Below are 55267 nucleotides of genomic sequence, written 5' to 3' on the forward strand. Positions count from 1 at the left end.
GGCGCAGGAGCCTTCTACATGGTCCACCACATGATCACGATGTCGGGCCTTCTGCTGATCATGGGAGCGGTCGAACAGACCTACGGCAGCGGCTCGTTCAAAAAGCTGACCGGGCTGGCCGGCAGAGAGAGGTGGGCGACGATCCTGATGGTCCTCGGCCTGTTCTCACTTATCGGCCTCCCACCGACCTCCGGACTCTGGGGAAAGGTCGGACTCATCACGGCCGCCACCGGCAGCGGAGATGCACTGGGCTGGTGGCTGGTCGCGGCGATCGTGATCGGAGCGGTCATCAGTCTGCTCACTCTCCAGCGCATGTGGCGCAACACCTTCTGGGGACCGCCGATGCAGACGTACCGCCCCGATTCGGCTGAGACCGGCCGCGCCCCGGCCGAGCCCATTCCGAACAGCGTCCGGATTCCCGCACGCCTGCTGGTCCCGGGTACGATCATGATCGGAGTGTCCGTGGCCATCTTCGTCTACCCCGAGCCGCTGTTCGAGATCACTGCCCGCGCCGCGGCTGGGCTGCTCGACCACAGCGCCTACATCGAGGCGGTGACGACGCCATGATGCGATTCGTCCACGGCATCACCTACCTCGCCTACATCGGCTGGGCCATCGTGACCGGGTCGGCGACCATCGTCACCCGACTGTTCCGGCCCGGTCAGTACGCGCAGCCGATGATCGTCGAGGTCCCGTTGAGGTGCGTCACCGACCTTGAGGTAACCATGTTCGCCTCGTCGATCACGATCACCCCCGGAACCTTGGTCACGGCCATTGCCGCAGGTACCTCCACACAGCCGCCGGTGCTCTTCGTCCATGCCCTGTTCGAAGATTCCGAGGAATCCGCATTGGAGGGCCTGTACGACATGGAGTCGCGTCTGCTCGCGATGACGCGAGGCCGGGCTCCAACGACTGCCGCAAGCACCGTCACCGAGGTCGAACACGAGGAAGGAAGCCCATGACCATCGTCGTCAGCATCTGCATCATCATCCTCGCCGCGGCTGTCATTGTGGGCCTGGTCCGCGTGCTGACCGCCAAGGACCTAGGTTCACGCGCGATCGTCAGCGATCTCATGTACTTCTCCGCCATCGGCATGCTCACCATGTTCGGAATTCTCGTCTCCTCCTCGATCATCCTCGACGCGATCTTCCTGTCGTCCATGGTCGGCATTCTTGCCACCATCGCACTGTCGCGGATCCTCACGAGGGGGTTGCGTTGATGAATGATGCTGTGGCAACCACTCTGGTCGGTATTCTCGGGATCACTGGCTCCCTGCTCATGCTGTTCTCCGCAATTGCGATGTTCCGGGTACGTGACGCTTTGTCCCGGATCAACGTGTTCTCACCGGCCACGGGCCTGGGGATGCCGTTGATCGTCGCGGCCGCCTACGTCTATGACCTTCATTCGGAGGGATTCAGCTGGGGCTCGCTGCTCATGGCCCTCATCGCCGTGCTGTGCCTGATCATCGTCTCGTCCGTGGCCAGCAACACGCTTTCGCGAGCCAGTGTGCTCTCCGGGCAGCCCGTCTACCGCAAGACAGCGCCGAATCGGTTGGCCCGCCCACCAGCAGGCATCGTTGACGACGACCCCGACTATCCTGATCATCCGAGGGCTTCCTGATCATCCGAGAGCTGGGCCTGAGCTTGGTGGGTCCTGGCAGCTGAGTTCGGGACCCCGACAGGCTAGTTCCTGCCGGTGGTGCGCATCGTGATGTTGATCCTGCCCCCGCCGAGGTGATCCAGCCGTCCGTGCTCGGGTGCGGTAGCGTCGAGGATCTTCGTCACCCCGTGAAAGGCGAAGCGGGCGGGCCCTCCGAAGACGAAGGCATCGCCGGAGGCCAGACGAATGTCCTCATAGGGCTTGTTGCGGTTGTCGGTGTTGCCGAACCGGAAGATGCAGGTGTCACCGAGGGACAGTGACACGACAGGAGCGGGATCGAGCTCGTCCTTGTCCTGGTGCATTCCCATCTTCGCCTGACCGTCGTAATAGTTGACGAGCGCCACATCGGGACTGTATTCCTCGGGCAGAAATCCCCACAGGTTGGGTGCATCAGTGGGGGAGTCGGGATCATCGGCGACCACCTCGGCGGCGTGGGAGACGACTCGGCGGCCCAGGCGAGTCATCCAATCCGGGAACGACAGGACGCGCTGGCCGTTGACGTCACGCGCGTGCCGATCATAGCGGCCGGGCTGCCAGTGCCAGCCGAGGCCGATGGTTCTCACACTCATCGGATGCCCGGCGATCGACGTCGCATGTGCCGGCACCGGTCCCGACTGCCACTTCGCGTACTGCCGGATGATCCAGGTCTGAGCAGCGGCATCGAGGAACCCCGGTACCCACACCGCCCCCGGTGCGATGACACGGGGGCGGCGGTCGAAGGCCTCGTCGGCGAAGAGTGACTCCATGGCAGGACGATTCGAACTCAGAGGTCTGTGAGCTCGATCGACTGATCCTGCAGCTGTGCGGCGGACACCTTCTTGCCGATGAGTGCCCGGAGTTCGTCACCGACATCCCAGATGTTGACGTTCATTGCGGCGGTGACGTCTCCGCCGCGAGTCCAGAAGACAATGAACTCCCCGCTTGATTTGTCGCCGCGGATGACGACGTCATCGTCACTTGAGCCGTGGCCGACGTACTCCATGCCGAGATCGTACTGGTCGGTGTAGAAGTAGGGTTCCCAGTCGTATTCCTTGTCTCCACCGGTGATGGTCGCTGCTGCGACTTCGGCCTGACGAACCGCGTTGTCCCAGTGCTCAACGCGCAGACGCTGGTTGAGCAGCGTGTTCTGCGCCGCCGCGATGTCACCGATGGCCAGGATATTGGCATCGCTGGAGCGCATATGCTCATCGACGAGGACGCCGTTATCGGTCTCCAGACCAGCAGATACGGCAAGGTCAATGGTGGGATCTGCACCGATTCCCACGACGACCAGGTCGGCAGGAAGGTCACCGGCACTGGTCTTGACGGATTCGACGGCCTTCGTTCCCGAGAACCCGTTGGTCTCAGCCTCGGTGACGAACTTGATGCCGTTGGCCTTGTGCAGCTCTTCGAAGTACTCGCCGATCTCCTTCCCGAGGGCCGACTTGAGTGGGGGAGTCGAACGCAGGACGGCGGTGACATCGCTGCCGGCATTCTGGGCAGCCGCAGCGACTTCGAGGCCGACCCAGCCGCCTCCGATGATGACGACCTTGCTGCCCCGACTGAGCTGCGAGCGGATGGCCACGGCATCACCGGCATCGCGCAGGGTATGGATATTGCCCAGATCGGCACCCGGAACATCCAGGGTGCGCGGGGTGGCACCGGTCGCCAGGATCACCTGTCCGTAGACCAGGTTCTCGCCGTTGTCGAGGGTGAGGCGCTGCTGCTGGGGATCCAGGCCTGTGACCGTGGTGCCGAAGAACGTCGTAACATCGTGGGCGGGGTACCAGTCCTCACCACGCAGCGCGGACTCCGCAGGATCCGAGCCTTCGAGCATGACATTCTTCGACAGATCCGGACGGTAGTAGGGGGCTGCCGGATCGGCGCCGATGAGAGCGATCGACCCGGTGTAGCCACCGTCGCGAAGAGCCTCGACTGCGGTTCCGCCGCCGATTCCTGCACCGATGATGACGGTTCCGAATTCCTGAGCCATTGTCTGTCCTTCCTCGAGGGGGTTTCTTCCACCTTGTACCGCCTGCCTCAGCGAGTCAACCGATGCCGGACCTGCGCTGGTAGGACGCCGTTTTGTGCACGACGGGACCTTCGGCGTAAAGTGAAGAACGAAGGGGCTTTAGCTCAGTTGGTAGAGCGTTTCGTTCGCAATGAAAAGGTCAGGGGTTCGATTCCCCTAAGCTCCACAGAATGGTTTCGCATATGCGCAGAGGTGATCGCGAGATGAAGCCACAGGCAGTGCGGCGACAATCAGCGACCATGACCGGAATTCTCGGGCTTGCCGGTCTCACACACTTCTTCAGACCCGAGACTTTCGATTCGATTGTTCCGCCCCGTTTGGGTGATCCACGCTTCATCACCTACGCCAGTGGTGTCGCCGAACTCGGATGCGCGACTCTCCTGGCGCTGCCACCCACACGCCGACTGGGCGGAATGGCAGCCGCTGTACTCATGGTCGCGGTCTACCCTGCCAATATCTATACGGTGAAGAAGCACTGGCACAATCCTCGTGGACGTGCGATCGCCCTCGCCCGTCTGCCGCTGCAGGTTCCGCTCGTGTGGATGTCATGGAACATCGCGAAGGATCGGACCAAAGTCTCGCGCTGAGATCCGCACCTCTGACACGGAGAACTGAACTTGGGATTGAGATTCGCGTGATTCCCGTGTTCACCCTGGCCACCGTCTTGCGGCAGGGCCTCTTCCATGACATATTCTGAGAATGGCAGTGACACCGGAGTTTGCCCCACGGGCACTGCAGACATTGAGCGGTCTGCGCTTCTCAACAGCCACCTCCGCGTTCCAGATCGAGGGCGCACGAACACTGGACGGCCGAGGGCGGTCGATCTGGGATGAGTTCGTTGATGAGCCAGGCAATGTCATCGACTCCAGCACCGCAGACCCGGGACCCGACAGCTATCACCGCAGCGCTGAGGATGCAGCGTTGCTGGCCGGTCTCGGCGTGGACCGCTACCGATTCTCCATCTCCTGGGTCCGTATCATCGCCGATGGTATGGCTGGGACGAAGCCCAACACAGCCGGCCTGGACTATTACGATCGCGTCGTCGACGAGCTTCTGGGTGTCGGAGTCACACCGGAACCCACTCTCTATCATTGGGACCTGCCCACTGCACTTGAAGCAGCGGGCGGCTGGTTGAACAGGGACACTGTTCATCGCTTCGGCGACTATGTCGATGCCGTGGCGGACCGCCTCGGCGATCGTGTCCGCCATTGGTACACGATCAACGAACCGGCCTCGACCTCGCTTCAGGGCTATGCACTTGGAGAACTCGCACCGGGGCACACGATGCTCTTCGACGCGCTGCCCACGGTCCATCACCAACTCCTGGCCCATGGCACCGCAGCGACGATCCTGCGTGAACACGGAGCCCAGCAGGTGGCACCGGCAATCAATCACAGCCTCATCCTCCCCGAGACTGATGAGGACGCCGATCACCGCGCTGCGACGACTCTCGACCTCATCTTCAATCGTTTCTTCGCCGACCCACTGCTCCTCGGAGAGTATCCGGACCTCGAGGCACTCGGAGTCCAGATGCCGATCCGCGACGGAGACATGGAACTGATCTCAACACCCTGCGACGTCTATGGGTTCAACTACTACAACCCGACCACGGTGCGCAGTGTCGACGAAGGGCCGTTGCCCTTCGACATGGTGCCCACACCGGGTGCCGCGACCACCGGGTTCGGACCACTCTGGCCGATCCGACCCGACACACTCCGAGACTTCCTCATCGATATGCGCACTCGCTACGGCTCGTCCCTGCCTCCCATCGTGATCTCTGAAAACGGCGCGTCCTTTCCCGAACCCGAAGAATGCACCGAACCGATTCGCGATGACGAGCGCATCGCCTACCTGCATGATCACCTTCTGGCGCTCACTGAGGCAATCGCGGCCGGTGTCCCCATCGCCGGGTACACGGTGTGGTCACTGCTGGACAACTTCGAATGGGCGGACGGATACACCCAGCGCTTCGGTTTGGTGCATGTGAATATGACGACCGGTCAGCGAACACCTAAGTCGTCGTATGAGTGGTATCGGAATCTCATCGCCGCGGTTCGGGCATGAGCGCAATCCAGCCGGGATCCGGTCAGTGGCCGAGTAAGAAGGTCGGGCCCCTCTGGATGGTGTGGTTCACCCTCGCCTGGCTGGCCATCTGGACGATCCAGCTGACTCCCATCCAGCTGCTTCTGCCATTGCAGCTCGACACCCAAAGCGGACACTGGCTGCACGGAGTCGTCTGGTCCGGAGTCGTCCTCTCAGCAGGTGGACTCGCCGGTATCATCGCCGCCCCGATCGCCGGGAGCCTCTCAGACCGCACTCGCTCACGGTGGGGCCGCCGTCGCCCTTGGGCCATCGGCGGATCGGTGGGAGCCGCAATCGGCCTCCTGCTCACCGGATGGGCACATGGACCACTGTTCGTCGGTGCTGCCTGGATCGTCGTCTCCGTTTCAGTGGCCATCGCCTCAGCGGCGCTGACCGCACTCATCGCCGATCAGCTCGACTCACAGAGGGGAACAGCATCGGCAGCGGCGAGCTCCGCCCAGGCCGTCGGCATCGTCGTCGGAGTCGGAGCGGTCGTGCTCTTGGGACTCGGACTCGGTGCCTCCTATGCGCTACTGGCCGGAATCATCACCGCCGTCGGAATCGCCACTGCGATTCTGCTGCCCGACCCGGCTCCCGAACATCCGAGGATTCTCACCCAGCACGCCGGTCGTGAACCAATCACTCGTGCTCGGATATCGTCGCTGCTCGACCACAATTTCAAATGGCTGCTCGTGTCGAGGTTCGTCGTCAACGTGGGCAACGCCTTCGGAACCTCGCTGCTCCTCTTCTTCCTCATCTACGGAATCGGGGTTCCGGCCGACACTGCCGAAGACAAGCTGCTCGTCCTGATCGTCATCTACACGGTCTTCGTCGTCATCGCGTCCATCGTGCTGGGCGCCATATCGGACCGCTCGGGCAATCGTCGATTCTGGACGATCACCTCGGCGCTGGTGCAGGCCTGTTCGGGAGTCATCATCCTCATCAGCCCCGAATTCGTCACCACCACGATCGCTGCTGCCATCATGGGCACCGGCTACGGTGCGTACATGGCCGTGAGCCTGGCCTTCGCCACCGACCTGCTGCTCGATCCCGATGACCATGCCCGCGACCTGAGCATGGTCAACAATTCCGCCGCACTGGGACAACTCGTCGGACCCCTGCTCGGGGCGGGACTCGTTGCTCTCGTCGGTGGGTTCTGGCTTCTCTTCGCGGCCGCATCCCTGGTCTCGATCCTCGGTGCGGTGATGACGCTGACTGTACGCCCGAAGTCTCTGACCCCGCGCTGACCCCGACTGCCACGATTGTGCACCTGGGCCTGCACCCGTCACGTGCACCTGCAGGTGCACCTGGACGTGACTGATTGGCACAGATATCAGGAGATGCCGAGGAGCTTCCCGCTCTTCGCCAGTTCTGGGTCGGTGCATGAGGCCAGGTCGAAGCAGCAGGGCCGACGTTTCCCGGATTCCAGCTTTGAGATCGCCACCTCAACGCGACGGGCGCGGGTGTCGGCATTCTTAGTCGCTTGGATCCACCTCACCCATTCCCACCGCGCCATCGGTGTCAGCCCCGCCCACACCTCGGTGAGTTCGGGTGAGTCGGAAAGCGCCGCACCGAAGTCATCAGGAATCGAGGTCTCCGGCCACTCCTTCGTCGGAGTCAGTGACACGTCCACGCTGTCGGCATTGTCCGTGTCCAGCTGTACCGACAATTCGTCGGTGACGTTGATCCAATGCCCGCGCATGCCGTCGGGTTCTATCACTGTCGTGAAATCGACCCCGCCCATCTGCCCATTCGCGGCGACCTGACCGCGAGAGGGCAGCTTCGCGCTGGAATCGGCCGGCAGGCGCAGGATCGGCCTGTCGTTGATGACTTCCAGCTGTGTGGAGAACTCAATGGCCGTCGGTGTGCTCTTACGTGTGCTCATGGTCACCAGAATAGCTTCCCCGCACGTGCCTGACTTCTGGATTCCTGTTGTGTGGGGGACTGGGGCCGGTTTGAACTCATTTCAGCTGTCGACCGACCCAGTCTGGGGACCCGGTTCGAATCCTCTCGACGCGTTCCCTCACCTGGTTGGGAAACGGTGCTGTGACCCCAGTTGTCTGGTCCACATGCAAAGCGATGATCTCTTCGGTCGCGGCGAGCTGTCCGTCGACTCGCATCTCATAGGCCAGGTGCAGCTTCTTTCCCCCTGCTGATACGAGAGTGGGGGTAACTTCGAGCTGCGCGCCGAGGCTGACCTCGTCGAGGTAGCGGATGTGTGATTCGACGGTGTACAGCGAGGTGGAATGTGCCTCGCGATGTGCCCGATCGAGACCGATCTGATCCATCACCTGATCTGTGGCGAAACCGAAGACCAAAACGTAGAAGGCTTCGGACATGTGGCCGTTGTAGTCAATCCAGTCAGAGATGACCTGGGTCCGATAAGTTCCGAGGCTTCCCGGTTCTCCCGCTCCCTCATCCGCCGAGGTGACTCGTGGTATCGATTCTTGTCCCGCATCGAGTCCGGCCGTGAGTCTGCGCAATGCGATGATGCCCGCGTCTCGCGTAGCGATGAGATCGGGAATCGTCTTTTCTCCGGCGGCGATATCGCAGCCGGCCACAACGTCGTCCCGCAGCTTCTGGGTGAGTTCGGGAGCCTCGAGGCGGGTCCAGGGGGACTTCAGCGAGGGACCGAAGTGGTCGAGCATATGGGCCATTCCGCCCTCGCCACCGGCCAGATGGAAGGTGAGCATCGGTCCTTGGAACGGCCAGCGCAGACCGGGACCGTCGGTGATCGACCGGTCGATCTGTTCCACCGTCGCCTCACCCTGGTCGATCATGTGCAGGGCCTCTCGCCACTGCGCTTCTTGGAGTCGGTTGGCGATGAACCCAGGGACCTCATGGGCCATTCTGATGACGGACTTGCCGATGCGTGTATAGAACTCGGCCGCCCAGTCGATTGCTGTGACGTCGGTGGACTCACCACCGACGACCTCGACGAGGGGGATGAGATAGGGAGGGTTGAACGGATGTCCGACGACGAGGCGTTCGGGATGGCGGGCATCCACTGCCATCTCGGTCATGCTGTAACCCGAGGTGGAGGAACCGATGACCACATGTTCATCACAGACGGCATCAATGCTGGCCAGGAGTTTGCGTTTGAGGTCAAGGTCCTCGGGGGCGGACTCCTGGACGAAACCGGTGCCCGCCACAGCCTCGCCGAGGTCCGTGTGCACAGTCCACGCGTTTCTGTCCGCTCCGGTGACCATGTCGAGTTCGGCCAGCGCGGGCCAGGCTGCGTCGATGAGCCGACTCAGCTTCTCGGCGGCATCCGGTGCGGGATCCCAGACCCTGACGGTGAAGCCCTGGGCCAGGAAGTATGCGGCCCAGCCGCCGCCGATGGTGCCGGCTCCGATGCAGGTGACCGTGGTGATCGACTCGAATTCGGGATAGGAGGCAGCAGTGTCAGTCGCGCTCACAGGTCGGCTCCCGTCACGATCGGTGTCTGCACTCGCAGGTCGAGGATCTGACGGGCCTCGTCAGGCGTGGCCACCTCGGCACCGAGGTTCTCAATGATGTCGACGGCACGTTCGGTCAACGAGGCGTTGGTGGCCTTGACCCCTTTAGCCAGGTAAAGGTTGTCCTCGAGCCCGACCCGGGCATGGCCTCCGGCGAGAATGGACTGAGCAACCCAGGGCAGCTGATTGCGGCCGATGGCGAAGGAGGTGAACTGTGCACCCGCGGGCAACATGTTCACCATCGCAGTCAGCAACCCGGCATCGACCGGTGCGCCGTAGGGGACCCCCATACACAGTTGGTAAAGCGGTGGGGGATCAATGAGTCCCTCTTCGACGAGTACATTGGCGAACCAGAGGTTCCCGGTGTCGAAGATCTCGAGCTCGGGTCGAACGCCGAGGGTCTGAATCTTCTTCGAGCCCTCACGCAGCATGTCAGGGGTGGAGACATAGATGTTCGAGCCGTCGCCGAAGTTCAGGGAACCGCAGTCGAGTGTGCAGATCTCGGGCAGCAGCTCTTCGACGTGGGGGAGGCGATCGAGGGCATTGACCAGGTCCGTGCCCGGCATATGAGTGGTCGGGTCCTGAGGATCGACGACGAGATCTCCTCCCATTCCTGCAGTCAGGTTGATGACCGGATCGACGTCGGAGGCGCGAATGAGGCGCACGACCTCTCTGTAGTGGGCGACCTCGCGAGACCCCTGTTTGGTGTCGAGATCGCGAACGTGGATGTGCACGACCGATGCGCCGGCACGAGCCGCGGCGATCGCGTCATCGGCGATCTCCTGCGGGGTGACGGGGACGTGCTCGCTCTTGTTCGCCGTATCGCCGGCGCCGGTGACGGCACAGGTGAGAATGACCTTGCGATTCATGATGACTCCTCATCAGGGTTGGGGTTGATGATTGCGCGTTTGAGGTAGGTGGAGAGTCGGCGCCGGAACGTCGCGACATCCATGATTCCCGTGAGGACCTTGACTCCGAGGCCGTCGAGCAGCGAGGTGAGTTCATCGGCCATGGCCTCGCTGTCACCGGGTAAGAAGTGACCAGAGGACTGACCGGCTTCAATGGTGGAGCGCACCGTGTGCGACCAGCGTTCGTAATGGGCCGGGTAGTCAGAGGTATGGGCCTCCTCGAGACCGAGCCTGGCCCAGGTCTGGAGCCAGATCGACCACTCGCTGCGGGTGGTGCGGCCAATCGGTGACTGGAGTTCGAGCAGACGCTCGAGTCGTCGACGTGGGTTGGGGATCTCGTCGAGCCAGGCAGTCTGCCGATCGAAGGCGAGTTTCACAGAATATTCCAGGGCTGCGTCGAAGAGATCGGACTTGCCATCGAAGTAGTAGTGGATGCTCGCGTTCGAGACCCCTGCGGCCTCTGCGATGTCCGCGATTCGCACGGTCTCGTAGCCGGCGCTGGCGAACAGATCCCAGGCGGTTTCGACGATGAGCCTGCGCGGAGAAGAATCCGGGAGTGGGGCTGAGGCCCGATCGTGACTGGGTTGGAAGTGCAGCGGAGTCGCTGAGACCTGGGACTCGTCGCCGAGCAGCCATCTGACCGTCACACCGGTCGCAGTGGCCAGGCCGAGAAGTTCCTCGGTGGCGAATCGGCGCCGACCCGACAGGGACTTCGACAGCTTGGTCTCATCGATTCCGATGCTCGCGGCTACATGCCGCTGGGACAGTTCGCTGGTGCGCAGTGCCTCTTTGGCTCGCCGTGCTGTGGCATCGGCGGCGGTGCTTCCGGTGTCGCTGGCATCGGTATCGCTGCGATCCTTCATAGCGGCCAATCTATCTTTTACATGCGCAAAGCGCAAGCAATACTGAGATGCAATCAGGACTTGCGATTGAAGATTCGGCCTTGTGGAGGCATTTACGTGAGCGGGAGTCCCTCATCACCGGAGGGGAGCGGATATTCTCGAAGGAACGAAATGCTCGCCTGCTGACACCATTCCTACCCCTGGAGGGGCCCATGAACGACAATCTCCATTCGCGTATGCACGTCGTATCTGATGAGACTCGGAACCTCGTTAACCTCGTCCTCGACTATTCTCGCCGGCGCACCTTGGCCGTCGATACTCCGCTCGATCACCCGACGACCGAGACTGAGCTCAAGCGTCTGGCCGGGCCGACCATCACCGAGGATGGCGTCGGGTCTTCTCGTGCACTCGCGATCTTCGAGCACATCTTCGCTCCCGCCTGCATTACGACGGACCATCCGAAGTACCTGTCCTTCATTCCGAGTGCGCCGACGAAGGCTGCTGTGGCGTTCGACCTGGTGGTCTCCGCCAGCGCGCTCTACGGAGGCTCGTGGCTCGAAGGCGCAGGCGTCGTCCACGCCGAGAACGAAGTTCTGTCGTGGCTGGCCGGCGAATTCGGGTTGCCGACGACAGCCGGCGGCGTCTTCGTCCAAGGCGGTACGATCGGCAACCTGTCGGCCCTCGTCGCGGCGCGTGATGCGCGCAAGGCTTCGCTCGGCGATGAGCTGCCAGGGCGCTGGGTCATCGTGTGCAGTGCCGAAGCGCACTCCTCCGTCGCGTCGGCGGCAGCTGTGATGGACGTCGATGTGGCTCCCGTTCCTACCGGTGAGGACGGAATCCTGCGTCCAGAGGGCGTCCGCGCCGCCCTCAAAGAACACGGGGAGGCCGTCATTGCCGTCGTCGCAACTTCGGGGACGACGAACTTCGGCACTATAGATGACATCGCCGGAATCGCAGCGCTCAAGGACGACTTCGACTTCTGGCTCCACATCGACGGCGCCTATGGGCTGGCGGCGATGCTCTCACCTCTAGCCCGGCACAAGTTCGCCGGAGTCGAGGCAGCCGATTCCGTCATCGTCGATCCGCACAAGTGGCTCTTCGCTCCCTTCGACGCCTGCGCACTCATCTACCGCGATCCCACCTTGGGGCGGCGAGCGCACACTCAGCGGGCCGAGTATCTCGACACTCTGACCGAGGCTGATGAGTGGAGTCCCTCTGACTATGCCATCCAGCTCACCAGGCGGCCTCGTGGGTTGCCGCTGTGGTATTCGTTGGCCAGCTACGGCGCCGAGACCTACCGTGAAGCCATCGGTCATTCGATCGAACTTGCGATGCAGATCGGAACTGAGATCAAAAAGCGGCCGACCCTCAGACTGGTGCGTGAACCCGAGCTCTCGGTCGTCGTCTTCGAACGTGATGGTTGGACCCGTGAGGACTACCAGCAGTGGTCGGATCGGCTGCTCGAAGATCAGCGAGCCTTCGTCGTACCCAGCTCGCACCAGGGGCGACCCAATGCCAGGTTCGCCATCGTCAACCCGCTCACGACCTTTGAGGACCTTGTCGACATCCTCGACACGATGGAGTGATCCACTTCGCTGGAGCTCTTCGACGCTCACGCGGAGACGGACGCCGAAGCGTGTGAGTTCTGTTTGAGCCTCAGTCCCGGGCCTGGGGCTGGGGACGTGGTTTGAGTTCGACAGTGAACGTGGGCAGGAGGAACTGCGTGATCGGTCCGATGCCCACCGCATAGAGCGCGGTGCCGATGCCGAAGACGCCGCCGAGCAGCCAGCCGACGATGACCACGGTGACTTCGATGAGGGTGCGCACCAGTCGGATGGACCTTCCGGTGACCCGCGACAGCCCAGTCATCAGGCCATCGCGAGGGCCGGGGCCGAACTGTGAGCCGATGTACATCGCCGAAGCGACCCCATTGAGGATGATGCCACCAGCGAGGAGTCCGATGTTCCACCACAGCTCCTCGGGTTGGGGCAGGAACAGGCGTGTGAGGTCGAGGGCGGGACCGATCAGGAGGGCGTTGAGCACCGTCCCGAGTCCGGGCTGCTGCTTGAGAGGGATCCAGATGAGGAGGACGAGGAACGAGGTGATCGTGACGATGGTGCCGAATGTCAGCGGCAGGTGCTTGATGATGCCCGAGTGGAGGACGTCCCAGGGCATCATGCCCAGCCCGGAAGTCACAATCATGGCCATCGAGGCGCCATAGAGATAGAGGCCGAAGAGCAGCTGCGGCAATCGACGGGGGAGTCGGCCGCTTTTAAGCTGCTGGATGGGACCGATATTCGCGAGTTCGCGCTTCGGTACAGGTGTCGATGGCATCGTAGGTCTTTCCGGGTCGTTCCAACTGATATCACCATCATCTCCCGAACTGGCCTTGTAAAAAATAGCCAATTGGAAGAAAGTGGTCATATCGACACCGCCACGGTGGATGAGTCATCGACACAGCGAGGATGCTATGAGCACGCCGATCATGAGCGGACCCAGGTTGACAGACATCATCGGCATAGGGCCGTGGCCCAGTCCGGCCTATGATTCGCTGACTGCCGCGATCTCGCGCGCCATCGGTGACGGACGCATTCCGGTCGGGGCCAGACTGCCCAGCGAACGCGAGGTTGCCGCCGCGACGGGGCTGTCTCGGACGACGGTCACCCGTGCCTTTGCGAAGCTGCGTGAACAGGATTTCGTCATCACGCGGCGCGGCTCGGGAAGCGTGGTCCAACTCCCGGAAGTCCCGGGTGGGCGAATCGATCACCTCCTGACCCCTGCTGGAGCCGACGAGGCCGAGATTGACCTCACCTGCACCGCCGCTGTGGCACCGCCCTGGCTGCTGGCAGCCTACGAACGTGCGGTCTCGCAGATTCACGCCTATCTGCCCGGTACGGGCTACTACCCCTCGGGACTGCCCGTGCTCAGAGAGCTCATCGCCGAACGCTACACGGCGCGCGGGGTCCGCACCGATCCCGATCAGATACTCATCACCTCGGGGGCCTTCGGCGCCGTGTCCATCGCAGTGCGTGGTCTCAACGAGGGCCGGGGCCGGGTGCTCATCGAAAGCCCGACCTACCCGAACGCAATCGCAACCCTGGAAGGCGCAGGTGTCTCCCTGATTCCCTACCCTCTCGAGAGAGGTTCGGCCGGGCACCACTGGGACATCGAGGCCATGGACCATATCGCCCGCCAGACGCGGGTCCGGTCGGCCTACCTCATCCCCGACTTCCACAATCCCACCGGTGCACTCCTGCCCGAAGCGCAACGGCCCGAACTCGGGGCCATGCTCAGACGCAATTCAGTGGTGCCCATCTTCGACGAGTCTCTGGTCGAGCTGGGCCTTGATGGCGAACCGACTCCAACCCCGATGGCGGCCTTCGTGCCCGACTCCATCACGGCAGGAAGCGCCAGTAAGATCTCCTGGGGTGGACTCCGAGTCGGATGGATGCGAATTCCTGCCCACCGCATCGAGGGGATGGCATCCACCCGACTGAGTCTCGACCTCGGCGCTCCTGTGCTCGAGCAGCTGGTCGCCGTCGAACTCATGCGCGACCATGACAGAATCGTTGCCGACTACAGAGACAAACTGCGCGCGGCCCGGGACAGTCTCGCAGCAAAGGTGCGCGCTCATCTTCCCTCGTGGCAGGTCATTGTCCCCAGCGGAGGTATGGCGCTGTGGTGTCGACTGCCCGAGGACCGCTCGGGGGCGCTGGCCATCGCGGCCAGGCGACACGGACTCGGTTTGGTCTCGGGACCCAATTTCGCCCCTGCTGGGGGCCTGGACAGGTGGATCCGCTTGCCGTACACGGTCGCCGAGGCACAATTGGGCGAGGTCGGCCCCCGGCTCGCCGCTGCCTGGGATGATGCCCTGGAATACACCGACCGGATTCCGGCCGGGCGAGCGCGGATCGTTGCCTGAAACACTCTGGGTACCATGAGGATATGGACGAGGATATGGACGAGGATATGGACGAGGATATGAGCGTGGACGAGGGTCTGGACCACAACGGAGAGTACTCGACTGCTGAGAACGTTGAGGACTTCCGGATCAACATCGCCGAGGTGAATCGGCGCATCGCCTCCGCAGCTGAGCGGGTAGGCCGTGAGCCCGGTGAGATCGAACTGCTGCCCGTGAGCAAGACGGTCCCGCAGGAGAGGATCCGGGCGGCCGTAGCCGCTGGGTGTCACAAGCTTGGCGAAAACAAGGTGCAGGAGGCCTTCCGGAAGTCAGATGAGATGGCTGACCTTGACATCGACTGGGCTGTCATCGGTCACCTGCAGTCAAACAAAGCCCGGGACGTGGCGAAGTTCGCGTCCGAATTCCAAGCACTGGACAGACTGAAAGTCGCAGCAGCTCTCGATCGGCGTCTGGAGGCAGCGGGCCGCAGCCTCGACGTCTATGTCCAGGTCAACACCTCGGCTGAAGAGTCGAAGTTCGGAATGCCGCCGGAGGAACTCCTGGGCTTCCTGCGCGAACTGCCGCAGTTCCCGACCCTGAAGGTCCAGGGGCTGATGACTCTGGCGGTGTTCTCCTCCGACATCGACCGTGTCCGCACCTGCTTCCAGCGTCTGCGCACCCTGCGAGATCAGGCGCAGGAGACCGACCCGGAGCTGATCGGCAGCGGAAAACTCTCCATGGGCATGTCCGGGGACTACGAGGTGGCCATCGAAGAAGGAGCGAACTGCGTCCGAGTGGGCCAAGCCATCTTCGGCAGGCGGGCACTGCCTGACAGCTACTACTGGCCCGAGAACGGCTGACCAACCCGCCGTGCTCGCGTCACTGGCTAGGCATCAGGTTCTCTGGTACTTCACCGCCATACTCATGGGCGCCCTCATCGGCCTCTGCCTGCCAACGGCGCCGACGATCGCCACAGCCGCGATCACCCCTTGCCTCATCGCACTCCTGTTCGTGACCTTCCTCGACATCCCGTTCGATGCGGTCCGAGACTCCTTCTCCGACATGAAGTTCTTGGGCGCCGTTGCCCTGACCAATTTCGTTCTCGTCCCGCTCTTCGTGGCCGGCCTCTATGCCGTGATTCCTCTGCATGAGACGGTCGTCGTGCCCGTCCTCATCGTTCTCCTCACCCCCTGTATCGACTACGTCCTCGTCTTCACCAAACTGGCCGGCGGGGCCTACACACGTCTGCTCGCACTGACACCAGTGCTTATGCTCGTCCAGATCATTCTGCTTCCGGTTTACCTGTGGGTGACTCTGGGAGACACAGCAGCCGCTGCGATCACTCCCGGGCCATTCATCGCCGCACTCGTCATCTTCATCATCGTGCCGCTGGGTGCCTCCATCGGGGTGCGCCTGCTCTCTCGCCGATCGAGCATCGTAGATCGCTCCGTCCGGGTCGTCTCGGAATCGATGGTTCTGCTGATGATGGCGACTCTGGCCGTGATCGCCGCGGCACAGGTCCCGCTGATCGCCCCACAGCTGTCGAAGTTGGGTGGTGCCATCGCGGCCTTCGTCGTGTTCGCAACCATCATGACCGGCTTCGGATGGGTCCTGGCGCGGACACTGCCGCTGTCTGTGGGGCAGGGCAGAGCCCTCGTATTCACTGGCGTGACCCGCAATTCACTGGTCATGCTCCCGATCGTGCGGGCCATCACCGCAGACGGCATCGGCCCGGCCGCGGTCGTTGCGCAGACGATGATCGAACTGGTCTTCATGCTCCTCCTGGTCCGCGCAGTACCGCTCATCCTCCCGGAAACCGTCGTGTCCGAAAACCGCTAGTAAAGTCTTGGGAATGGGAGCAGAATGGCATCATGCTCACCACAGATCAGTGCTATCAAGCGGTGGCCGGGCGGGACAGGCGCTTCGACGGAATGTTCTTCACCGCGGTTCGGTCAACCGGCATCTTCTGTCGGCCGTCCTGCCCGGCCAGAACTCCTCTGCGTAAAAACGTCGACTTCTACCAGACCGCAGCGGCAGCGACTGAGGCAGGTTTTCGGGCCTGCAAACGGTGCCGACCCGATGCCAGCCCGAATTCGCCGGAGTGGGACACCCGAGCCGATGTTACGGCTCGAGCCATGAGGCTCATCCAAGATGGCCTCGTCGACCGAGCGGGGATCTCCGGGCTCGCCTCGGCGCTGGGATACAGCCCACGGCAGCTGGGGCGAGTGCTGCAGTCCGAACTCGGGGTCGGACCGCTGGCCATCGCCCGCACTGAACGTATCAGGACCGCTCGCACATTGGTCGAATCGACAACGCTGTCCATGAGTGAAGTCGCCTTTGCCGCCGGCTTCGCAAGCATCCGTCAGTTCAACGACACCTTCCGCGCAGTCTATTCGTCCACTCCACGGGATTTGCGCAACAATGCAGGAGCCCGGCACGGCACTCAGAGCATCACGGTTCGCCTGGCGTACCGCGCGCCTCTCGACCATACACACCTCTTCAGGTATCTGGCGGTGCGCGCGATCCCTGGGGTCGAAGACGTCACCGGTGATCATTACACCCGTTCACTGCGCCTGGCGCATGGACCGGCTGTCCTGACACTGGCCCCGGGCGCTGGGGACTATATCGAATGCCACCTCCGCCTGTCCGATAGCCGGGATCTCGGAAGTGCGGTCGCCAGAGCCAGACGAATCCTCGACCTCGACGCGGACCCCCTCGCTGTGCGCGCGACCCTGGAAGAGGCAGGACTCTCCGAACTCATCGACCGCTACCCGGGCATCCGTTCTCCGGGCACCGGCGATCCAGTCGAACTCGCCATCCGAACGATCCTGGGACAGCAGATCTCGGTCATCGCCGCACAGACCCATCTGAAGCGTCTGGTAAGCGCCCACGGGCAGTCACTGCCCGAGGAGTTGAGGGTCGGCACCGTCGACCGAGTGTTTCCCACGGCCGCCGAAATCGCTGAGATTCCGGAAGAACATTGGTCACTGCCGCGGCGCAGGATCGACACGCTTCGGGTGCTTAGCGCACACCTGGCAGACGGTTCGATCGATTTGGGGCCAGGGTGCGACCGCACAGAAGTCAACGACAGCCTGCTTGCGATCCCCGGAATCGGGCCCTGGAGTCTTGGCTATATTCGGATGCGAGCGCTGGGGGACCCCGATGTCCTGCTCAGCTCCGATCTCGGGGTCAAGAAGGCGATCGACGAGCTCAATGGTCCTGGCACGGACATGACCGACTGGGCCCAGCAGCTGGAACGCTTACGACCCTGGCGGTCCTACGTCACGCACTTGATGTGGGCCCATCACGCGCGGCCCCAGGCATCCCCGGCAGTACCGCCCGCAACGCAATCACACCGACCAACCGGGACAGACGCAGAATCACCCACAGACACACCCACAGACACAGCCACCCACAGCACCGCGAATCGGAAGCGAAGAAGACAATGACGATGACACTGACCCACCCCACGGCGAACACAGTGAGCTACACGGTCATAGGGTCCACAGTGGGAAAGATCCTTCTCACCTCGGATGGTGAGCACCTCACCGGGCTCTACCTGGATGACTTCGACCAAATTCTGCAGCGACTGGAAACGACTGGTGGTGTCGAGCCGGTCATCGACGAGAAGATGAACGTGTTCGTCGAGGCAGGGGAGCAGCTCGCCGAGTACTTCGCCGGCACCCTCAAGACATTTGACCTCCCCTTGGCACCACAGGGCACAGAATTCCAACGGGAGGTCTGGCAGGCGCTGACGACGATTCCCTATGGCACGACTGCCGGATACGGGGAACTCGCTGTGTGGATCAACAGGCCCACGGCGGCCCGGGCAGTCGGAGCGGCCAATGGTCGGAACCCGATCAGCATCATCGTTCCCTGCCACCGTGTGATCGGCGCGAACGGGGCGTTGACAGGTTACGCCTGGGGAGTAGGGAAGAAACGGACCCTGCTCAATCTCGAGGCCGGTCGCTGACTGAGAGAGCCACAGACGGCTGTTGACCTAGAGCCGCGGCTTTTGAGGGCCACCAGCAGCGGCGTGGAAGTGAAGAAGGACCCGGTCTCATCGTGATGAGACCGGGTCCTTCGTACGGTGGAGGTAAGGGGATTCGAACCCCTGACCTTCTCCATGCCATGGAGACGCGCTACCAACTGCGCCATACCCCCGCTTGCTGGTTCAATATTACTCAGGTGCACGCGGGACGACAAATCGGGCGACAGTGACGCTGACCACACTCGGGCCTGCAAGCGGCGACTGGAGCTGAATCAGTGGAGGGAGCATAACCTGTGACGAGAGTGGGGGCAGCGACGGCGGCCGGGACCGGGCGAACCCCGGTCCCGGCCACCTGCATCAGATCATCGGCCGCACATAGTAGAGGTACTTCGCTACGTCGCGTTCGCGCTGCTCCTTCACCCGCTCCTCTCGAGCAAGTTGGCGAATCTGCGCGTTGCGACGTTCGCGTGCGGCCTGGAGGCGATCCTCGGTGGTGGTTGTCGGGCGGCGAGCCCATTGGATCAGCTTGAGCCCGGTGCTCAGCGCTATGCGCCGTGGATAGGTGAATGGAAATGCCGTAGACAAAATGAGTCCTTAATGTTTTCGGGCAGGGGAAACGCCCAAATGAGGGTTAGTGAAAATGTTCGAACTCAATGAGCCGAATGAAAGGCTCAGTGTGCCGAATGAAAGCGACTTCTGTGAGATGAATGCACTGATCGATGACCGCATAACAGTCTGAGACTCGGTGAGGATCAGACGACACAGCGGTGCCTGCCCAGGGGCAGATGCAGTCGGATGAGTGGCTTCACAACACGCAGGGTCGGTGATGTCCGGGAACGAACGCACCTGGTGAACGACGGTGTCCTACGCGAGTTCAGGACATGCATCGATGCTGCGAGCAAGCGCCGACAGTGGCGCGAGTGCGGCATGAAAGCACGATGACCCTGCGGGAGGAAACGTACCGGTGTTCAGCTGACCGATGGAGAAAGACGCAAGAGGCGGCTGGAATTCAGCCGACGAGCCCTTGTCCGCCAATCAAGCAGGCAGTGATTCCGATCCAGCGGTGCTGGGGATGGGGAAATGCGATGAGTTTCAACATGCTCCTGCGCTCCTTTCTTGGTCTTGGATCTCGTGTGAGCGGCGTCAGCGCTCATTGTGTTCAAATGCAATTCTACAGTTTATGCGAATCCGTGATTGCACTGACGAATTTATCACAGGTGAAGAACTCTGTGTGAGTTCTGTTCATTATTTCTGAACTTTATTTCGGCTAATGGGAATCATCGTCTAATCGGGTCTGTTCGAGTCCGATGACCTGTCACCGATCAACTCAAGTTTCAGAATCACAATCTCCATCAGAATCACCTTTCCACAGTCACCGGAACGTGAGGTCGAAGAATGGTGACATGGCGACGTAGAATCTTCTCAGACTCGCGACTCTTTGGGAGAAGATAATGTCACAGCCAGCTGCCCCCACTCGACGACTGATCGTCGGATACATCGCCACCGACCGTGGACGCGACGCCATCGCTCTGGCCATTTCACTGGCGCGCTCCGCCGGGATCGAACTCATCGTGACGATTGTGCGTCCGGAGTCATCGACCTTCACTGCAGGCAATTCGATACCGCAGGACGGTTCCGGGATCGTCTCGCAGCAGCTTGAAGACTGGCTCGATGAGGCTCTGGCCCTTGTGCCCGACGATGTCTCTGCTCGCGGCGTCATTCACACCTCGTCCAATGAGTCCAAGGGCCTGATGGAGGTGGCGAGAGACGAGGGCGCACTCGGCATCGTCATCGGTGCTCGTGCCACGACGCTGATGCGCTCGTTCCGCATCGGGACGGTCGCAACCTCATTGCTGCACTCCTCAGAGGTCCCCGTGGTTCTGGCTCCCTCAGGCAATTCGGACATCGGCCCCGTTTCCCGAATCACCACACTCTTCGGAGCACGGCCCGGAGCGGCAGCCCTCATCGGCGCGGCAATAAAGTCCGCTTCAGCCCTCGACGTCGACCTGCGCCTGCTGTCCTTGATCGAGAGCGACGGACTCGCCGACGACGACACTGTCGAGATCCGAGAATTCGCCGAGGAGTACGGAGGAGCGGTCCTGGCCGGACGCGCAGCCACGATGTTTGAATCGGGCCGCGCCGTCGTGAAGTCACAGGCCGGGGCCGACATCGAGGATGCTGCGGCCAACGTGGACTTCCAGCCAGGCGAAATCGCGTTCATCGGTTCCAGCAGGCTCGGCCGAGGCGGTCGAGTCTTCATCGGTGCTCGTGCCAGGAGACTGCTGCGCGTGCTGCCGGTGCCCGTCGTCGTCGTGCCTCGTCGGGCAGCGGATACCGCACCTGCGCAGTGAGTCGTTCGCCTGCGTCTCGCACCGATTTCATCGTCGATGGCCACCCGACGGCAGCGTGGGTGCATTCCTCAGACTCGACGGCCACTCGCCCCGTCCTCATGGTCCACGGATTCCGCGGTGACCACCACGGGATGGACCTCATCGCAGGAACAATCCGCGACCGTGATGTCATCGTCGCCGACCTGCCCGGATTCGGGCTGAACGCTCCTCTTCCAGGAGGTCTGAGTCTCGACAGCTACTACGCTCATCTGGTCGGGCTCATCGCCGAGGTGAGCGCGCGTTGGCAGCTCGCACCGATCGTTCTCGGCCACTCCTTCGGATCCATTCTGGTTGCTCATATGGCAGCCCGGCAGCCGACGACGGCTCCTGAGCTCGTCCTTATCAACCCGATCACGAGCCCGGCACTCGAAGGCTCGGCGAAGGTGCTGACAGCGCTGACTCGCCTCTACTACACCCTCGGCGCCCAGCTGCCGGAGGAGATCGGACATCAGCTGCTGGCCAACCCCGTCATCGTCCGGGCGATGAGTGAGGTCATGGCCACGACAAAAGATCGCGGACTGCGGCGCTATATCCACGACCAGCATGCACGGCACTTCTCCACTTTCAGCGATCGGACTTCACTGGCAGCGGCCTTCGACGTCTCTGTCGCTCATACCGTCACCGAGGTGAGCGACCGGCTGAGCATGCCGACTCTCGTCATCGCAGGGGACAAGGACGCCATCGCTCCGATCAAAGCGACACGGAAGTTCGTCGCCGGACTCAGCGATGCCACCTTCGTCGAACTCTCCGGTGTGGGGCACTTGGTCCACTATGAGCGTCCCGACGAAGCCGCCTCGGCGATCATGGATTTCTGCCGCGGTCGAGATTGAACCCAGCGCGAGGACGTCGTCGGCAACGATGGCTGCGCCTCTGCGGCAAGTAGAAGGGCCGATGCGAATCAACGCATCGGCCCTTCTGTTGGCGACTATCGGGTGTCAGGCCTTACGGTCGACGGCCCAGTGATAGACCATGGGGATGAGGAAGGCGAAGCACGAGGCGAGCAGGCCCGCCCAGAAGAGCCAGAACTCGGTACCAGCGGCACCGTAGAATCCGACACCGAAGAGGTAGAGACCGAACACGAAGAGGGCAAACGAGACGATGAAGACGATGACGTCAGCGAACGATGCTGAGTTACGAGTTCTCTTCGTAGTGGCGATGTTGGACATGTTCTCCTCCGACGGTCATTGGGGTGCAGACTGACACACTGCCAGTAAGTCTACACGCAGTAGAGAAGATTCCGGGTCCGAGGATCGCCCGAGTTGCGGCGGTAATCGATCAGTCGCGTGCGGAGCTCTTCTCTGGCACCAGCCAGCCCAGAAGCGCAGACACGATCGAGACGATGATCGCAGCGAGGATGGCCGAGGGGAAGAAGCTGTCGAGAGTGAACTCGAATGGGGTGAAGCCGCTGAGCCAGCTGGTCAGGGCCAGCATGATCGCGTTGATGACGATCGAGAACAGGCCCAGGGTCAGACACGTGATGGGTGCGGACACGAAACTGAGGATCGGTTTGATGAACGCGTTCGCCAATCCGAAGATCAGCCCGATCACGAGGTAGGAGATGATCGTGGCAGCGATCGCTCCGGTCTGGTCCTCGACGACTGGGTTTCCTTCGATGACGACGCCAGGCAGGATCCAAGCAGCGACCCAGATCGCACATGCGTTGACGACAACTCGAGAGAGGAAGTTCATGTCGCCATCTTCCCATTCTCGTCTGCATTCTTACTGAGTCGCGGGTGAGAGTGGGGTCTGTGCCCGGCGACGATGGTGAGCAAGCTCAAGCGCTGAAGTTCGCAAGCACCCTCGTGTGCGCGTGCCGATCCCGGTAGCCTGGAAGAAGCGCCGAACTGCGCCGACAGAGTGAACAGAGTGCATCTACCGAGTGATTCGATCCAGGTCACCACGGCGGCACCGATCCCCATCGCAGAGATGGGGGAGAAACTGGATTGATATGCCCGGCAACGAAACCCGCACCCGTCCCGACGCGATCGCAGCACCGAAGCTGCTGACCATCGTGGGCCGCAGCTATTTCCCGATCGCCTTCGTGGCCCGCCTGCCCTATGCGATGGTGGTCATCGGAGTCCTCACCCTCGTCGTCGCCGGTCGTGAGTCGCTGAGTCTGGGCGGCATCAACTCAGCCATGGTCGGCCTGGGGACGGCGATCTTCGGCTCCTTCATCGGTGCTGCCGCGGACCGCTGGGGTCAACGACGCGTGCTGCTGACCATCGGCCTGCTCAACAGCATCGCTTTGGTCTTCATGGCCTGGGTCGTCTTCAGCCCCCTGCCTGATTCCGTGGTGCTCCTAGCCGCCTTCGCCATCGGTGCCACTGCCCCGCAGGTCGCCCCGATGTCACGCTCTCGCCTCGTCGAGATCATCATGTCCAAACTCTCAGGCCCCAGACAGCAGAAGACCCTCAACGGCACCATGGCCTATGAGTCGGCCGCCGATGAGTTCGTGTTCGTCTTCGGCCCCTTCATCGTCGGTCTCCTCGCCACAACCCTGCACCCGGTGGCGCCGATCATCGGTGCCGTGATCATGACCCTGGTATTCGTGACCTCATTCGCCCTCCACCCCACGGGCAGGGCCGTCGTCAGCACCTCGGCACAGCCACGAGTCCAGGCCCCGGCCAAGGAGCTGTTCACCTTCGGCGTCTTCGTCATCATCCTCGGCGTCTTCGGCATCGGGCTCGTCTTCGGGTCGACGCTGACGGCGCTGACCTCACTGACGAACGACCTCGGACGCCCCGAGGAAGCGGGTCTCATCTACGGCATCATGGGCATCGGATCCGCCATTCTCGCGATCACCGTCGCGGTGTTCTCCCCGCGCTACGCACTGTGGGCCAGGCTGCTGTCATTCGCACCGCTGATGCTCATCGGCGCAGTGATCATGGCGTCATCGACCTCAATGGCCACCGTGGTCATCGCCCTCCTGCTCATGGGCTGCGCGGTCGGACCGACGCTGGTGACCCTGTTCAGCCTTGCCGCTGAGCGCAGTCCCATCGGTCGTTCGGCGACAATCATGTCCATGGCCGGTTCCGCGATCATCGTCGGCCAGTCGGTGGCGTCGGCAGTCAACGGAATCCTCGCCGAGGAGGCCGGAACTTCGGCCGCAATGGCTGTTCCGATGGCGGCTTCCGCACTCGTCCTCGTCGCCGGTCTGCTCAACGTCTTCGTCGGCAGAAAAGCGCGAAAAAGAGACCTGGTTCACTCGTAGTTTCCGCCTTCTGGGACGCGGCGTCCCAGGATTGAGATCGTGTGACCTGAGCAATATCGGGGAGTAGCATTGCCGGTTGTTCACAGTGAATCGCGCACCACAGTGCGCGTTTGCACGCCACAACGGAAAGCACGATATGTCATCAAGCACCTCAACGACTGAGGACGTGCGGAACGACACCCGTTTCTTCGGGCACCCACTTCCGCTCATGCAGCTCTTCAGCCTCGAACTGTGGGAGCGTTTCTCCTACTACGGGATGAACGGCATCCTCGCCATCTACCTGTACTTCAAGGTCACCGACGGCGGGTTGGGTATGCCTCAGCCCACGGCCATCGGAATCGTCGGTGCCTACGGCGGCGCAGTCTTCCTTGCCACGATCCTCGGCGCATGGGTGGCGGACAGAATCCTCGGTGCGGAGAAGATCCTCTTCTACTCGGCCATCATCATCATGGTCGGCCACATCTGCCTGGCGCTCATCCCCGGCTTCGGCGGAGTCGCCGCCGGACTCATTCTTGTCGCGCTGGGCTCAGGTGGCCTCAAGGCCAATGCCTCTGCCCTCGTCGGTGAACTCTACTCAGAGAAGGATCCGCGCAGAGATGCCGGCTTCACCCTCTTCTACATGGGCGTCAACCTGGGCGCTTTCCTGGGACCGCTCATCACCGGCCTTCTGCAGAAGCAGATCGGCTTCCACTTCGGTTTCGGTGCCGCCGCCGTCGGTATGGCTCTGGGCCTGATCATCTATGCCACAGGTCGAAAGAACCTGCCCGATGAGTCACGGGGAGCGGTCAATCCGCTGCCGAGTTCGAAGCTCTACCTGTTCCTCTCAGCCATTGCCCTCGTCGTCGTGCTCATCGTCGTGCTGTGGATGTCGCATATCGTCAATCCGGAGAACGTGGACTGGTGGATCGCGGGAATCTCGGCCGGTGCAGCGGCGTGCTACTTCATCGTCATGTTCCGCAGCCCGCAGACCAACGCCGACGAGCGCTCACGTGTGCTGGCGTTCATTCCGTTCTTCATCACTTGTGTGGTCTTCTGGTCGCTGTATCAGCAGATTTTCGGGACGCTGACCGCCTATTCCGATTCGCAGATGAACCGTGTGATCTTCGGATGGGAGATGCCGATCAACTGGCTGCAGCTGATCCCGCCGATCTTCGTCATCGCCTTCGCGCCAGTATTCTCAGCGATCTGGTTCAAGCTGGGCACACGACAGATTTCGACCCCGGTCAAGGCCGGATTCTCACTCATCATCATCGGTATCGCGTTCCTGCTGTTCCTGCCGTACGCCAATGCCGGAGAGCATGAGACGCCTCTGCTGTGGGTGGCATTCATCCTGCTGCTGTTCGTCTTCGCCGAACTGATGATCTCGCCGATCGGGCTGTCCTTCTCCTCGAAGGTGGCACCGAAGGTGTTCCAATCACAGATGATCGCAGTGTTCTTCCTCGCCTCAGGCGTGGGAACCGCACTCTCCGGTGTGCTGGGCGGGTACTACTCCGCCGATAACCAGACGCCGTATTGGACGTCGATCGGTGCGGCCTCGATCATCCTCGGTCTGCTGGCTCTGACCCTGACGAAGCCGATGCTGAAGGCACTGCGCGGAATCCGCTGACACCTCGGCGGTTCCCTTACGATCTCAAAAGTGTCTGAAACGCCCCTGCTCACGCCGTGTGAGCTGGGGCGTTTCGTCACACCCCGATGAAGATGGGCAGCGCATCGGGATGATGGGCATGGACGATCGTGAGAAAGACGAGCGCGTCGAAGAGGAGATGAACGGTCACGGTGTAGGGCAGAGACTTCGTCCGAGTGAAGATAAAGGCCTGGACGAGTGCGAACGGGATCGTCAGCACCGGCCCGATCGATCGGTAGCCCAGCTCCCACAGGAAGGAGACGAAGATGATGGTGGTGAAGACGTTCGCGGTCCAGAAGGCGAAGTGTTTGCGCAACAGGGCGAAGACGGTGCAGATGAAGAACAGCTCGTCCCAGATCCCGACCGCATTGACGCCGAAGAAGAGACGCACTATCTCATCCCACTGGGTCATCGGTGGCCAATTGAGGTAGACCCCGGTGCGCATGAAGTACTGGGGGAGGATGAGCCAGGCGACGACGATGACGAACAGCAGCCAGGCCCATTCCAACCGCGACCATTTCTGCCCCCGACGCAGAGGGAAGACGATTGTCCGGTCCTTGAACCCATAACGAGTGATCAGCCAGGGGATGATCACCACCGCAGAGAGCACGACCCCCATGCGGGCGATGTTGGTCCACGAGATGTCGGCGGCCACCGAGATCGAGGAGATCAGCCCCAGGCTGCCGGCGATGACGCTGAGGTCGCGGGCAAATTCTCGATCGGCCATCCATGCGACGATGAGGGAGGCCACCATCGGCAGATACCCGAAGGCTCTCAACTCGGGAAATGTGGTTCCGAGCCCGAACAGGATGAAAGCGGACAGTGCCAACAGGGCTGCGGCCAGTCCTGGCCAGGAAACGAGGTCGAATCGTTTGGAATCAGGTTCGAATCGCGTTTGTGTGTCCACGCTTGACACTCTAAATCACCACAGTCCGAACATGAGTGCTCGAATCGGGAAGTCCTCGTAGGATCTCACTTAGGCGAAAGGACATCAGTGGAACCAGAGGAATACTGCCGACTCATCATCTCATCGGCCCCCGACCGTACCGTGGAGTCGATTCCCGCGGAGTCAGCGCTCGGCAGAATCGCTGCCGAAGAGGTGATCGCCGATGCTCCCATCCCCGGCTTCGCCACCTCGGCGATGGACGGATTCGCATTGGATAAGAAGGCGTTGGCCAGTGCCCGGGCCGGCGCCGAGGTGGTTGTGCGCGGCGACATCCCCGCCGGCACCAAGCCGGTCGACATCAAACCCGGCACCGCCGTGCGAGTGATGACCGGAGCTCAGGTGCCCGCCACCGCCGAGGTGGTCGTCCCCGTCGAGCTCACCGATGCCAAGCGCACGGGGTCGGCTCCCGACCGGATCCGCGTCTCTTCGCTGCCCATGGGGCTGCGAACTGGCTGGAACATCAGGACGGTGGGGGAGGACACCCTGAGTGGGGACGTCGTCATCCGCGCCGGTGAGGTGATCAATTCTGCGGGTGTGGGCACACTGGCCATGATGGGATGCGAGACCATCAGCGTCCACCGGCCACTGACCATCGGCCTCATCGTCACCGGAGATGAACTGCACACCCGGGACGAGCTGCAGGCAGAGCTGCACGCCGATCCTGGCGAGTCGGCGCAGCCGTTCATCCACAACTCGAATCTGCCCATGCTCAGCTCCGCGATCACTGCGGCCGGAGCCATTCCAGTCGAACGCAGCTGCGGGGATGACCCGACAGTTTTCCGACAGATCATCGACGAGCTCCGCGACTGCGTTGACCTGATCATCACGACCGGCGGGATCAGTGCCGGTGCCTTCGAAGTCGTCAGACAGACCCTGAGCGATGACCATTCGACGTTCCTGCGCCTGACGATGCGCCCCGGAGGGCCCCAGGGTTACGGACGCTGCGACGATGTCCCTCTGCTGCATTTCCCCGGCACTCCGACAGGGGCACTCCTGTCCTTCCACCTCTTCGCACGATCGGTCATCGAGGCCAGTCCTCTCGCGGCGCGGTGGAAGAAGGCTGTCTACGCTGGCCCCGAAATCAGTGGCCACGGCAAGGCCCTCAGCCTGGTGCCTGGCTGCTTCAACATTGGGGGAGAGATCGCAGCTTTCGAACGTTCACGACTGCGAGACTTCTCCGGCGCCGATGTCATCATCCGAGTCCCGCAAGGCCCAGGGGCCATTCGCGACGGGGACACCATTAAGGTCCTTGACTGCTGATTCCAAGCATGAGTTCGAATGCCAAGCTGCCCGAGCGGCGATGGCGAGGTGTCTGAGTGTCGATGCCGACTAGACTGAGGCACATGTCAGGACATGCGCTCAGTTCTGCGGACACGGCACGCTATGCACGCCAGATCCGCCTCAGCGGTTTCGGCCCGCAGGCCCAATCCGCGCTCCTCAACTCCCATGTACTCGTCATCGGCGCCGGTGGGCTCGGGGCACCGGTCCTGACGTATCTGGCGGCCGCCGGTGTCGGACGCATCAGCATCGTCGACCCCGACACGGTGGAACTGAGCAACCTGCACCGCCAATTCATCCACTCTGAGGCACGCGTGGGCCATCGGAAGGTCGAATCTGCCAAACAGCGGATGGGCGAGCTGAACTCGACCCTCGACATCATCACCCACCCGGTGCTGCTGACACCGGACAACGCCCTCGACCTCATCGGTGACGTCGATATCGTCATCGACGGAAGCGATAACTTCGCGACGAGATACCTAGCCAACGACGCCTGCGAGATCCTTGAGAAGCCCCTCGTCTGGGGCACGATCCTCGGATTCGACGGCCAGGTCGCTGTCTTCGACACCACCCAGGGGTCAACCCTGCGCGACCTCTACCCGGTCGTCCCCGCACCCGGGTCGGTCCCGGACTGTGCGACTGCCGGAGTCCTCGGGGCGCTGTGTGGAAGCATCGGTGCAGCCATGGCGATGGAGACGATCAAAATTCTCACCGGCATCGGCTCCCCGCTCTACAACGCGGTCTCCATCCACAGCAGCCTCGACGCCAGCTGGGAGAGCGTTCCGGTAGGTCGGATACCGCACCGGGATCCGGTCAGGGACCTGGAGAGCCACCTCGGCGACTATGGTGCCGAGCACGGCGAACACGGTGTACACGAAAACGGGTTGTCGTCTGGGACCTCAGCGGGCACGGATCCGAGCGTGACGTGGGCGAACATCGCACCCGGCACGCACCTCGTCGACATCAGAGACGATGAAGAAGTCTCGGGAGGAATGGTCCCCGGAGCACAGCACATCCCCATCGACGCTCTCCTCGCCGATCCCGGACAGATCGCCGATCAGGAGCCAGTCGCACTCTACTGCCGTTCGGGCGTGCGCTCCTCGCGGGCCTGCGCTCAGCTGCGTGCACAGGGTGCGGATGTCACCTCGGTCTCCGGGGGCTATCTCGCGTATCTGTCACTGCCTCGCTGAGACTCCGTGCCGTACTTAGAATCCCAGTCGCACTGACACTCTCAGCCGCCGGCGAAAGGTGGGAGCACGTCGACGATGTCGCCCTCGCTCAGAGCCGCGCGAGGATCTGTGGCCGCGATCGCGTTGACCAGGAAGCTTGAACGGGAGATGACTGTTGTCGCCTCCGCACCGGCATCCTTCGTCAGCGTCGCGATCAGTTCGTCAATGGTCGCCGCAGTCGCGGTGCATTCCTTTGTTCCGAAGGCTTCTCGTGCGGCTGCGAAGAACCGGACTCTGATCTGGGGCACTTATCCTCCGATGGCGCTCATGGGACGTTGGGGCTGTTCGAAGGACTCGGAATCCATGCCGTGACCCGCCAGCTTCTTCCAGTGCGCGCCCTTCCACAGATTAGCGATGGCTTCATCGTCGGCACCACCGCGCATGGCGGTGAGCAGGTCGACCTCGGTGTGTGAGAACAGGCAGGTGCGCACCCGTCCCTCTGCGGTCAGGCGGGTGCGGGTGCAGTCGGCGCAGAACGGACGGGTCACCGAGGCGATGATGCCTACGTCGCCGATGATGGTCTCCGGGTCATCCCTACTGGCAACGAGGAACTTCTCTGCCGGAGCACCGTTCCGAGGGGCCGAATCCGGGGTGAGGACGAAATCGGGCTCAAGCAGAGCGAAGATGTCAGCGGCCGTGATCATGGTGCCGCGTTCCCAGGAGTGTCCGGCGTCGAGGGGCATCTGCTCGATGAAGCGCAGTTTGAGTCCGCGCTCGAGGCACCATGCCAACAGTTCTGGAGCCTGGCCGTCGTTGACACCGGGCAGCAGAACAGCATTGATCTTCACAGGGTCCATACCTGCGGCTTGGGCACCCTCGATTCCTTCGAGCACCCGGTTGAGGAACGGGCGGCGAGTGATCGTGGCGAAGGTTTCAGGGTCGACGGTGTCGAGAGAGACATTGATGCGGTCGAGTCCCGCGTCCCGCAGCTTCGCCGCGCGCTTATCGAGACCGATGGCATTCGTCGTCAGAGCGATATTGGGCCGGGGTTCCAGCGCGGCGACTCCGGCGACGATGTCGGTGACGTCCTTGCGAGTCAACGGTTCCCCGCCGGTGAATCTGACCTGGTCGACGCCGAACTTCTCCACCCCGATGCGCACGAAGCGGATGATCTCCTCGGCCGTCATCGCCGCATCGCGAGACATGAACTCCACACCTTCTTCGGGCATGCAGTAGCTGCATCGCAGGTTGCAGAAATCGGTCAGCGAGATGCGCAGGTCTCGGGCTCGTCTGCCGAAGGTGTCCAGGAGCGAATCCTCCTGATGCGCTGTGAACGTCTCACCCGGGTCCACGGTTGGAGTCCTCAGTACAGGTGTGGGCAGGCTGATCTTCCGCATTCTGCCATCCTCCTTGATCAACATTATGGATATCATCGTCCCATGACTACCGCCATGATGCATCGTCACCGTGTCCAAGAGACGATCTCTGCACTCCTAGACACACAGACCGTGTCGATCAGTGACCTCCTCGATGCACCGCGCAGGCTCGCGACCAGCGTCGCCTCGCCCATCGACGTTCCCGGCTTCGACAATTCGAGCATGGACGGATACGCCGTGGCGGCTTCTACTCTGAATGCCGCAGCACAACGACCTGATCACGATGCGCAGGGAAATGCCCATACAGTCTACGGCCCCTTGCCCGTTCGCGGAAGGGTCGCTGCCGGCGCCATCGGTGAGAAAGTGGCACCCGGTGCCGTCATCGAGATCATGACAGGGGCGCCGCTGCCGGAGGGCACGGACACCGTCATCGCCATCGAGGCCACAGCCCCGGCGGAATTCGGTGCGCCGGAGATCACTATCGCACTGCCGAGCACGGACACAGGCCCTCGGCCCGGCACCTTCGTGCGCACTCGTGGCAGCGACGTCACCGCCGGGACAACGGTGCTCGATGCTGGTCTGATGCTCACGCCGGCTCACCTCGGCGTCGCGGCCTCCTGCGGAATCACCGCGCTCGAGGTTCAAAGTCTGCCGCGTGTGCTCATCGTGAGCACCGGGGATGAGATCACGGCCGAAGCCGCTGCCGGCATCCACGACGCGAATTCGATCACCCTGGGTGCCAGCCTGCGTCGCCTCGGTGTCGACACATCCATCATCACCGTCCCCGACGATCCCCAGGCGCTGCTCGATGCCGTTCGCGGTGCCGACTGCGATCTCGTCATCTCCACCGGTGGGATCTCGAAGGGCGCCCATGAGGTCGTCAAACTCGCTGCTGACCTCGATGGAGAGTCGAGCATGGTCTTCGAGCCCATCGCGATGCAGCCCGGCGGGCCGCAGGGATGCGGGCATCTGGCGAACACCGCCTGGGTGGCTCTGCCCGGTAACCCCGTCAGCGCCTTGATCAGCTTCGAGATGTTCATTCGGCCTGCACTGCTGGGTCTGGCCGTGGATGAGGAACCTCGCGAGACCGAATACCACCGGCTCCTCGGGGGCCTCGATGAGGCTCCGCCCAGTGGAAAGCTGCAGGTGCGGCGGGCCGTGATGGATGCCGAAGGCCTCAAGCTTGTCGGGGGCGCACGTTCGCATCTGCTCCACAACTACGCCCTGAGCACACATCTGGTCTTCATCCCACCGACAGATTCCGGAGCGCGGTCAGCAGCTTCCGGGGCGCAGGCGAATGAGTCCGAGCACGGCGCAGACGATAGGCTGAAGACGTGGAAGATCACATGACACTCACGCACATCGACGACTCCGGTGCCGCCCATATGGTCGACGTCGGCGATAAGGACGTCACCAAACGTCGCGCCGTCGCCACCGCACTCATCACCACCCGAAGCGAGGTGATCGATATCATCGCCGAGGCGGGTCTGCCCAAGGGCGATGCCCTGCCCGTGGCCCGTATCGCCGCAGTCATGGGCGCCAAACGCACCAGCGAGCTCATCCCGCTGTGCCACCCTCTGCCGCTGACCGGCATCGATGTCGACTTCGAACTCCTCGATGAAGGCGTCCGCATCACCGGTGCGGTGAAGACCGTGTCGAAGACCGGGGTCGAGATGGAGGCGCTGACGGCTGTGTCCATCGCCGCGCTGACTATCTTCGACATGATCAAAGCCGTCGACAACCAGGCGATCATCGGTGACATCAAGGTCATCGAGAAGTCGGGTGGACGCAGCGGCGATTGGAATCGGGAAGCATGAGCGTCATCCACACCGGCATCGTCGAGACCCCGATCAGCACTGCTGCTCTTGAACCCGATGTCCTCGACGACACCTGTGGCGCTGTGGTCAGCTTCTCCGGTGTCATCCGCGACCATGACGGGGGGCGAGGAGTCACCCGGCTGGCGTATGAGTCCCATCCAGTGGCCGGTGATCAGATCGCCGAGGTGGCCGCTGAGATTGCGGCAAAGCATCCGGCCGTGCGTCTGTCCGTCGTCCACCGCGTTGGTGCCCTCGAGATCGGCGATGTGGCCTTGGCCGCGGTCGTCGCCTCACCACATCGTCACGATTCCTTCGCCGCCTGCTCTGAGCTCATCGATGAGGTCAAGGCCCGGGTGGCGATCTGGAAGCACCAGTTCTTCGCCGACGGTGACGACGAATGGGTCGGTGCCCTCGAATGACCGAACTGCGCATCAGCGACGCGGCCCGTTTCCTCGGAGTCAGTGATGACACCATCCGCCGGTGGGTCAGCGAAGGCAAACTGACCCAGCGTAAGGACACCTCCAATCGTGCTGTGGTCGAGGGGCGCGAACTCGTGGCCCTGGCTCAGTCGAGTTCGGCCGCCCTCGAAGATCCGACAGGAGTCGTCAGCTCCGCGCGCAACCGATTCGCTGGACTGGTCACCGACGTTGTCATCGACGGCGTGATGGCCCAGGTCAGCCTCCAGTGCGGTCCGTTCCGGGTCGTATCCCTGATGTCAGCAGAAGCATGCAGGCAACTTGAACTCGGACCCGGCAGCCTTGCCACGGCCTCGGTGAAGGCGACAATGGTCTCCATCGACACGGCAGGTGTTCGCTGAGGCAGTGAATTCGCTCATTCAACCATCTATTGTCCGCAATTGCGGAGATGGATTAACGTTCTGAGTGCAAATGCGGGTTTAATGGAGAGATGAAGTTTCTGTCCGCAGCCTGCATCGTCGCACTGCTCTCACTGACCGCCTGCTCCACCGGCACAGATTCGGACTCTCCATCCGGGGAGAAGACGACTCTGACCGTCTTCGCCGCGGCCTCCTTGACTGAGGTGTTCGGCGAGGTCGCCGAAGAGTTCTCCAAGTCTGAGCCTGATGTAGATGTGAAATTCTCCTTCGCCGGATCCTCGGACCTTGTCGCACAGATCTCCGAAGGGGCGCCGGCAGACGTCATCGCCACCGCCGATGAGAAGACCATGGACACTCTCGCCGGAGAGGACCTGCTGGCCGGACAGCCCTCGATCTTCGCCTCGAACACCCTGACTCTGGCTGTCCCCGAGGGAAACCCGGGCAAGATCAAAACCTCGAAGGACTTCGCCGGCAAGGACCTCGTCGTCTGTGCACCGCAGGTGCCCTGCGGTGCGGCGACCCAGACGTGGGCGAAAAAGAACTCTGTCACGCTCGATCCGGTCAGCGAGGAGAATTCCGTCACCGATGTGCTGGGCAAAATCAGCGCAGGTCAGGCCGATGCCGGCATCGTATACGTCACCGATGTCGCCCGCGCAGGAGGAGATGTCGAAGAGGTCGAACTCGACGGCGCCGACAAGGTCATCAACAAATACCCCGCAGCCACCGTTGACGCCAGCGACAATAAGGACGCCGCCGATGCCTTCGTGAAGTTCCTAGCGTCGAAGGAAGCGTCACGTTCGCTGACAGACGCTGGATTCTCCTCCCCATGATGACGAAGACGCGTACACGCCACCATCACTCGGCGCTGCCGAGGTGGCTGTGGATTCCCGCTGCGCTCGGCATCGCCTTCCTCTTGGTCCCGATCATCGGTCTGGTCGCACGAATCGATCCGGGCCACCTCGGCGAGGTCATCCTGGCACCTGAATCACGCTTGGCGATGGGTCTGTCGCTGCTGACTTCCATTATTGCGGCCTTGACCTGCGTGGTCATCGGATTTCCTCTGGGGTACCTGCTGGCAACCCGGAACTTCCGCGGACAACGCGTCATCCGTACGCTCATATTGCTTCCGCTCGTCCTGCCACCGGTCGTCAGCGGTCTGGCCCTTCTCTACACCTGGGGACGAACCGCGGCTCTCGGATCCCTGCTCGCCGACATGGGACTCGGGTTGGCCTACACGTCGGCAGCAGTGGTCTTCGCACAGATCTTCGTGTCACTGCCATTCATGGTCATGTCCGTCGAGACGGCTGTGGCCGCCCGCGGCCAGGACTTCGAACTCGCCGCCGCTGAACTCGGCGCCACACCCAACCGCGTGTTCTTCCACGTCACGCTTCCGCTCCTGCGCCAGGGGATCATGACCGGTGCCGTTCTCTGCTTCGCACGGGCGTTGGGGGAGTTCGGTGCGACCCTGACCTTCGCCGGCTCCCTCTCCGGCGTCACCCGCACGATGCCGCTGCAGATCTATCTGGTCCGGGAAACCGACCCGCAATCAGCAATTGCGTTGTCTCTGCTCCTCATCGCCGTCGCCCTGATCATCATCGTCCTCGCCTATCGTTCCCCTCACGCACCCCGACTCCGCACACCCAGACTCCGAGCACAGACCCTCCGGGTATCCGAGCCGACGACACCATCGATGGGAGTGGCTCAGGCGGGCGGGTCACAGGCGAGAGGCATCGAACCGAGGACGGCGAGCGCCTCCGCGATCCATCTCTGCGCGTCTGTACCCGAGCGTGGTCTGGACATCGGCCTCTCGATTCCTTCTGGGGCGACGACGGCTCTGATCGGACGCAATGGGGCAGGCAAGTCCAGCCTGTTCCAACTCATGACCGGTGCCATATCCGCCGAATCAGGTTCCCTGCGCATCGGCGAGGACACCATCTTCGACCTCGAATGCGATAAGTGGCCTCCTATCCACGCCCGTGGAATCGTCCACCTCGCACAGACACCGCTTCTGTTCCCGCATCTGAACGTCATCGACAATGTGGCCTTCGGGCTCAATGCTCAAGGACAGGCCGCCGGCGAAGCACGTGCGGCTGCGCAGGACATGCTCAACAGCCTCGGTGTCGGCCATTGCTCTGATCGGGCGCCGGAGGCTGTGTCCGGGGGACAGGCGGCCAGGATCGCGTTGGCCAGGGCTCTCGTGGTCGACCCGAAGCTGCTGCTGCTCGACGAACCTTTGGCTGCCCTCGACGTCGACGTCAAGGTCGAGACCAGGCGAGTGCTGGCCAAGGCTCTCACCGGTCGCAGCGCGATCATCATCACCCATGACGCCGAGGATGTCACCACCTTGGCAGCGACCCTGGTGCACATCGACTCCGGTCAGGTGGCCACCGTGTCACCGGTGGGGCAGGTGGGTCAGCGAATCGCCGACGTGGGATCGGGCATGCTGGGGCACGATTTCCTGACCAGCTTTTGCGCCACCGACGCAGAGGGAATACTGTGCATTAGGTCACAGCAGTCACATTGAAATTGCAATAAGGAGCACAACGACGTGGCAGAACTTTCCTATTCCTCAGGTCCTTCCGAGACACCGCTGTTGGGTCAGACCATTCCCGCACACCTCAAGGCCACAGCGACCACATATGCCCAGGAGCCAGCTCTTGTCGATCGCTATTCCGATCGCCGTTGGACCTATGCTGAGTTCGACCGCGATACCGACGCCTTGGCGATCGGCCTGCTCGAACGCGGAGTGAAGAAGGGTGACAGGGTCGGAATCTGGGCGCAGAACGTCGCCGAATGGGCGCTGATCCAGTACGCTACCGCCAAGATCGGCGCGATCCTCGTCAACGTCAATCCCTCCTACCGCAGCCATGAGCTCGAATACGTCGCCAAGCAGTCCGGGATGACAATGCTCGTCTCCCAGATCACTGCGCCCCCACACTCGGACTTCCACGCGATCGCGACCGAGGTCGCGGCGAAGGTTCCGGGCCTCGAGCTGGTCTTCATCGACACCGTTCCCTCCGACCTGCTTGGGGACGCGGTCATCGGCGAACGCGAGTCCTTCGCGCACCTGATCGGCAGCGGTCGAGACCTGCTCGATGATGACGCGGCCAAATATTCGGTACGCCTGGACAAGCTCATCGGCGAGCTGGCGATGGACGACCCGATCAACATCCAATACACCTCGGGCACAACCGGCTTCCCCAAGGGGGTGACGCTGAGCCACCACAACATCCTCAACAACGGCTTCTTCATCGGAGAGCTGCTGTCATACTCCGCGGAGGACTCCGTGGTCCTTCCGGTGCCGTACTACCACTGCTTCGGCATGGTCATCGGAAACCTTGCGGCTCTGAGCCACGGTGCCGCCATCATCCTGCCCGCACCCGGTTTCGATCCTGCGGCGACACTGAAGGCAGTGTCAGAGGAGAAGGCGACCTCACTCTACGGCGTACCGACGATGTTCATCGGAGAACTCGAGCATCCAGACTTCGCAAGCTACGACCTCGGTTCGCTGCGCACAGGAGTCATGGCTGGCTCGCCCTGCCCGGTCGAAATCATGAAACGCGTCATCAACGACATGAATATGGAGGAGGTCGCCATCTGCTACGGAATGACTGAGACCTCGCCGGTGTCGATGATGACCCGCGTCGATGATTCCCTTGAGGCTCGCACTCAAACCGTCGGTCGTGTCATGCCGCATCTTGAAATCAAGATCGCCGACCCGGTCACAGGCCAAGCCGTCCCACGCGGGCAGAAGGGCGAATTGTGCACCCGCGGCTATGCGGTCATGCTCGGGTATTGGGAAAATCCGGAGAAGACCGCCGAGGCGATCGATGAGTCTCGTTGGATCCACACCGGAGACCTTGGAATCATGGATGATGACGGCTACGTCGACATCTCCGGACGGATCAAGGACATGGTCATCCGCGGTGGAGAGAACGTCTACCCCCGTGAGGTGGAGGAGTTCCTCTACCACCACCCATCGATCAAGGATGTCCAGGTGGTCGGGATCCCGGATGAGAAATACGGTGAGGAGCTCATGGCCTGGGTTATCCTCAAGGACGGCTTCGACGCTCTGAGCGCGACCGAGGTCAAGGACTTCTGCTCCGGCAGGTTGGCTCACTTCAAAATTCCGCGCTACGTCGAGGTCCGGGAATCATTTCCGATGACGGTATCGGGCAAGATCCGCAAGATCGAGCTCCGCGAAGAAGGCGAGAAGATCATCCAGAACACCGCTGCCATGTGAAGGTTCTAAGACTGCAACCGACGAATGACCCAGGTCACAAGTCGGTTGCAGTTTTTCTGGCAAGACCCCACGTTTTTCATGTGCGAGCGTTATTCACTAAGATCAATAGCCATGAGAGCTGAATCACCACCGTTGGTGTCCGTCACAGATGTCGAGAAGCACTACGGTGATTTTCACGCGCTGAAGCACATCAACCTCAATATCAAAGAACGCGAAGTCGTCGTCGTCATCGGCCCGTCCGGTTCCGGCAAATCCACTCTGTGCCGGACGATCAACCGCCTGGAGACCATCACCTCAGGCTCGATTACGATCGACGGCAAACAACTGCCTGCCGAAGGTGCCGCCCTGGCACAGCTGCGCTCCGACGTGGGCATGGTCTTCCAGGCCTTCAACCTCTTCGCCCATAAGACGATTTTGGAGAACGTCACCCTCGGGCCGATCAAGGTCCGCAAACTGTCCAAAGCCGAAGCCGAAAACCAGGCAATGGCTCTGCTCGAACGCGTCGGAGTCGCCCACCAAGCAGATAAATACCCTGCACAGCTCTCCGGTGGACAGCAGCAGCGAGTCGCCATCGCCCGTTCGTTGGCGATGAAGCCGAAGGTGATGCTCTTCGACGAGCCCACCTCGGCGCTGGACCCCGAGATGATCAACGAGGTCCTCGACGTCATGGTCGGACTCGCCGAAGAAGGCATGACCATGGTGGTCGTGACCCACGAGATGGGCTTCGCCAGGAAAGCCGCGCACCGGGTCGTCTTCATGGCCGACGGTGAGATCGTCGAGGTCGCCGAGCCTGAGGAGTTCTTCACCAACCCGAAGACTCCACGCGCCAAGGACTTCCTGTCCAAGATCCTCACTCGCTGAGCGCGCCGAACGAAGCTGTTCGGCGTTCAGCAATGCACCATTTTCAGTTTTGTACCACACCACCCCGTCACATGCACCACACTCACAAGGAGAAACGATGAAGAAGCTCAGACTCTCAATCGCATCTGTTGCCATCGGACTGCTCGCACTCAGCGGCTGCGGTCAAGGCGGAAGCCCTGATGCACCGGCCGAGGGCGACGGTGACCAGGCCAAGGCACCTGAGTACACAGTCAACGACAGCGCCGATTTCAAAGACTCCAAGACCTGGAAAGCCGCCAAGGATGCCGGCAAGCTGAAGATCGGCGTCAAGTACGACCAGCCGGGACTCGGCAACGTCAAGGCCGGCACGAAGGAGCCTGCGGGCTTCGATATCGAGATCGCGAAGATGGTGGCCGCACAGTTGGGCTTCAGCCCGGACCAGATCAAGTACACAGAGACCGTCTCTGCCAACCGTGAGCCCTTCCTGCAGCAGGGCAACGTCGACATGATCGTGGCCACGTACACGATCAATGACGAACGCAAGAAGGTCGTTGACTTTGCCGGACCGTACTACATCGCCGGTCAGGATCTGCTCGTGGCGAAGGACTCCGACATCGCCGGTCCCGACGATCTCGACGGCAAGAAGGTCTGCTCCGTGGACGGGTCGACTCCGGCACAGAACATCGAAGAGAAGTACACCAAGGCAGAGCTCGTGGCCTATGACACCTACTCGAAGTGTGTCACTGACCTGCAGTCGGGTTCCGTTGACGCGGTGACCACCGATGACGCGATCCTGCGTGGCTACGCCAAGCAGTACGAAGGCGAGTTCAAGGTCGTCGGCAAACCGTTCACCGAAGAACCATACGGTGTCGGCCTGCCCAAGGGAGACGACGCCATGCGTGACGCCGTCAACGATGCCCTGCAGAAGGGCATGGACGACGGTGACTGGAAGAAGGCATTCGAATACACCCTCGGTTCCACCGATGATGTCGACATGCCCAAGATCGACCGTTACTGACCAGCCTTCAGATTGACATGATGTGAGGGCACCCAACGGTGCCCTCACATCGATTAAGGAATCTGGAATGGATTTTCTGCAACTTCTCGAGATGTTCCTCTCCGGCATCTGGGGCACCATCAAACTCTTCGCCGTCGCCCTGATCGGCGCCCTCATACTGGGTACGATCCTGGCCGGCATGCGGGTCTCACCGACGCCGGTCCTGCGGACCGCAGCCTCGACGTACATCAACGTCGTCAGGAACACGCCGCTGACGCTGGTGATGTTCTTCTGCGCCTTCGGGCTGCCGTTCCTCGACATCCGCTTCGGCGCGACGAGCTCCTTCAATTCCTTCGTCTATGCAACGCTGGCGCTGACGGCCTATACGGCCTGTTTCGTCGCCGAGACCCTCAAGTCAGGGATCTCGACGGTTCCAGTGGGCCAAGCCGAAGCAGCACGGGCCATCGGACTCACGTTCGGACAGACCCTGAACCAGGTCGTTCTGCCCCAGGCATTCCGCACCGTCATCCCGCCTCTGGGCAGCGTCATCATCGCGCTGTTGAAGAACACCTCGATCGCCTCGGCGTTCAACAACCGTGAACTCATCTCAGCCATGCGCAATGCCATCGAAGTTCGAGGCGACCTGGTGGTCCCACTGCTGTTCGGGACCGCTCTTGCCTACCTGATCCTGGCGCTGATCCTCGGTCGCGTCTTCGACTACCTCGAGAAGAAGCTGGTGATCCTGCGATGAGCGCACCGACTCAGGTCCTGTTCGACGAACCCGGCCCCAAGGCCCGTCGCAACAACATCATCCTCTCGTTCGTCTCCGTGCTTGTGCTGGCCGCGCTCATCGCCTTCGTGATCTGGAAGTTCGCAGACGCCGGGCAGCTGGACCCTGCGAAATGGTACCCATTCACGTTCTCCCAGATTCAGCTCGTGCTGCTTCAAGGAATGGGGGCAACGCTGAAGGTCGCGGTCGTCGCCTCTCTGCTGGCCCTTGTCGTCGGCGTCGTGTTCGCGCTGCTGCGACTCTCAAGCAAGAAGATCATCTCGGTGCCGGGGACCATCATCCTCGAGTTCTTCCGCGGTGTGCCAGTCCTGCTGCTGATCTTTGCGATGTTCCTCATCTTCGGCAACACCATCGGAGCATTCTGGTCAGTCGTCATCGGCCTCACGCTCTACAACGGTATGGTTCTGGCAGAGATCATCCGTGCCGGCATCCTCGCCGTTCCGAAGGGACAACGGGAAGCCGGCATGGCCATCGGTATGCGTCCGGGGCAGGTGATGAGTCTGGTGCTGATGCCGCAGGCTCTGCGCGCGATGATGCCCACGATCATCGCTCAGATCGTCGTGCTGCTCAAGGACTCGGCCCTGGGATTCATCGTCACCTACCAGGACCTGCTGTACCAGGTGAACCTCATCGGCCGTGAGTACAACAACCTGCTCCCGACGTTCCTCGTCGGTGCGGTGCTGTTCATCATCATCAACATGATCGTCGCCGGCATCGCCCGGTGGCTGGAGAAGCGACTGCAGCGCAAGACCACCGCTCCCGTCGGGGCGGAAGGGCTGTCAGCGAAGACCACCGCCTGAACGGACTGAAACAGGGTGGCGTCGGAGAGTGAAGATACCGGCGCCACCCTGTAATGTTCCTATCAAGGACCATGCCGCTGACAAGGAGTCCCATATGCAGCCTGAACTCAGTTCCACCCCCGTCACGGTGGTCAAGAATCCTGGTCGCGAACGCTATGAGATCTTCACTGCTGAGGATCCCGTCCAGTTCGCAGGCTTCCTCGCCTATCGCGTCATCGACGAGCAGAAGGTCGAACTCCAACACACAATCATCTCCGAAGGCTTCTCACGCCGCGGCTTCGCGCGCACACTGGTGACCAGCGTTCTCGATCAGATCCGGGACGAGGGCGGTCTCATCGTCCCGACGTGCAGCTACGTCCAGGACTATCTGCAACGATTCCCGCAGTACGCCGATCTCGTGACGAAGGCTTGAGCGAAGCACGCCCAGAGTCGAATCCACAGGCTGCGAGGCTCATGACTTCGCAGACTGGTGCGGGTCGATTCGCGCCCAGTCCCAGCGGCGACCTGCACATCGGCAATATCCGCTCTGGGCTGCTGGCCTATGTACGTGCGCGTCAGACCGGGAGGCAGTTCCTCTGGCGCATCGAAGACCTCGACCGGGCTAAGACCGGTGCGGGGCAATCACAGCTCGAGGTCTTCGCCGACCTGGGCGTCACCCCCGATGAGCCGCCACTCGTCCAATCCGAGCGCCTCGGCGTCTACAACGAGGCGCTGAACCGCCTCGATGGGCAGGGACTGGTCTACGAGTGCTACTGCTCACGTAAGGACATTCAACAGGCTCCGTCGGCACCCCACTCTCCGCCCGGTGCGTATCCCGGAACCTGTCGTGATCTGCCCGAATCCGCCCGTGAACGGCATCGGCAACGGCTTGAAGAACAGGGGCGCAGCCCGGCACTGCGGCTGAGGACCGACAACGCTGAGATCACAGTCCACGATCGTCTGCTGGGAGACATTACGGCCCCGGTCGATGATCTGGTCCTCAAACGCGGCGATGGAGTCTTCGCCTACAATCTCATCGTCATAGTCGATGACGGGGCCAGCGGTGTCGACGAGGTGGTGCGCGGTGACGATCTGGTCACCTCGGCGCCTCGTCAAGCTCATCTGGCCCACCTGCTGGGTCTGCCGCAGCCCTCCTGGCTGCACGTCCCATTGGTGGTGAACACGGCCGGCAAGCGCTTGGCCAAACGCGATGGTGCGGTCACCTATCAGCAGCTGCGCAACCTGGGTTGGACACGTCAGGACGTCTACGCCTGGATGGGGGACTCCCTCGGGCTGGCAGGCTCAGAGGGATCGTGGTCATGCATCGATGACATGGTGGCAGGCGTGGACTTCGATCGTCTGGTCTCCGAGGAGACCGTGTTCGTTCCACCTGCAGGCGCAGACGGCTGACAGACTTCACCGCCTGAGCAACAGCTCCTGAGTAACTTCAGGCAGCGGTATCGAGGCCCTCAGCGATGACCTTGCCGTAGATGGATTCGAACGTATCGAGCGTGTACTCGATGTCATGTTTGGCCACCACATCGAGTGAGGCCCTGGACATGGCGTCAAGCTGTTCGTCGGGAAGCTCGCAGATCCGCGTGAACCTGGAGGCCAACTCCTCGATATCGCGTGGTGGGAACAGGAAACCGTTGACGCCGTCCCTGACCAGATGTGGCAGGGCCACCGCGTCTGCGAGGACGACCGGTTTCCGTGAGGCCAGGGCCTCGAGCGTCGCGATCGACTGCAACTCAGCGGTCGAGGGCATGCAGAAGAACGTGCAGCGTTGGTAAGCGTCCATGAGTTCTTTGTCGCTGATCTTGCCGAGGACATGGATGCGGTCTGCAATTCCGAGGTCTGCAGCAAGGTCCTTGAGCGGCTCCTCCTGATCCCCGCCGCCGACGATGTCAGCTTCGAGGCCGAGCGCGGGATCCGTCTTCGCGACCGCTTCGACGATGTCGGCGGCGTGCTTCTCTGAGGAGAGTCGGCCCACGAAGAGAACACGTGGCGGTGTCTCCCCGGTGTCAGGCGCTGTCGCGCTAGGCCCAGCCGCCGTCGGTGATCCCGCAGGAGTTGTCGGGGATCCCGCGGACTCCGTCTCAGACGCTGTGGCCTGATCGTCTCGTAGGTGCGCGAATCGTTCCAGGTCGATGCCGCAGGAGACTGCCCGAATGGGGGAGGAGAAGCCGTTCTGTGTGAGTAGGTCCGCAGCGAGCTGCGTCGGAACCGTGATGAAGTCTGCGGACTGGAACTTACGGCGCAGATCCCACCAGGCAATGGAGGTGCCCCCGTCGAGGAGGGGTTTCGGCGCGCGCACATAAGGGCGTACGTTATCGGGCATGAAGTGGTTCGTGGCCACGACCGGGATCCGGCGTTTGCTGGCTTCTGAGAAGGCGTAGCGACCGATGACGAAGTGAGCCTGAGTATGTACTACGTCGGGCTGCAGAGAATCGAGGAGGCGAGACAGCTCAGGTTTCGTCTCCCACGGCATGCAGATGGTCCAGGTCGGGTGCAGCGGCCACCGATGAGAGGTCAGCCGGTGGACCGTGACACCGTTCTCAGTGCTCACCGACGCCTTCCCGGTTGCAGAGGGGCAGGCGACGTGAACATCATTGCCGCGGGCGGCGAGCCCAGCGGCCAGACGCTCTGCGAACTTGGCGGCGCCATTGACCTCGGGTGCGTAGGTTTCCGTCGGAATGAGAATGCGACGGGCTGGGGTGTGGCTATGCGCGGACAGGATTCAACTCTCCTCGGTGTCGGGCAACTGGTCTGTGCGACGGGCAACTCGACGCTCGTGTTCTCGATCTTTGACATCGGGGTGATACCGCGACAATACAACGACGCCCAGACAGGCGACCAATCCGGTGGCTGCGATCACGACGACGAGCCAGACAGGTGCAGATGCTGCCTCACCGAGGACGACCGATCCGAGGATCACCGCGCCGATCGGATCAACGACGGTCAGGCCGGCGATGACCATCTCTGGAGGGCCGGCAGCGTAGGCGTTCTGGACGAACCAGGATCCGACCGCAGTTGCAGCGATGAGACCGACGACGTTGAGCCATGTGACCTGGTCAAGACCTGCCCGGAGCAGCTGAACGCTGACCAGGTGGGTATTCGTGGCCACACAAGCGAAGAGCAGGCCCGCGGCCGTGATGAGCACCAGCTGGGGTGCGCCACGGAAGAACAGCATGATGGCCAGACCCAGAGCGAGGATGACCGCAGTGATCACCACAAGCGGCAACGCGTCAGTGCCCAGATGCACCTCAGTGCGTGCCGTGGTGGCGGAGAGGGCGACGAAGATCGTCACTGCCACCGTGCACCAGACGACTGCCTGCACGAGTCGTCGGTTGACCTTCAGTCCCCGGTGCCGCACACCCAGTAGGACGGAGACGATGAGGGAGAAGGCGCCGACTGGCTGGACGACCATAACCGGGGCGAGGGCCAGAGCGACGATGTTGCCCACGGTGCCCAGGCCGGTGACGATCAGTCCGATCAGCCATTTCCTGTTGCTCAGCAGCTCCTTGAAGTGAACCCAACTCAGTCCGTTGTGGGAGTTGTCCTGACCTGCGACCGCGTCATGTTGGTACAGAGCTCCATAGGCCAGTGCCACTGCCGCAAGGACGGCGAGGGCGATTGCCACTATGGTCACGTGCACTTCTTCCGCTGCATGGATGGGGTGAGGAATCCCTTTGATTTTACAGTGCAGCCACCTCGCCGAGGTGGTTGTTGACTGGGTTTGTCCTGACTGTACGGATTGCACGGTGTTCGCTGGTGGGGTAAACCCGAGTTGTGAGCTAAAGCACTGTTGCTCGCTTTGTCGTGAGCCTCGGGTCTTTGCTAAGCTGACATTACGTACGCAGGTAACTGCGGCATTCCTCCGTAGCTCAGTTGGCAGAGCATTCGACTGTTAATCGAAGGGTCGCTGGTTCGAGCCCAGCCGGAGGAGCAGCCTAGGCCCCGTCCATTTGGACGGGGCCTTTGTCGTGCCCGGTCGACCCATCCCTCAATCACGGGGAATAGGTGAACGAGAATGCCAGTTATCGAGGTATGAAAGCATTCGGGTTCTTGAGTTTCGGTCATTATGGGTCGGGAAGTGCTCCAGGGGAGTACGGAGCGAAAGAGGCGTTGCAGCAAGCAGTCGACATCGGTGTCGGAGCAGACGAGATCGGTGTCAACGGCGCCTACTTCCGGGTCCACCACTTCGCTGAGCAGGCGGCTTCGCCGATGCCCCTGCTGGCTGCGATTGCCGCCAAGACCTCTCGAATCGAGGTCGGGACTGGTGTCATCGACATGCGCTAGGAGGTAGCGCTCCGATCAGCTCGGATCGATGAGTGCCACATTCGTCTCACGGAATCTGCGTTGGGTGCGTTTTGAAGCCCCGATGAGCACAACGCTGGATGCGGCTTTTGCGGTGGGTAGGTCCGTCATGGAGTCAGTGACGAACTCGGCACTTGGGATCGGCACGTTGAGTTCGAGCAGGGCCTCCTTTTTTCGCGCACCTACACGATGGTCACTAACGGTAAGACCCGAAGGAGTCGAGTCGAGCAACGACGCACAGAGCAAGTCGTAAGGAACCTCGGCAGCTGCGAGTAGCGACTCAGCGAGTCGCCGCTCGGTGGCTGTGGCGACAACGATCCGCGACCCGGAGGCGTGCTGGCGTCGGATGAGTTGCACGGCGCAGGGGCGTATCCACCTCGTGTCAGCAGCGATTTCCCGACCAAGCTGATCGGCGAGGGCGCAGTAGCTGGCGTCGGTCATTCCGGCGAGGGCGATTTCGGCAATCTTCCGAGACGCCTCTTCTTTACGACCGCAGACCATTGTCACTGCTTTGGGCAGTGCTCGAAGCAGGCGCAGCGGTGAGCGCACAAGTCGCCGAATAACGAGTGCGGTGAACGTGTCCTTTAGTGTGATGACACCATCAAGGTCGTATATCACAAGCTTTGGAAACTCTCGATGCATGTCAACCATATGCACCAACTATATCGAGACTGGTGCGACGAGCCAGCGTGAACAGCACTCGCGCGTTACACTCCCCATCCGGTGGCAACGGCGCTCGCGCCCGCGGCAGCTCTGAAACCAGAGTAACAACCCAGATATGCGCTAGGGGCACTCGTTGAGGTACGTTCGAGCCTCCCTGATCTTGGCAGCCTTCGACGTGCTCGCGAACTTGAATACGTGACTAAAGTGCATTCGGACTGACTCAGAATCTACGAAGCCATTACAGGAAGCGAGTCGGCCGTGCGTGATGATCGTATTGACTTCGAGGTAGTCGGGCGTGCCGCCCGGGCCCGCGAAGTCGGCCGGGATAATGTCATTGGCGGTCTGTCGCCCGGCGACTGTCCAGGTCGCATCATCGGTCAACGATGCTGTCATAGACTCAGCGTCGCGCCTCGCCCAGTTAGTGACGAACTCTCCGACTCTGACGATTCTCGGCGCATTTCCGCAGTCAGTGGGAAGAATGATTTTCATACTCTCAACCATCCTTCATTTGTGGTGACCGGCAATGCGACCTCACATCGCGGCACCGAGTCTTGGTTATCTGGTGTGTAGATTTCTCGTGGCGGTCCCGCATGGGCGAAACCGAGTTGACGAGCACGCCTCTGGACCGCTTCGAACGCCGCGAGAATCCTGGGGAACTGCACATCCTCGGAAACGACGCGCGTGAACAGCTGCAAATGCTCGCGTTCCACTCGATGGGCACGCTCCGCGTCGCGGAGCGGCACGCAGACCTCGATGGGCCCGTCGGACTCCCAACCGACTTGGCCGTGGTAGATCACGACGAGCCCACCGCTTGCACCGCCGCGTCCGTCCGCGAGCTGCAGGAGTTTCGCTGCACTGGAGCGAATGACGTCAGGCAGCTCGCGGGCGGACGTGTGCCGGGCCGATGTCAGAACCGCGCTGTCTGGAACGGTTCGCACCGACACCTCAAACCGGGAGGATCCAGGCTGGCCGTCTCCGTCCAACGAGCCCTCTGCGACCGCGTGCTCGATGAAGCGAGCCAGGGATTGGCGACGCGCGTGCCGTTCCGCTTCGGCTTCCCGATAACGCGTTACGAAGGCTGATCTTTCGGCTTCAGGCAGTCTCAGCAGCTCCCTGATCTGGTCAAGAGGCATGTCGATGCGCCGGAGCATGGTGACGAGACGGGCGACTTCGATCTGAGAGTGGCTGTACTTCCGATAGCCGTTGAACGGATCGACCGCATCGGGCGAGAGTAGGCCGTTCCGGTCGTAGAGCCGGAGCGCCTTCGGCGACAGCCATGTGGCCGCCGCGAACTCTCCAATCGTCATCAGATCGGCCATGCCCCTCCTCAGGAGTCCAGTCTATCGAAAGCTCTGCGCGCTCAGACGGTCTTGAACAGCAGATCGGTGACCCACTTGGAGGGGTCGGCTTCTTCCGTGGGATCGGTGAGAAAGTGCTCGGCGTGGCCGGTCCATAGTCCACCGTTGTCGTCTTCGAGGACGTCGAGGCGATGCCCGTGGGCCTCGGCCCATGTCTTAATCTCTCTGTGTGCCGCCGGGATGGCGTCGGGCGCGCCGACATGACGGCCGACGACGTAGGTACCTGCCGGGAGGGCACCGAGAACGAGACCGTCTGTCGGCTTGACCGGTCCGGCGATCGGCACCGCGACGGTGAGGTCAACCGTGTCATCACTGTTTCCGAAGTGACGGTAGACATAGAGAGGCCCGCCAAGCGGCGCAACCTGGTGCTCGCCCAGCCACTGATAGATCCGCGGGATCGCCTCGTTGGGCCCGCCGGGCGCGCCGAACTCCGAGAATCGGGCGCTGAGGGGAATGCCGATGTAGTGAACAGTCTGCCGCTCTTCGGCTGCGATGTTGAGTGCCATTTCAGATCACGTCCTCTTTCCGTATTGGCGGTGGCGTTGTGACCACCTGCAACCACTTGACGCCTTCCCCCAGGGGCAAGGTCAAGCGCCCTCGGTCTGAGGCTTCACCGGACCAGCTGCCACGATGGCAAGGTCGAGTCATCCGCGGTAGCGCCAGCCTTCGAGTGCTACAACCTCGACATGCGCTAGCGCACTCCTTTAGGCTTCGCATCCTAAACTGATCATCCTGCACTCTCGATGATCTCGCGTAGCGCCGCCGTGTGCCCACGATAAGCTTGGCGGCCATGCTCGGTGAGCGAAAGTCGGAGGCGCGCCCTTCCACCTCTGGTCACGTGTTCGTCCTGTAGATAGCCGCGTTCGATTAGCAGGGAGATGTGCTTGCTGAGCGCGGACTTGGACAGCCCTAATCGCCCCTGCAGTTCGCCGAATTCCACGTGTGTCGCGGCATGGGCGATCGCGCAGATGCGCAGCCGATGGGGCGCATGGATGAGCGGGTCGAATCCCAGTTCAGGCACGACCGACTACGCTCCGGTACCGACGCCCCATTTCGAGAGTCGCCGCTCCGGCGAAGAATCCAGCACCAAGCCAGAGCCATGACAAGCCGAACCCGACTGCGAATACCGCCGGGATGCCCACGAGGACGAACAGCGCCACCATGTACGGGAAGATTCCCTTCCCATCGGGCCACACAACTCCGTATCCAGGCCTAGCGAACACGTTACGCATGCCGATTGCTACGACAGCAATCAGACCGAAGATCGTCACTAGCCTCGATGGGCTGGCTGGGAGGAGTTGCGCAGCGCAGATGCCAGCGAGCAGCACCGCCTGCGCAATGAAGAACGCCCATGGGAGGGTCGGGTTCCGCGTCCTGTCTTCGGCGTTCCCTGCGGCGTCCAGCATCCTGCGCGCTTCGTCTTGATTAGGCGTCATCTGTCCGTCCGTTTCCATGCTGGAAACACTAATGCACGGTTTCCATTTCGGCAACTCGCCACCTGGTGGTCACTATCGTGACCGAGCACCTGTCACCATCAACGTCCACTGGGTCAAGCGCGCCCGGGTGGCACCCGGAGCAGCTGTGGAGAACGACTGCGCCACCCATCGAAGGTTGCAACCTCGACATGCGCTATGAGAACCCTCTCTATCTGGCTGAAGAAGCCGCGGCCCTTGATCTGCTCTCGGACCAGCGTGTGGCTTTGGGTATCAGCCGGGGATCACCGGAACCAGCCGATCGTGGCTGGGAGGCCTTCGGCTACAGCGACAACGATGGTGCCAAGGCCGCACACATGGCCCGTGCGAAGTTCGCCCGCTTTCTGTCGGCGATCAGGGGTGAGGAACTGGCGCCCGCGGATCCCGAACAGTTCGGATCAGGTAAGAGACTGCGCGTCGAACCTCATTCACCCGGTCTTGATCACAGGATCTGGTGGGGTGCCGGTACGGCGGCGACCGCCGAATGGGCGGCCGCTCAGGGCGTGAATCTGATGAGCTCAACTCTGCTGACCGAGGCCACAGGTGCGTCCTTCGGTGAGCTGCAGCGTGATCAGATCGATCGCTATCGGGCGGCGTGGAAGGCCGCCGGTCATGACTGGGCCCCGCGTGTGTCCGTCAGCCGCAGCATCTTCCCGATCATCACGAATCTCGACGACCTCTACTTCGGTCGCCGCTCCAGGGGAGAAGACGATCAGATCGGAATCATCGACGGTGCCCGTTCGACCTTCGGAAAGACCTATGCGGGCGAGCCTGACCACCTCATTGAAGCGCTGAAGGCCGACCCTGCGGTCGAAGCAGCGGACACAGTCCTACTGACGATCCCGAGCCAGCTGGGCGTGGACTACAACCTCCACATCTTGGAATCATTCGCCAGCCACGTCGCACCGGCCTTGGGCTGGAAGCCTAATACTGCTAGGCCGGTCAGCGGTGGCCATGTGTGATTCCGCCCGGGACATGAGCACACACGTATGATGAGGTAGACCCCAGTCCGGGGCAGTCGAATCGACCAGATTCCGTGCAGTGACCTCTGTCCGGATTCCGGTCCCAGCAGAGGTGATCAGGTGAGAGACGGCCAGCGCATGGACCAGATTCAACGACGAATCGTACTCATTGGTCTCGTCCCGCTCTTCATGTCTCTGCTCTCGGTTTCGATCATCAACGTTGTTCTCCCCGCCATTGAGACCGATCTTCAGGCATCATCCTCGGCTCTGCAGTGGGTACTGACCGGCTACGCGCTTTCCTTCGGTGTCGTCCTCGTGGCGGCAGGACGCGCCGGTGACGTCTTCGGACGCGGTCAGCTATTCATGATCGGAGTGGGCCTCTTCGGCCTGGCCTCACTCGTGGCCGGTATCGCACCCGGGGCACTGACTCTCAATATCGCCCGCGTGTTCATGGGACTCGGATCAGGACTGCTCAACCCCCAAGTCGTCGGTCTGCTGCAGCAGTACTTCCAAGGACCCCAGCGCGGGCGAGCCTTCGGACTGATGGGAACCACCGTCGGCCTCTCCGTTGCGACCGGCCCCGTGCTAGGCGGTGTCTTCATCGCCTTCTTCGGTCCAGAACTGGGCTGGCGTGCTGCGTTCCTGGTCAATGTGCCATTTGCGCTCATCTCACTCATCCTCGCCAAAAGCTGGCTGCCGAGATCAGCCTGGCACCCGATAGCCGCCAACGATGGCTCCGATGGCAACCCAACAGCCACCTCGGCGAGCAATGTCCCCGTCCGGAAGAGGGACCGCGATCTCGACCCTGTCGGTGTGCTCTTGCTCGGCGTCGGTGTCCTTCTTGTCCTGCTGCCCTTCGTCGAGTCCTCGGTCGGATGGTTCATCTGGCTCAGTCTGCTGCTGGGACTCTTCACGATCTGGCTCTGGACCCGGTGGGAGCGCAGATACTTCGCCCGCGGTCACGCCCCCATGGTCGATCTGAACCTGTTCAGCATCAAAAGCTTCAGCAACGGTTCGATCATCATCACTCTGTACTTCATGGGCGTGACAAGCGTCTGGGTGCTCATCGCCATGTACATGCAGCAGGGCCTGGGCCACACCGCGTTGGCGGCGGGCATGATCGGCCTTCCTGCCGCTCTGCTCTCCGCCGTTTCGGCAGATGTATCCGGACGTTTCGTGTTCCAGATCGGGCGCCGACTCGTCGTCTGGGGGATCATCGTCTGCCTGGTCGGCCTGGTCTCAACCATCGGCGTCGTCTTCCTTCTCACACAGGGCATCGGCAGTGAATGGTGGATGCTGCTGACCCTGTGCTTCATCGGCGCCGCACAGGGCATGGTCATCAGCCCAAATCAAACACTGACACTGCAGGAAGTCCCGCTGAAATATGCAGGCTCGGCTGGGGGAGTTCTGCAGACCGGACAGCGCATCGGGACATCGATGGGATTGGCCATCATGACTGCGCTGGCCTTCGCTGTGACCGATATCAGCGACTGGAACATAGGGATGATCAGCTCGTTCGCAGCGATCGCGGTCATCGTGGTCATCGCTGGACTCGTCGGCCTGATCGAGGTCAGGCGAGGCCGACGCCATCAGCTCTGAGCGCAATAATGTTACGGAATTTAGACAATTACTGCTGTCCTCATGTGGAAGACTGTCAACGCACGTTTGCCCATGGAAGGACATATGGTGGTTGAGGCGATACACGATCTGGACCAGGCTCTCGAAGAGCTGGTGCGCTCCGGCGGGATCGAAACCTACTTCGCCCCCGTCGTCGACGCATATACATTCGACAAGGTCGGCTACCAGATCCTCCAAGCTCCTACCGATGATCCTGCACTCGGCCACGCCGAGTCCGAAAACCTTCGCCGGGAGATGCACGCCTCGGCGATGATCGGCGATATCGATGCCTCGCTTCGGGCCACAGCACTGCGGACCGCCGAGGCAGCTGGACTGCCCAAATCGAACCGCCTCTTCCTTCACGCCGAAGGTGAATCCTTCGCCACCCTCGAAGATCGCACTGAGGAACCCGACCGTTCGGTCATCCTCCAGCTCGACGCCTCTCGAGTATCATCCTCGCCAGCATCGGTCCTTCGCGCCGTGCGACAGGCCAGGTCCATGGGTTGGGGCGTGGGAATGTCTTCGGTCGGCGCTGATCTGCGCAGTACCTCCTTTGTGCCCCTGGTCAACCCCTCAGTCGTCGGTCTCCACCCCGATGTGCTGCGCATCGACTGCGAATCTCACCTGGCCGAACTAAACCGACTGCTCCACGCTCACCTCGAACGCACCGGCGCCGTCATCCTCGCCGAGGGGGTCACGACCGAAGACGATCTCGACCGAGTCCGGGCTCTGGGTGCGCGCTTCATGACAGGGCCCTTCTTCGGTCCCGCAACCAAGCAGCCCGAACCCTTCTCCGAGCCGATTGAAGACGGGCTTGTCGATCATTATTCCCGGAACCTGCCGGCTCTGGGCACGCCCTATTCGATTGCTCAGGGCCTGCGACGTGAACCGTTGGTGATGAATCGTGAGCTGCTGATCGCCCAGATCGCTGCCCTCGAGGAACGCGCCCTGGCCTCCGGTGCCGCCACCATCACACTCGGAGTCTTCGGTGAAGACGAAACCTTCTCCCAGGCCACCCGCGATCGCTATGAACGCATCCGCGACACAGTGGGACTGACTGCGATGTTCTCCGGCGGGTTCACAGCACCTCCGATCCAGGGCGTGCGCACAGGGGTCGTCGATGCCTCAGACCCCATGCGCAATGAACACGGCGTCGTCGTGGTCGGTCCAGACTGGTCTGGTCTCGTTGCCGCTTCCAAGCGAAACGATCCCGGCAGTGATGGCCAGACCGTCTTCGACGTCTACATCACAACCGAACGCTACACCTGCGTCGACGCCGCACGCAGCGCACTGACACGCATCTCACCGGTCGCCTCGGCAGGCTGATGCCGTCTGCCCCTGACTCACGGCTGTCCTTGCCGGGGGATAGGGGCGGTGGGGACTGTCCATGACGAGAGATGTGAGTGCTTGCTTTTCCTTGAGCGTGGCATGGGCCGAATGGGTCCAGGCAGTCAGTTGGTGTTAATCTTATTTCTGCTCGCCCCCGTAGCTCAGCTGGTCAGAGCAGGGAACTCATAATTCCTTGGTCGTCGGTTCAAGTCCGACCGGGGGCACCTCTGTTGTAGTCTCTGTTTATGACTATTGTCGTTCGCTCCCCAGCCATCGAAGACGTCAAGGCGATGGCCAAGGTTCATGTCGAATCATGGCAGGAAACGTACCAGGGCACCATGCCAGACGAGATTCTCTATGCCCCTGATTTTCTCCAACGCCGGGAACAGTTGTGGAACTCCCTGTTCGTTGACGGCAATCAGGATAAATTCAGAGTCGCAGTAGCTGAGTTGGATGGACAGATCGTCGGGATCGCGATGGCCGGGCCCTCAAACGACGAAGATCGCCGAGGCAAGGCGGAGCTCTTCGTTCTCTATACCTATGAGTCGATTCAGGGCAGAGGCGCAGGCGCAAAACTCCTGGAGGCAGTCCTCGTTCCGGAAGAGCCAGTATCTCTATGGGTCGCTGACCCGAACCCGCGAGCCCAGGCGTTCTATCGCAAAATGGGTTTCATCGCCGACGGCTCCACCAGCACAGACGCGGATGATGGTGTGACCGAGATCCGCATGATCCGAACATCCCAATAGGAACCGCGCAACTGGGCCTCAGTCACGCTCTTCTGCTTGAGGGCCTAGATTGTTCGGGGTGAAGACATCGCCGGACAGCGGCGCGAATGCCGTCCACTCGCCATTGGGGCCGGCTTCAGTCACCAACTGCGACGCCCCCTCATCCTCAGCTTCCAGCTCTGCAACGAGGGTGGAAAATGCGGCAGCGGCACTCTCGTTGTCTGCTGGTCTGCGGCTCTGAACGGTATACATCGGTGCGGCGTGTTCGTAGGAGGCGAATTCGACAATGTATTCCTCGCCGAGTTCGTTCGCCACCTGTCCGGCCAGTTCGATGCCTGTGTGCGTGAACACTCGAGCATGCTCCGCTGACTTCCAGTTGAAGTCGGCATCCAACGCTTGGTAGTACGACCGTTCCCACGCGTCCATCTGAGAAATCAGCTCCGCGGACAGACCGCTGTCTTCATAGTCGACGGGGAAGACGAGCCACAGGACAGTGTCTCCATAGTCCGGGAATATTCGCACTGTGGTCGTTTTGCAGTTCTTATCTGTCATAGCGCCATCGTAGAGCACAAGGTGACTGGTCCCCACCGACGCTCTGTGTGCGGGAAGCGGGCAGTCGGCGGACCCGCGCCCTTCGCGTCCTCGTGCAGAACTTCGCTACACGCGACGCCACCAGGTATTTCAATGCTTGGCGCGCAGGTAAATCTCGTCTATCATTGGCTCTAGCACCTCCTTTCGGATCGTAGGGGAAGACGTATCCGAGGTAGGAGGCACAAATGGATATGACACAGGGCGTACTATTCGTCCACTCAGCACCTCGCGCGCTATGCCCGCATATTGAATGGGCAGCGGGCGGGGCAATCGGTGCACAGGCACGCTTCGACTGGACACCCCAGCCGGCAGCACCAGGGCTTGTGCGTGCCGAAGTCTGCTGGCGTGCGCCAGCAGGGTCCGGGGCTCGCATCGCATCCGCACTTCGCGGATGGGACTCACTGCGCTATGAAGTGACCGAGGAGCCATCCGTCGGAGTCGACGGTGGCCGTTGGAGTCACACTCCAGATCTCGGCATCTATCATGCAGTCACAGACTCTGCAGGAAACATCCTGGTACCCGAAGACCGCATCCGCTCCGTCATGGAACGCGTCTCGGGTGATCCGATCAAACTCTCCACTGAGATGGCTCTGGCCCTGGGCGAAGCCTGGGACGAGGAACTCGACGCTTTCCGCCATGCAGGCGAGGGCGCTCCAGTGCGCTGGCTGACCAAGGTCGGCTGAAGCTCACACGGACTACCTGTGGCGTCGGTCCAAGGACGTCACCGAAGTCGTGGACACACGACTAAGGGCACACCTTCCTACCTCGGGTGTGCCCATAGTCGTGACCAAACGCATCAACTCGATAGCAACATAGGCAGCCTCGGCGCAGATGCGGCCCAACACAGATCGGGCCCCAGCAATCCAATGCTGGGGCCCGATCTGGTCCTCGTACTGAGTGAGGCTGGGACGGTGCAGCTGTACCAGTACTGCGTGAGAAACTAGTTCATCACACCGATTTGAAGGCGACGACCGCATTGTGGCCGCCGAAGCCGAACGAGTTCGAGATCGCTGCGATGTCTCCAGCAGGAAGCTCGGCTGGTGTATCGCGGACAATGTTGATGCCCACGACCTCTGGGTCGACTTC

Annotated in this window: 60 protein-coding genes and 4 tRNA genes (2 of these 64 only partly in view); 41 read left to right on the plus strand and 23 right to left on the minus strand. The window is 61.9% G+C overall.

All coding sequences use genetic code 11. The features are described from left to right. The 4 genes in view from INT29_RS14590 to INT29_RS14605 are tightly spaced (each overlapping or abutting the next) and all read left to right on the plus strand, a layout consistent with a single transcriptional unit that may run on beyond the window. On the plus strand, positions 1-567 hold the end of the coding sequence (locus INT29_RS14590) for a monovalent cation/H+ antiporter subunit D family protein (RefSeq protein WP_009884180.1). Its footprint begins 951 nt before the window's first position; 567 of the gene's 1518 nt are visible here — the last part of the coding sequence; its start codon lies off the left edge, out of view; it ends in the stop codon at positions 565-567. Beyond that, entirely contained in the window at positions 564-962 is a 399-nt protein-coding gene (locus tag INT29_RS14595; protein ID WP_101598510.1) for a Na+/H+ antiporter subunit E, read from the plus strand. The genes INT29_RS14590 and INT29_RS14595 overlap by 4 nt, the downstream gene beginning before the upstream one ends. Continuing rightward, entirely contained in the window at positions 959-1219 is a 261-nt protein-coding gene (locus tag INT29_RS14600; protein ID WP_009884182.1) for a monovalent cation/H+ antiporter complex subunit F, read from the plus strand. Before INT29_RS14595 ends, INT29_RS14600 begins: the two co-directional genes overlap by 4 nt. Then, positions 1219-1620, plus strand: a complete 402-nt coding sequence (locus INT29_RS14605; protein ID WP_096162112.1) for a cation:proton antiporter — start codon at positions 1219-1221, stop codon at positions 1618-1620. Before INT29_RS14600 ends, INT29_RS14605 begins: the two co-directional genes overlap by 1 nt. A 62-nt stretch (positions 1621-1682) precedes the next feature. Here INT29_RS14605 and INT29_RS14610 read toward each other — a convergent pair whose 3' ends face one another. Further along, a complete protein-coding gene (locus tag INT29_RS14610; RefSeq protein ID WP_193072069.1) occupies positions 1683-2405 on the minus strand; it encodes an alpha-ketoglutarate-dependent dioxygenase AlkB family protein in 723 nt (240 codons plus the stop codon). 17 nt (positions 2406-2422) lie between these two features. Next, a complete protein-coding gene (locus INT29_RS14615; RefSeq protein WP_096162113.1) occupies positions 2423-3631 on the minus strand; it encodes an NAD(P)/FAD-dependent oxidoreductase in 1209 nt (402 codons plus the stop codon). Positions 3632-3763: 132 nt separating this feature from the next. Between INT29_RS14615 and INT29_RS14620 the strand changes: the two genes are divergently transcribed. The 4 genes from INT29_RS14620 to INT29_RS14635 all read left to right on the plus strand — a co-directional run bounded on the left by INT29_RS14620 (position 3764) and on the right by INT29_RS14635 (position 6999). Continuing rightward, positions 3764-3836: transfer RNA gene (locus INT29_RS14620), tRNA-Ala, on the plus strand. Between the two features lie 73 nt (positions 3837-3909). Continuing rightward, on the plus strand, positions 3910-4257 hold the full coding sequence (locus INT29_RS14625; RefSeq protein WP_101556364.1) for a DoxX family membrane protein: 348 nt from the start codon (positions 3910-3912) through the stop codon (positions 4255-4257). A gap of 112 nt (positions 4258-4369) precedes the next feature. After that, complete coding sequence (locus INT29_RS14630; protein WP_193072071.1) at positions 4370-5734, plus strand: GH1 family beta-glucosidase; 1365 nt, start codon at positions 4370-4372, stop codon at positions 5732-5734. Beyond that, entirely contained in the window at positions 5731-6999 is a 1269-nt protein-coding gene (locus INT29_RS14635) for an MFS transporter (RefSeq protein WP_226831278.1), read from the plus strand. Before INT29_RS14630 ends, INT29_RS14635 begins: the two co-directional genes overlap by 4 nt. An 86-nt stretch (positions 7000-7085) precedes the next feature. Here INT29_RS14635 and INT29_RS14640 read toward each other — a convergent pair whose 3' ends face one another. From INT29_RS14640 to INT29_RS14655, 4 genes are all read right to left on the minus strand, one after another. Continuing rightward, positions 7086-7637: a YdeI/OmpD-associated family protein gene (locus INT29_RS14640; protein WP_193072073.1), complete on the minus strand. Its 552-nt coding sequence runs from the start codon at positions 7635-7637 to the stop codon at positions 7086-7088. A 76-nt stretch (positions 7638-7713) separates the two neighbouring features. Further along, entirely contained in the window at positions 7714-9171 is a 1458-nt protein-coding gene (locus INT29_RS20665; RefSeq protein WP_193072075.1) for a 3-hydroxyacyl-CoA dehydrogenase NAD-binding domain-containing protein, read from the minus strand. Continuing rightward, entirely contained in the window at positions 9168-10079 is a 912-nt protein-coding gene (locus INT29_RS14650) for a 3-keto-5-aminohexanoate cleavage protein (RefSeq protein ID WP_101574604.1), read from the minus strand. The genes INT29_RS20665 and INT29_RS14650 overlap by 4 nt, the downstream gene beginning before the upstream one ends. After that, positions 10076-10981 carry a TetR family transcriptional regulator C-terminal domain-containing protein gene (locus tag INT29_RS14655; protein ID WP_193072077.1) on the minus strand — a complete coding sequence of 302 codons (906 nt, stop codon included), beginning with the start codon at positions 10979-10981 and terminating at the stop codon, positions 10076-10078. The genes INT29_RS14650 and INT29_RS14655 overlap by 4 nt, the downstream gene beginning before the upstream one ends. Before the next feature lie 191 nt (positions 10982-11172). On the opposite strand from INT29_RS14655, the gene INT29_RS14660 reads away from it, so the two are divergent. Further along, positions 11173-12546 (plus strand): pyridoxal phosphate-dependent decarboxylase family protein, encoded by a 1374-nt coding sequence (locus INT29_RS14660; RefSeq protein WP_101574606.1) that lies wholly within the window; start codon positions 11173-11175, stop codon positions 12544-12546. Between the two features lie 70 nt (positions 12547-12616). On the opposite strand, the gene INT29_RS14665 is transcribed toward INT29_RS14660, so the two are convergent. Further along, complete coding sequence (locus tag INT29_RS14665; protein ID WP_101574607.1) at positions 12617-13294, minus strand: YczE/YyaS/YitT family protein; 678 nt, start codon at positions 13292-13294, stop codon at positions 12617-12619. Between the two features lie 136 nt (positions 13295-13430). Here INT29_RS14665 and INT29_RS14670 point away from each other — a divergent pair, with 136 nt between their 5' ends. The 5 genes from INT29_RS14670 to INT29_RS14690 are packed head-to-tail and all read left to right on the plus strand — an operon-like array spanning position 13431 to position 18834. Continuing rightward, positions 13431-14882: a PLP-dependent aminotransferase family protein gene (locus INT29_RS14670; RefSeq protein ID WP_226842056.1), complete on the plus strand. Its 1452-nt coding sequence runs from the start codon at positions 13431-13433 to the stop codon at positions 14880-14882. Between the two features lie 23 nt (positions 14883-14905). Next, positions 14906-15721 (plus strand): YggS family pyridoxal phosphate-dependent enzyme, encoded by an 816-nt coding sequence (locus INT29_RS14675; RefSeq protein WP_226842058.1) that lies wholly within the window; start codon positions 14906-14908, stop codon positions 15719-15721. Positions 15722-15731: 10 nt separating this feature from the next. After that, entirely contained in the window at positions 15732-16700 is a 969-nt protein-coding gene (locus INT29_RS14680) for an arsenic resistance protein (RefSeq protein WP_193072078.1), read from the plus strand. 32 nt (positions 16701-16732) lie between these two features. Further along, positions 16733-18310, plus strand: a complete 1578-nt coding sequence (locus INT29_RS14685; RefSeq protein ID WP_193072079.1) for a DNA-3-methyladenine glycosylase 2 family protein — start codon at positions 16733-16735, stop codon at positions 18308-18310. Then, positions 18307-18834 carry a methylated-DNA--[protein]-cysteine S-methyltransferase gene (locus tag INT29_RS14690; RefSeq protein ID WP_319020915.1) on the plus strand — a complete coding sequence of 176 codons (528 nt, stop codon included), beginning with the start codon at positions 18307-18309 and terminating at the stop codon, positions 18832-18834. Before INT29_RS14685 ends, INT29_RS14690 begins: the two co-directional genes overlap by 4 nt. A 118-nt stretch (positions 18835-18952) precedes the next feature. Here the strand turns inward: INT29_RS14690 and INT29_RS14695 are convergent. Both INT29_RS14695 and INT29_RS14700 read right to left on the minus strand, forming a co-directional pair. Then, positions 18953-19025, minus strand: a tRNA-Ala gene (locus tag INT29_RS14695). Between the two features lie 184 nt (positions 19026-19209). Further along, positions 19210-19437: a hypothetical protein gene (locus tag INT29_RS14700; protein WP_193072081.1), complete on the minus strand. Its 228-nt coding sequence runs from the start codon at positions 19435-19437 to the stop codon at positions 19210-19212. 866 nt (positions 19438-20303) lie between these two features. Between INT29_RS14700 and INT29_RS14705 the strand changes: the two genes are divergently transcribed. After that, complete coding sequence (locus tag INT29_RS14705) at positions 20304-21203, plus strand: universal stress protein (RefSeq protein ID WP_101574612.1); 900 nt, start codon at positions 20304-20306, stop codon at positions 21201-21203. Continuing rightward, on the plus strand, positions 21200-22072 hold the full coding sequence (locus INT29_RS14710; protein ID WP_101574613.1) for an alpha/beta fold hydrolase: 873 nt from the start codon (positions 21200-21202) through the stop codon (positions 22070-22072). Before INT29_RS14705 ends, INT29_RS14710 begins: the two co-directional genes overlap by 4 nt. 105 nt (positions 22073-22177) lie before the next feature. On the opposite strand, the gene INT29_RS14715 is transcribed toward INT29_RS14710, so the two are convergent. Continuing rightward, entirely contained in the window at positions 22178-22408 is a 231-nt protein-coding gene (locus INT29_RS14715; protein ID WP_101574614.1) for a hypothetical protein, read from the minus strand. 109 nt (positions 22409-22517) lie between these two features. After that, the gene (locus tag INT29_RS14720; protein WP_101574615.1) at positions 22518-22931 is read right to left on the minus strand and encodes a phage holin family protein; all 414 of its coding nucleotides are present in this window, start codon (positions 22929-22931) and stop codon (positions 22518-22520) included. A 259-nt stretch (positions 22932-23190) separates the two neighbouring features. Here INT29_RS14720 and INT29_RS14725 point away from each other — a divergent pair, with 259 nt between their 5' ends. Then, entirely contained in the window at positions 23191-24453 is a 1263-nt protein-coding gene (locus INT29_RS14725; protein WP_193072083.1) for an MFS transporter, read from the plus strand. Between the two features lie 136 nt (positions 24454-24589). Beyond that, positions 24590-26059, plus strand: a complete 1470-nt coding sequence (locus INT29_RS14730) for a peptide MFS transporter (RefSeq protein WP_101574617.1) — start codon at positions 24590-24592, stop codon at positions 26057-26059. A 76-nt stretch (positions 26060-26135) separates the two neighbouring features. On the opposite strand, the gene INT29_RS14735 is transcribed toward INT29_RS14730, so the two are convergent. Further along, entirely contained in the window at positions 26136-26984 is an 849-nt protein-coding gene (locus INT29_RS14735; protein ID WP_257930269.1) for a CPBP family intramembrane glutamic endopeptidase, read from the minus strand. Positions 26985-27071: 87 nt separating this feature from the next. Here INT29_RS14735 and INT29_RS20670 point away from each other — a divergent pair, with 87 nt between their 5' ends. Further along, complete coding sequence (locus tag INT29_RS20670; protein WP_101574619.1) at positions 27072-28283, plus strand: molybdopterin molybdotransferase MoeA; 1212 nt, start codon at positions 27072-27074, stop codon at positions 28281-28283. A gap of 83 nt (positions 28284-28366) precedes the next feature. Beyond that, a complete protein-coding gene (locus INT29_RS14745; RefSeq protein ID WP_101574620.1) occupies positions 28367-29491 on the plus strand; it encodes a ThiF family adenylyltransferase in 1125 nt (374 codons plus the stop codon). 41 nt (positions 29492-29532) lie between these two features. On the opposite strand, the gene INT29_RS14750 is transcribed toward INT29_RS14745, so the two are convergent. Then, the gene (locus INT29_RS14750) at positions 29533-29778 is read right to left on the minus strand and encodes a MoaD/ThiS family protein (RefSeq protein ID WP_193072085.1); all 246 of its coding nucleotides are present in this window, start codon (positions 29776-29778) and stop codon (positions 29533-29535) included. Then, a complete protein-coding gene (gene moaA / locus INT29_RS14755) occupies positions 29779-30867 on the minus strand; it encodes a GTP 3',8-cyclase MoaA (protein ID WP_193072087.1) in 1089 nt (362 codons plus the stop codon). It abuts the gene before it with no gap. Between the two features lie 42 nt (positions 30868-30909). Here moaA and INT29_RS14760 point away from each other — a divergent pair, with 42 nt between their 5' ends. The 13 genes from INT29_RS14760 to gluQRS all read left to right on the plus strand — a co-directional run bounded on the left by INT29_RS14760 (position 30910) and on the right by gluQRS (position 42557). Further along, positions 30910-32196: a molybdopterin molybdotransferase MoeA gene (locus tag INT29_RS14760; protein ID WP_226831271.1), complete on the plus strand. Its 1287-nt coding sequence runs from the start codon at positions 30910-30912 to the stop codon at positions 32194-32196. Continuing rightward, entirely contained in the window at positions 32193-32663 is a 471-nt protein-coding gene (gene moaC / locus INT29_RS14765) for a cyclic pyranopterin monophosphate synthase MoaC (RefSeq protein ID WP_101574622.1), read from the plus strand. Before INT29_RS14760 ends, moaC begins: the two co-directional genes overlap by 4 nt. Further along, positions 32660-33082 carry a molybdenum cofactor biosynthesis protein MoaE gene (locus INT29_RS14770; RefSeq protein ID WP_193072088.1) on the plus strand — a complete coding sequence of 141 codons (423 nt, stop codon included), beginning with the start codon at positions 32660-32662 and terminating at the stop codon, positions 33080-33082. The genes moaC and INT29_RS14770 overlap by 4 nt, the downstream gene beginning before the upstream one ends. Next, on the plus strand, positions 33079-33480 hold the full coding sequence (locus INT29_RS14775; RefSeq protein ID WP_101574624.1) for a TOBE domain-containing protein: 402 nt from the start codon (positions 33079-33081) through the stop codon (positions 33478-33480). Before INT29_RS14770 ends, INT29_RS14775 begins: the two co-directional genes overlap by 4 nt. Before the next feature lie 89 nt (positions 33481-33569). After that, positions 33570-34328, plus strand: a complete 759-nt coding sequence (modA, locus tag INT29_RS14780; RefSeq protein ID WP_180959081.1) for a molybdate ABC transporter substrate-binding protein — start codon at positions 33570-33572, stop codon at positions 34326-34328. Then, on the plus strand, positions 34325-36022 hold the full coding sequence (locus tag INT29_RS14785; protein ID WP_226831268.1) for an ABC transporter permease: 1698 nt from the start codon (positions 34325-34327) through the stop codon (positions 36020-36022). The genes modA and INT29_RS14785 overlap by 4 nt, the downstream gene beginning before the upstream one ends. A 24-nt stretch (positions 36023-36046) precedes the next feature. Continuing rightward, positions 36047-37741: an AMP-binding protein gene (locus INT29_RS14790; protein ID WP_101574625.1), complete on the plus strand. Its 1695-nt coding sequence runs from the start codon at positions 36047-36049 to the stop codon at positions 37739-37741. A 111-nt stretch (positions 37742-37852) separates the two neighbouring features. Next, positions 37853-38602: an amino acid ABC transporter ATP-binding protein gene (locus INT29_RS14795; RefSeq protein WP_413463166.1), complete on the plus strand. Its 750-nt coding sequence runs from the start codon at positions 37853-37855 to the stop codon at positions 38600-38602. 97 nt (positions 38603-38699) lie between these two features. Next, positions 38700-39599 carry a glutamate ABC transporter substrate-binding protein gene (locus INT29_RS14800; protein ID WP_193072090.1) on the plus strand — a complete coding sequence of 300 codons (900 nt, stop codon included), beginning with the start codon at positions 38700-38702 and terminating at the stop codon, positions 39597-39599. Positions 39600-39666: 67 nt separating this feature from the next. Then, positions 39667-40329: an amino acid ABC transporter permease gene (locus INT29_RS14805; RefSeq protein ID WP_101574628.1), complete on the plus strand. Its 663-nt coding sequence runs from the start codon at positions 39667-39669 to the stop codon at positions 40327-40329. Further along, positions 40326-41168 (plus strand): amino acid ABC transporter permease, encoded by an 843-nt coding sequence (locus tag INT29_RS14810; RefSeq protein WP_193072092.1) that lies wholly within the window; start codon positions 40326-40328, stop codon positions 41166-41168. The genes INT29_RS14805 and INT29_RS14810 overlap by 4 nt, the downstream gene beginning before the upstream one ends. 94 nt (positions 41169-41262) lie before the next feature. Then, on the plus strand, positions 41263-41580 hold the full coding sequence (locus INT29_RS14815; protein WP_101574630.1) for a GNAT family N-acetyltransferase: 318 nt from the start codon (positions 41263-41265) through the stop codon (positions 41578-41580). 41 nt (positions 41581-41621) lie between these two features. Continuing rightward, the gene (gluQRS, locus tag INT29_RS14820; RefSeq protein ID WP_193072094.1) at positions 41622-42557 is read left to right on the plus strand and encodes a tRNA glutamyl-Q(34) synthetase GluQRS; all 936 of its coding nucleotides are present in this window, start codon (positions 41622-41624) and stop codon (positions 42555-42557) included. Between the two features lie 37 nt (positions 42558-42594). Here the strand turns inward: gluQRS and INT29_RS14825 are convergent, their stop codons facing one another. Both INT29_RS14825 and INT29_RS14830 read right to left on the minus strand, forming a co-directional pair. Further along, positions 42595-43881: a glycosyltransferase gene (locus tag INT29_RS14825; RefSeq protein ID WP_226831292.1), complete on the minus strand. Its 1287-nt coding sequence runs from the start codon at positions 43879-43881 to the stop codon at positions 42595-42597. Positions 43882-43884: 3 nt separating this feature from the next. After that, positions 43885-44796 (minus strand): DMT family transporter, encoded by a 912-nt coding sequence (locus INT29_RS14830; RefSeq protein ID WP_319020916.1) that lies wholly within the window; start codon positions 44794-44796, stop codon positions 43885-43887. A gap of 224 nt (positions 44797-45020) precedes the next feature. Between INT29_RS14830 and INT29_RS14835 the strand changes: the two genes are divergently transcribed. Continuing rightward, positions 45021-45093, plus strand: a tRNA-Asn gene (locus INT29_RS14835). Positions 45094-45194: 101 nt separating this feature from the next. Beyond that, the gene (locus INT29_RS14840; RefSeq protein WP_193072096.1) at positions 45195-45446 is read left to right on the plus strand and encodes an LLM class flavin-dependent oxidoreductase; all 252 of its coding nucleotides are present in this window, start codon (positions 45195-45197) and stop codon (positions 45444-45446) included. Positions 45447-45461: 15 nt separating this feature from the next. Here the strand turns inward: INT29_RS14840 and INT29_RS14845 are convergent, their stop codons facing one another. From INT29_RS14845 to INT29_RS14865, 5 genes are all read right to left on the minus strand, one after another. Beyond that, positions 45462-46115: a haloacid dehalogenase-like hydrolase gene (locus INT29_RS14845; protein WP_226831266.1), complete on the minus strand. Its 654-nt coding sequence runs from the start codon at positions 46113-46115 to the stop codon at positions 45462-45464. A 497-nt stretch (positions 46116-46612) separates the two neighbouring features. Further along, positions 46613-47446 carry a MerR family transcriptional regulator gene (locus INT29_RS14850; protein WP_193072098.1) on the minus strand — a complete coding sequence of 278 codons (834 nt, stop codon included), beginning with the start codon at positions 47444-47446 and terminating at the stop codon, positions 46613-46615. A 41-nt stretch (positions 47447-47487) separates the two neighbouring features. Then, complete coding sequence (locus tag INT29_RS14855) at positions 47488-47991, minus strand: GyrI-like domain-containing protein (protein WP_193072100.1); 504 nt, start codon at positions 47989-47991, stop codon at positions 47488-47490. Between the two features lie 221 nt (positions 47992-48212). Beyond that, positions 48213-48506, minus strand: coding sequence for a transcriptional regulator (locus INT29_RS14860; protein WP_193072102.1), 294 nt, complete (start codon positions 48504-48506; stop codon positions 48213-48215). After that, entirely contained in the window at positions 48499-48939 is a 441-nt protein-coding gene (locus INT29_RS14865) for a hypothetical protein (protein ID WP_193072103.1), read from the minus strand. The genes INT29_RS14860 and INT29_RS14865 overlap by 8 nt, the downstream gene beginning before the upstream one ends. Positions 48940-49109: 170 nt before the next feature. Here INT29_RS14865 and INT29_RS14870 point away from each other — a divergent pair, with 170 nt between their 5' ends. From INT29_RS14870 to INT29_RS14890, 5 genes are all read left to right on the plus strand, one after another. Continuing rightward, positions 49110-49919 carry an LLM class flavin-dependent oxidoreductase gene (locus INT29_RS14870; RefSeq protein ID WP_193072105.1) on the plus strand — a complete coding sequence of 270 codons (810 nt, stop codon included), beginning with the start codon at positions 49110-49112 and terminating at the stop codon, positions 49917-49919. A gap of 138 nt (positions 49920-50057) precedes the next feature. Continuing rightward, a complete protein-coding gene (locus INT29_RS14875; protein ID WP_193072149.1) occupies positions 50058-51518 on the plus strand; it encodes an MFS transporter in 1461 nt (486 codons plus the stop codon). An 84-nt stretch (positions 51519-51602) separates the two neighbouring features. After that, on the plus strand, positions 51603-52862 hold the full coding sequence (locus INT29_RS14880) for an EAL domain-containing protein (protein ID WP_193072107.1): 1260 nt from the start codon (positions 51603-51605) through the stop codon (positions 52860-52862). Between the two features lie 153 nt (positions 52863-53015). Next, positions 53016-53089 (plus strand) — tRNA-Ile (locus tag INT29_RS14885). A gap of 21 nt (positions 53090-53110) precedes the next feature. Beyond that, positions 53111-53611, plus strand: a complete 501-nt coding sequence (locus INT29_RS14890) for a GNAT family N-acetyltransferase (protein ID WP_193072109.1) — start codon at positions 53111-53113, stop codon at positions 53609-53611. A gap of 18 nt (positions 53612-53629) precedes the next feature. On the opposite strand, the gene INT29_RS14895 is transcribed toward INT29_RS14890, so the two are convergent. Beyond that, positions 53630-54142 carry a hypothetical protein gene (locus INT29_RS14895; protein WP_193072111.1) on the minus strand — a complete coding sequence of 171 codons (513 nt, stop codon included), beginning with the start codon at positions 54140-54142 and terminating at the stop codon, positions 53630-53632. Positions 54143-54372: 230 nt separating this feature from the next. Between INT29_RS14895 and INT29_RS14900 the strand changes: the two genes are divergently transcribed. After that, positions 54373-54864, plus strand: a complete 492-nt coding sequence (locus tag INT29_RS14900; protein ID WP_101574659.1) for a DUF3145 domain-containing protein — start codon at positions 54373-54375, stop codon at positions 54862-54864. A gap of 265 nt (positions 54865-55129) precedes the next feature. Here the strand turns inward: INT29_RS14900 and INT29_RS14905 are convergent, their stop codons facing one another. Continuing rightward, positions 55130-55267: the 3' end of a beta-ketoacyl-[acyl-carrier-protein] synthase family protein gene (locus tag INT29_RS14905; protein WP_101574637.1), read on the minus strand. It continues 1107 nt past the right edge of the window; 138 of the gene's 1245 nt are visible here — the last part of the coding sequence; its start codon lies beyond the right edge, outside the window; it ends in the stop codon at positions 55130-55132.

The sequence above is a fragment of the Brevibacterium sp. FME37 genome (genome assembly GCF_014897485.1).
GTDB lineage: Bacteria > Actinomycetota > Actinomycetes > Actinomycetales > Brevibacteriaceae > Brevibacterium.

Excerpts from the sequence above, each read along its gene's own strand:
- INT29_RS14595 (WP_101598510.1), top strand. The coding sequence starts at position 564 with ATGATGCGATTCGTCCACGGCATCACCTACCTCGCCTACATCGGCTGG.
- INT29_RS14600 (WP_009884182.1), top strand. The coding sequence starts at position 959 with ATGACCATCGTCGTCAGCATCTGCATCATCATCCTCGCCGCGGCTGTC.
- INT29_RS14605 (WP_096162112.1), top strand. The coding sequence starts at position 1,219 with ATGAATGATGCTGTGGCAACCACTCTGGTCGGTATTCTCGGGATCACT.
- INT29_RS14610 (WP_193072069.1), bottom strand. The coding sequence starts at position 2,405 with ATGGAGTCACTCTTCGCCGACGAGGCCTTCGACCGCCGCCCCCGTGTC.
- INT29_RS14615 (WP_096162113.1), bottom strand. The coding sequence starts at position 3,631 with ATGGCTCAGGAATTCGGAACCGTCATCATCGGTGCAGGAATCGGCGGC.
- INT29_RS14625 (WP_101556364.1), top strand. The coding sequence starts at position 3,910 with ATGACCGGAATTCTCGGGCTTGCCGGTCTCACACACTTCTTCAGACCC.
- INT29_RS14630 (WP_193072071.1), top strand. The coding sequence starts at position 4,370 with ATGGCAGTGACACCGGAGTTTGCCCCACGGGCACTGCAGACATTGAGC.
- INT29_RS14635 (WP_226831278.1), top strand. The coding sequence starts at position 5,731 with ATGAGCGCAATCCAGCCGGGATCCGGTCAGTGGCCGAGTAAGAAGGTC.
- INT29_RS14640 (WP_193072073.1), bottom strand. The coding sequence starts at position 7,637 with ATGAGCACACGTAAGAGCACACCGACGGCCATTGAGTTCTCCACACAG.
- INT29_RS14650 (WP_101574604.1), bottom strand. The coding sequence starts at position 10,079 with ATGAATCGCAAGGTCATTCTCACCTGTGCCGTCACCGGCGCCGGCGAT.
- INT29_RS14655 (WP_193072077.1), bottom strand. The coding sequence starts at position 10,981 with ATGAAGGATCGCAGCGATACCGATGCCAGCGACACCGGAAGCACCGCC.
- INT29_RS14660 (WP_101574606.1), top strand. The coding sequence starts at position 11,173 with ATGAACGACAATCTCCATTCGCGTATGCACGTCGTATCTGATGAGACT.
- INT29_RS14665 (WP_101574607.1), bottom strand. The coding sequence starts at position 13,294 with ATGCCATCGACACCTGTACCGAAGCGCGAACTCGCGAATATCGGTCCC.
- INT29_RS14670 (WP_226842056.1), top strand. The coding sequence starts at position 13,431 with ATGAGCACGCCGATCATGAGCGGACCCAGGTTGACAGACATCATCGGC.
- INT29_RS14675 (WP_226842058.1), top strand. The coding sequence starts at position 14,906 with ATGGACGAGGATATGGACGAGGATATGGACGAGGATATGAGCGTGGAC.
- INT29_RS14685 (WP_193072079.1), top strand. The coding sequence starts at position 16,733 with ATGCTCACCACAGATCAGTGCTATCAAGCGGTGGCCGGGCGGGACAGG.
- INT29_RS14690 (WP_319020915.1), top strand. The coding sequence starts at position 18,307 with ATGACGATGACACTGACCCACCCCACGGCGAACACAGTGAGCTACACG.
- INT29_RS14705 (WP_101574612.1), top strand. The coding sequence starts at position 20,304 with ATGTCACAGCCAGCTGCCCCCACTCGACGACTGATCGTCGGATACATC.
- INT29_RS14715 (WP_101574614.1), bottom strand. The coding sequence starts at position 22,408 with ATGTCCAACATCGCCACTACGAAGAGAACTCGTAACTCAGCATCGTTC.
- INT29_RS14720 (WP_101574615.1), bottom strand. The coding sequence starts at position 22,931 with ATGAACTTCCTCTCTCGAGTTGTCGTCAACGCATGTGCGATCTGGGTC.
- INT29_RS14725 (WP_193072083.1), top strand. The coding sequence starts at position 23,191 with ATGCCCGGCAACGAAACCCGCACCCGTCCCGACGCGATCGCAGCACCG.
- INT29_RS14730 (WP_101574617.1), top strand. The coding sequence starts at position 24,590 with ATGTCATCAAGCACCTCAACGACTGAGGACGTGCGGAACGACACCCGT.
- INT29_RS14745 (WP_101574620.1), top strand. The coding sequence starts at position 28,367 with ATGTCAGGACATGCGCTCAGTTCTGCGGACACGGCACGCTATGCACGC.
- moaA (WP_193072087.1), bottom strand. The coding sequence starts at position 30,867 with ATGCGGAAGATCAGCCTGCCCACACCTGTACTGAGGACTCCAACCGTG.
- INT29_RS14760 (WP_226831271.1), top strand. The coding sequence starts at position 30,910 with ATGACTACCGCCATGATGCATCGTCACCGTGTCCAAGAGACGATCTCT.
- moaC (WP_101574622.1), top strand. The coding sequence starts at position 32,193 with ATGACACTCACGCACATCGACGACTCCGGTGCCGCCCATATGGTCGAC.
- INT29_RS14770 (WP_193072088.1), top strand. The coding sequence starts at position 32,660 with ATGAGCGTCATCCACACCGGCATCGTCGAGACCCCGATCAGCACTGCT.
- INT29_RS14775 (WP_101574624.1), top strand. The coding sequence starts at position 33,079 with ATGACCGAACTGCGCATCAGCGACGCGGCCCGTTTCCTCGGAGTCAGT.
- modA (WP_180959081.1), top strand. The coding sequence starts at position 33,570 with ATGAAGTTTCTGTCCGCAGCCTGCATCGTCGCACTGCTCTCACTGACC.
- INT29_RS14785 (WP_226831268.1), top strand. The coding sequence starts at position 34,325 with ATGATGACGAAGACGCGTACACGCCACCATCACTCGGCGCTGCCGAGG.
- INT29_RS14795 (WP_413463166.1), top strand. The coding sequence starts at position 37,853 with ATGAGAGCTGAATCACCACCGTTGGTGTCCGTCACAGATGTCGAGAAG.
- INT29_RS14800 (WP_193072090.1), top strand. The coding sequence starts at position 38,700 with ATGAAGAAGCTCAGACTCTCAATCGCATCTGTTGCCATCGGACTGCTC.
- INT29_RS14805 (WP_101574628.1), top strand. The coding sequence starts at position 39,667 with ATGGATTTTCTGCAACTTCTCGAGATGTTCCTCTCCGGCATCTGGGGC.
- INT29_RS14810 (WP_193072092.1), top strand. The coding sequence starts at position 40,326 with ATGAGCGCACCGACTCAGGTCCTGTTCGACGAACCCGGCCCCAAGGCC.
- INT29_RS14815 (WP_101574630.1), top strand. The coding sequence starts at position 41,263 with ATGCAGCCTGAACTCAGTTCCACCCCCGTCACGGTGGTCAAGAATCCT.
- gluQRS (WP_193072094.1), top strand. The coding sequence starts at position 41,622 with ATGACTTCGCAGACTGGTGCGGGTCGATTCGCGCCCAGTCCCAGCGGC.
- INT29_RS14840 (WP_193072096.1), top strand. The coding sequence starts at position 45,195 with ATGAAAGCATTCGGGTTCTTGAGTTTCGGTCATTATGGGTCGGGAAGT.
- INT29_RS14845 (WP_226831266.1), bottom strand. The coding sequence starts at position 46,115 with ATGGTTGACATGCATCGAGAGTTTCCAAAGCTTGTGATATACGACCTT.
- INT29_RS14850 (WP_193072098.1), bottom strand. The coding sequence starts at position 47,446 with ATGGCCGATCTGATGACGATTGGAGAGTTCGCGGCGGCCACATGGCTG.
- INT29_RS14855 (WP_193072100.1), bottom strand. The coding sequence starts at position 47,991 with ATGGCACTCAACATCGCAGCCGAAGAGCGGCAGACTGTTCACTACATC.
- INT29_RS14865 (WP_193072103.1), bottom strand. The coding sequence starts at position 48,939 with ATGGAAACGGACGGACAGATGACGCCTAATCAAGACGAAGCGCGCAGG.
- INT29_RS14870 (WP_193072105.1), top strand. The coding sequence starts at position 49,110 with ATGCGCTATGAGAACCCTCTCTATCTGGCTGAAGAAGCCGCGGCCCTT.
- INT29_RS14875 (WP_193072149.1), top strand. The coding sequence starts at position 50,058 with ATGGACCAGATTCAACGACGAATCGTACTCATTGGTCTCGTCCCGCTC.
- INT29_RS14880 (WP_193072107.1), top strand. The coding sequence starts at position 51,603 with ATGGTGGTTGAGGCGATACACGATCTGGACCAGGCTCTCGAAGAGCTG.
- INT29_RS14890 (WP_193072109.1), top strand. The coding sequence starts at position 53,111 with ATGACTATTGTCGTTCGCTCCCCAGCCATCGAAGACGTCAAGGCGATG.
- INT29_RS14895 (WP_193072111.1), bottom strand. The coding sequence starts at position 54,142 with ATGACAGATAAGAACTGCAAAACGACCACAGTGCGAATATTCCCGGAC.
- INT29_RS14900 (WP_101574659.1), top strand. The coding sequence starts at position 54,373 with ATGACACAGGGCGTACTATTCGTCCACTCAGCACCTCGCGCGCTATGC.